Raw genomic sequence first — 41,643 nt, forward strand, 5'->3', positions numbered from 1 at the left:
GCCAAAGGCACGATCGGTAAAGCACAAAGTAAGTATCCTTTTTAACCGCAGAGTCGCGAAGATCGCAAAGAAAAATGCTAAGGCTTAAATTCCTTTATAAACAATAAGACTCTGCGATAAAAACTCTGCGTCCTTGGCGTCTCTGCGGTTAAACAATCAACATCTATCACAGAATTGTGTCATTCCGAGTGGAGTTGAGGACAATAATAGAGCCTTAGATTTCGAGACTCTCGTCTCTCAAGTGCTCAGCCTGACCAACTGAAAACTGCTACCGATTCCTAACACTGTGATTGAACTCTGATCACAGTGACTAACAAACAACCATCAACAAACAACTAATTTTTAATTCCTCACCCACTGCCACCTAAAAACTGATCACTCTAACCCCCAATTCCTTGGACAATGGCGCAAATGATCTTATTTTGTTTGATTAAATAGACAAATTCAAACGAATGCTGCTCAGTAAGCTGGAGATCAAAGGGTTTAAGAGTTTTGGGGATAAAATGGTGATTAACTTCGACAAAGGAATCACCGGTGTAGTTGGGCCAAATGGCTGCGGAAAATCCAATGTGGTCGATGCTATCCGTTGGGTTCTTGGCGAGCAAAAAACACGCCTGCTCCGCTCCGATAAGATGGAAAACGTGATTTTCAACGGTACAAAAAACCGTAAACCTTCCAATCTTGCCGAAGTATCCCTGACGTTTGAAAATACCAAAAACCTCCTCCCTACAGAATACACCTATGTCACGGTAACCCGGCGCTACTATAGATCCGGTGAGAGCGAATACCAGATCAATGGCGTCACCTGCCGTCTGAAAGATATCACGAATCTCTTCATGGACACGGGGATCAACTCAAACAGCTACGCCATCATCGAGCTTAAGATGATCGATGAATTGCTGAATGACAAGAATAACTCACGCCGGGAATTGTTTGAGGAGGCCGCTGGAATCTCGAAGTTTAAGAGCAGAAAGAAGGAAACCCTTCGAAAACTTCAGGATACAGATGATGATCTGGACCGTGTGGAAGATGTGCTTTTTGAAATAGATAAGAATCTAAAAAGCCTGGAAAAGCAGGCCAAACAAGCTTCCAAGTACTTTGAGATCAAAAAAGACTATAAAGTCGCAAGTATCAATCTAGCGAAAAAAAGCATAGAGAAGTACAGCAAGTCACTCATAGAAGCCAACCATAAAATTCAGGAAGAAGGAGATAAAAAACTCCAACTGCAAACTCAGGTAGCAGATCAGGAAGCCCTTCTCAGCCAACTGAAAACTGAGCTGATTCAAAAAGAAAAACTGCTCTCCAGCCGTCAAAAGGCACTAAATGAGCATGTAAATAAGATCAGAGCATTTGAATCTGAGAAAAAAATCAAGAATGAGCGTCTGCGGTTCTTGGAAGATAGATCTCAAAAACTGCGGGAGCAGATAGATGCTGACCGTAAGTCAAACGATCGTGCGGGCTTCAGTATTCGCTCCTTACAGCAGGAAAAAGAATCTGCCGAAAAGATGCTTGCCGAAAAGGAACTGATCGTTTCTGAACTTCGGGAAACATACGAAAGCCAGAAATTAATCCAATCGGAAAAGCAACAAGCACAAAAGACGATCAATCATAACTTTGAAGCACTCAAGGAGAAAGTCTATCAGCTGAGCAAAGACATAGAGATCAAGCAAATCCAGCTTTCTACGCTCAAGCAGGAACTGGAGCGAACTTCATCAGATGATTCCTCTCAGGAAGCAAGTTTGGTGGATTTTGAGGAGAAAATAATCACGCTTAAAGCCGAACTTGATGAGTCGACTAAAGGCTATCAGGAGTTAAAAACCAAGCAGGAGGATCTGGATCAGAAGATTGAAGAAACCAATCGGGTGATAGAAATGATCCGTGAGGAATTGACACAGTCTTCCCGAAAACTCGACTCCAAAACCAACGAATACAACCTCACCAAATCTCTGGTGGAGAACTTGGAAGGTTTCCCTGAAGCCATCAAATTTCTGAAGAAAAATCAAAGTTGGGGTAAGGACATGCCGCTCCTATCCGATTTGCTGACCACCTCCGAAAAATTCCGGGTTACCATAGAGAATTACCTGGATAGCTACATGAATTATTATGTGGTGGATACGGAGTCACAGGCTATTTCTGCCATTCAGCTCTTGAGTGATTCAGCCAGAGGCAAGGCCAATTTCTTTGTTTTGGAGCATTTTGAGCGATTCAAGTCCAGCCAAAACAAGCTTTTCGCCAATGCCATCGCCGCTACAGAGATCATAGAATTTGATGTTAAGTACTCCAGATTGATCAATTTCATTTTGGACAATGTCTATATCGTACAAGGTGAGCACCGGGATTTTCCGCAGGATACAGAAGCCGTATTCATCTCCGAAAACGGTAAGTACACCAAGCGGAAATTCAGTATCTCCGGTGGTTCGGTAGGTCTTTTCGAAGGAAAAAGAATCGGTAGAGCCAAGAACCTGGAGAAGCTGGACAAGGAAATCAAGGATCTGAATAAAAAGGTCAGCAGTACCAGAAACAACCTGGACAACAAGCTGTCTGAACTGATGAAGCTGAAGGAAATCAGCTATAAAAAGACGCTAGAGGAATGGCAGAATAAGATCAATGCCATCAATCAGGACTTTGTGTCTGTGCGTACCAAGAAGGAACAACTGGCCGAATTACTTAGCTCCAATGCCAATAAGCGGGAGGATATTCTGGATAGAATTGCTTCCATAGAAGAGAGTTTGACTGAGATTCAGCCACAGCTTTTTGATGAGCGAGCGGAGTTCGAAGCCATGCACGATGAACTCGAAGAGCTGAACGAATCCTATGAGAAGGAATCGGCTTCGCTTACAGAGAAGTCTCAGGCTTTCAATGCCGAGAACATTCTCTATCATCAGCACCTGAACCGAGTGACTAGTTTGGATCAGGAAATAGAATTCAAGCAAACTGCTTATGAGGGTTCGAAGGAACGCATAGGTAAATCTCAGACCGAGCTTTCCCAGTTGGATACGGAAGTGAAGTCCCTGCTCGACAATAACGAGGTCAAGGATGATGAACTGATCGAATTGTATTCAGAGAAAGAAGGCATAGAAAAAGGCGTTCAGGAAGCGGAGAAGGACTATTATGCTTCCCGAGGACTGATCGATGAGACGGATCAAAAGATCCGCAGCATACAGAAATCCAAGGAAAGCTACGATCAGCTGATTCATGAACTGGAAAATGCAGTGAATGAAGTCAAGCTGAAAATGGCTGGAATGAAGGAAAGACTCAGTGTGGAATTTGAGCTGAACCTGGATGAGCTGATGGAGGAAAACCCCGAGATAGACGAGGAATTCCGAGAGTTTGCAGAGGATAAACTGCGAGAGCTGGTAGGCAAGCAAAAGGAGAAACTGGATAAAATCGGGCCGATCAACCCAATGGCCATGGAAGCCTACGATGAAATCAAGGTTCGCTATGACTTCATCACTACGCAGAAAGAAGATCTGATCAAAGCCAAGGAATCCCTTCTAACTACCATCAAGGAAATCGACCAGGTAGCCAAGGATACATTTTTGGATGCTTTTGCCAAGATCAAGGAGAACTTTGTGAAGGTATTCCGATCGCTATTTACCGAGCAGGATGACTGTGATCTGACTTTGGTAGATCCTAGCAATCCGCTGGAATCAGCCATAGAGATCTTGGCCAAACCAAAGGGTAAGCGACCACTAAGCATCAACCAGCTTTCTGGAGGGGAAAAGACACTGACCGCCACTTCCCTACTCTTTTCCATCTACCTGCTGAAGCCTGCACCTTTCTGTATTTTTGATGAAGTAGATGCACCGCTTGATGACGCGAATATTGATAAGTTCAATACCATCATCCAGAAGTTCAGCGCGGAGTCTCAGTTTATCATTGTCACGCATAACAAGCGCACCATGGCCAGCACGGATATTATCTATGGGATAACCATGATCGAAGCAGGAGTTTCCAGAGTAGTTCCAGTGGATTTAAGGGAGTTGGTGTAATTTGAAATTTGAAATTCAACATTCGATGTTCTTCATTCGAAATTCGATATTTGAACTTGTTGAATTTGACCAACTCAACTATTATATATACTGATAATGCTAAGTAATTGAAAGGTGTAGCCTTAGTCAATAATTTCAATTCTAACCTGTAATGAAGCTGGGTATTCTAGGAATAAATCTGAAATAGTTGAGTTAAGGCTGTTTCATTATATTTATTTTAAGTACTTATCCTGACTTTAGTTTAACCCAATTTTTTATGGCAAAAGGGAAGAAAATGAACGTGCAAGGAACGGAGATTACAATTTTTAAAGGAAATGAAGAAGATTACCTTTCCTTGACTGACATTGCCAGGCATAAAGACGGGGCGAATACCGACGATATAATTAAAAACTGGTTGCGAAATAGGAATACGATAGAATTATTAGGGTTTTGGGAAACAATGTATAATCCGAATTTTAAACCCGTCGAATTCGACGGGTTTAGAAAATTTCTTTCAAAAAAAACCGGAGAGGAATCCCCTCCGGTTTAATATTATCAATAGATTCTAGTTAATTCATCAACAGCTTCTCAAATGCTCCGTCATCGACGGTTAATTGAGAGATGGTGACCAAGACAGTTCCGGCTGTCACGGCATATCCAGCGTAGGCGAGCAATACAGCAGGCACCAATCCTGGTGCTGTCAGCACTGCGGTGCCAATAGCTGCGATGATCAATCCGGCCTTTTTCACTTTCTGGAAAAACGGCGGTGTAGGGGCTAATGCCCGGTCTTTTATTTCAGTTAGTATGTTCATTTTTAGTTGTTAGTTGCTTGTTATTAGTTGTTGGTTCCGCCACGGCGGAAGGCGAACGTGTGTCTGGAGTCAGATGTTAGATGTTGGTCGTCTAATCTGATATCGGATTACTTTCGAGAAGGTGGGCTTCTAGTGCGCTGCATCACATTCTTTAGCAGAGCCTGCTCTGCCTCTAGCCGGTAGAATAGCTCTTTCAGTTTGGCCACCTCTGTACTTAGCTGTCGGGTATCATCAATCAACAACTTCAGAAAGTATGCAATCACCGAAAGCAACATCATCGTCACCACTCCCGCCAAACTCAGCAATAGCTCTGCTCCAGACATGATTCCAGGAGATAAGGCACTCGCTCTGATACGATCTGCAACTCTACGATTTCCCCACGCTCCCATTCTCGCTCCAGCCTTTCCATCAGCTTGAAAAATGCGAGTTTGGTGAATAGTGGAGTGCCATCAGCTCGGTAGCTGGTCACAGGATAGATGGAATTGGATTCCAGCTTTTCATCACCAACATAGGTGGAGATTTTGCCTCCATCGCCAATCCCTATCTCCCAGCCTCTTTCCTCGGAATGAATAGCTACCAGTTCATAGACTCCTTCATCCAGACATGCTATATCTTTTCCAAAGCAAGCCTTGGGAGGCTCCTGGGTAAAGCAAAGCTGCTTTTGACCAAGAAGTAATCTCCCAAGGGTAAGAGTTGCTCTGTACTTACGGTGAAGTACCAGTCTCATCTTAGACTTGCTCTACTCCAGTGATCTTGGCAGCATTGTGCGCTCCATTGTTGATGGAGTATTCGCTACCATTGACCATCTGAACAAATTCCACACTTAGCACAAAGGCTCGATGAGTACCTGGCAACAATGCCTTATCCACTGAAAGACTAATTGCCAAAGACGGATTTATCACTGGCAGCAAATCCGATACGCTGGTTTGCACTGCTCTACCACCAGTTGTGAAATCTAGCCCAACGCCCGTGGCTGTAATTCTCAGATGGGTAGCTCCTTTGGGTAAGGCCACAAAGTCAGTGGGAACGAATGCCGGGATAGCCACAGCCCATGCCGATGGAGAATCTGTGTAGGTAATCTCCAAAAAGAGCGTACTTCCCAGAGAACTTGCAGCATTCAGCTCCATGTCTTTCAACAAAGTCCAGTCCCCTGCTCTCACCATTCGCTCTCCACGGTTATTGACAAGGTCAGACTGCAACACCTTCATCATTACCTGGGTGATTCGCTGACTCAGTCTGCTGTCTCCGATCTTGGCGATCACCGGACGCAGTGCATCGCGGAAGAGTTTTGCCGAGGTAGCATTGTCGGCAAACTCCTTGAGGTTCTCCCGGGTACGTGCAAAGCGGGCATCGTTCATGATGCGGCTCTTGCTCACCCCTCCTTTTTCACGGGCCAGATACCCGTCTTTTGACTTGTAGAAAGACAGTCTTCCTACGCTACCATTTAGTGTAATTACTCCTGCTTGTTTTGCCATATGTATATGGGTTTTAGGTTAAACATGCTGGGAAATTCAGTTTTATTACACTGATTATCAATAGAATGTGCGGTCTGATCTAAATATGCAGTTCTTTCTTAAATGGGTAGAAAAAACTGTAGAATTCATATTTTTGGTTTTATTTCTGAATGGCTTCGTTATGATGACTATTGTGCCCCATGTATGGATGCACGTGAGGAATAGAAGTGATAATGTATTATCATAAAACACTCCTCAATTAAAATATTATGTGTATTCGTATATCTGCACGTATGTTCAATCAGGCTTCGACTTGGCTCGACGAGCTCACCAACCGGCGCTCAGCCTCCGGTCAATTTTGGCTTAAAGGGAGAGGGAGAGAATGCAGCAGTGCCGCATTCTCTCCCTCTCCCTAGATTTTACGCTTAAATTCGGTCCCTGAGCGCAGTCGAAGGGAAAGGATTCAAAATATTATTTTGGTACGTGCATTCAAGCGAATACACATATAAAATATAACGAAGTTGGAAAAGCAGTCAGAAGGCAGCAAAGAAAAAAGCATAGTCAGATTCCGATAGATATGGGGATTGCAGTAGTTGCTAATAGCCTTAGTCTAGAAAGGGATAGACAAGAATGGGGTTGCTAGATCTTCTTCACTCGGTTAAACTTCATAATACCAACAGTGAAAAACCCATATTGAATGATATTGACATAGTTCCGGAGTTTATAAAGACTGATAAACAAACCTGATTGTACCATAATGTCTATAAAAAAAGTCCCGAAACAATAGAAAAACATACCGGATAGAATCCAAAACCAGGGAAATTGAAGTAGGTCATATTCCCTTTCTGCCATGTGTAGCAGTGCAAATGCAGATAGAAAGGAAATAGAAATCAAAAACACACCATCCAGAAATGAGTTTGTTTCTGAGGCTAAAGAAGGATCCCAATTATTTGAATACAATACCCATCCTTTAAAGAGAAATGTACTAAAAAGCAAGACATAGAAAACTCTTCTTAAAACCTTAGCCTTACTGTAGTTGAGAAACTCTGTGCAGAGCCAAACAAAAAAGATGGCTTCAAAAAAGAGGTAACAGTATTGTAAAATACTATGTGAAACGGGGTTTTGATCTGTACTATAAACGAACCAACCATAGCCATCCACCAGAGCCCCAAAAAGGAGAAACAGAAAAAACAGACGAATTTTGGAATCGCCTGTTTTTAATTTAAAAGCTGCCAATACTAGAGGAACTAGGATTGCGCAGGTTGAGATTTCTTGAATGGGTATACTATTTAAGTTCATGTAGGATCTTCTTCTGTTTTTGGAGGCCAGGAATATTGAAGAAGTCCAGACTCCTCTTCTAAATATTGAACTTCAATATTATCACCATCAACTCCAACTGGAAACAAAATCAGTCGAAGGCTATTTGGCTTACAACTAGTATCATATGCAAAAGCATATCTAATATAATGTACATCTTTAAAGTTTATGAGATTTGAAATGTAACTAATACCCTTATGCTGATTTATAAAGTAAGTAAAACCAAACTCATTCAAATCACTCGAAGAATAGGTAGTCTTAAAATTATCCACCCATTTTACGATTTCACTATTAGGGATTGAGGTGTTAGCCCCAGACACCTTTAATCCCCCTTTTTTAAGCCAATCTTCAATTAGCATGGTTCCATTTACATTCTTAGGCAAAATTTGAACTGGTTTTATTAATTCATTTGCAAGTGGAATGTAAGAATGCAAATCTGGGGTATTGTAAAATTTGCCAAACCTAGGTTCTACTACTACAAAAACATGATTAACTACAGCCTCTAAGCAAAACCAAAACATAAGGCCATTAAAATTAGGATCCTGAATCCAAACCCTTAATTCATTTACATTAAAAGTTCCCCCAAAAGCACCTAAATCTAGGGCTCTAGGCATACCCATAACATGGTTTGCGGCTTCTCTATAACTTATTGGAAGCGTTTTGTTGTTTGAATTACTCATAATAATCGTATTTAAAGTTTAAAATGATATCCTCCTATTTCTTTTCCCCCCAGCCCTATTCTCTTGGTCAGGTTAAACTCAGCAGATCTAGGAGATGAAACCGTGATAGAAAAAACAGATTTGGGTTTGCCTTTGATAAACCAGTGAAGGAGATATTCACTTCCTGATTCAAGGCTGATTTCTATTTGATCCCTTTGCTTACTTATTTCCACTTCGTCCAAGTATATAACTATACTTCCTTCCTCTGAGAATGTAGATACAATCAATCTATCCATAACACTTATCTTTCACCAAGATTTGTGAATAACTACTTTACTTCCCAGCTATATTTAGTAACTGGTATTATCCGACAAGAATCTGGACGATTTCAATTAAATTTTTACTTAAGTTGGCTTAAAAACTCCTCCTTTCTTCTTCTCGCTACGTCTACGACGGTACCATCATTCAATTTCACCTGCCCTCCTTCTCCTTTATAATATTCAGATACATAAGCCAGATTGATCAAATGGGAATTATGTACCCTGCAAAAACTGTAGTCAGCCAACATACCTTCTACATCCTTAAGGGTTCTGGAAACAAGAATTTTGCGTTTGTCCTTTAGAAAAAAAGTGGTGTACGTATTGTCTGATTCACAGCGAATTATATCAGCAATTTCCACGAAAATATAACCTGTAAAGGTTGGCAGGGCCACTTTAGACTTAGTTTTGGGACCTGTCAGGTTAGCCAATAATTGTGTGATCCGGCTTTCTTCAGCCCTATTTTTATTTCTATACTTATTTAGTGCTGAGTTAAATTCATTTGGATCAATTGGCTTGATCAAGTAATCCACTGCAGCAAGTCTAAAGGCTTTCACAGCAAACTCCTCGAAGGAGGTGGTGAATATCAAATCGAAGGGCACCTCGTTACGCTGAAGCAACCAATCGAAGGAAGTCGCTGGCGGAACCATGACATCACAGAAAACCAAATCAGGGTTGAGGCTATTGCATAACTCTTCTGCCTCAGTAAGGTCTGATGCAAGCCCTAGCAACTCTATATCACTTTGCTGAGAGATATAAGCGATCAAGTTATCTTGCGCGTGTTTATCATCTTCTACTATGATGGCTCTTATCTTCATTCTATACTTCTTTTTCGTATGGCATACGGATACCAACTGCTTTGCCTCCACCCTCAAGGTCCGAGATATCAAAACCTGATTTAAATCCTCTCAACTCATTTAAGGATTGAAACCGTTCCTCCATTAACATCAAGCCCATAGAGCTCTTTTTTACAAAATTGGAAAGATCGTGAGACATTTTCTCAGTAGTTCCGTCTCCGAGATTTTTTATCTGGCAGTTCAAATAGGTTTCATTCTCAAATGAGATAAACAATTGGATCTTTGCATTTGCCTTGGCCCCATGCCATACCGCATTTTCCAAAAAAGGCTGTAAAAGCATGGGAGGGATAAAAATATCAGAAGGTATAATATCTTCAGCACAAGAAAAATCAAAACTGAAGGAGTGATTACTTCGAAGCTGTTCAAGTTGCAGGTAATTAATATTGGTTTCCAATTCATCCTCTAAGGAAACCCAATTTTTTGCTGAGCTTTCCAATACATATCGGATCATCTGAGAGAACTTAATTAAATATATGCCTGCTTCTTTGGCCTCCTGCTGCTGTATATAATGGTGTATTGAGTTGAGGCAGTTGAATATAAAATGTGGATTTATCTGAGCTCTCAATGCCTTGAGTTCTCCTTCTGCCTGTTTCAGTTTAAGTTCGGCCTCTCTTTTTCTAAAGTCAGCCTCTCTTCTTGAACGATAAACCACGAAAATAATGAATGAGAAAGCAAGTATAACAGGAAGCAAACCTATTACCACCGCCATCAAAAAATCACTCTGTATTTGGTTAAAGGAATAGATAAAAGTTACAGTCACCTGATTTCAAGTAAAAAGCTGAGAAATAAAAAACCTTGAGACATTTGTTAAAAACAAGCAAGAAAATTAACCAAACATCTGTCTATGAAGATATTAAATATTTAGATTAAGTAAAAATACGGGAAGAAAAATATTGCTATTCTTCCTGTCCAAACAACCACTAAAAATACTTAGTGTGGGTTGCCGAATAAATTCAAATATCGGCCAGCTACTAACTGAGACAATCCGAATTCCAAGTTCATAGTTTTTTCAAGATTTATGTATTCTAGTTTTAGAGCAAGGATCTCAAATAAGGTCATTATTAAAAGACTAGAGCTATGAAATTACTACTACTATTACTCACTTTTCTAAGCTGCTCCCTAGTGAGTATGGCTCAAGATACTAGAGATCTTGGATCAGTTGATATCGCTGGAAACAAGGGATATGTGCTAAGTGCCAGCACTAAAAATGGCAAGTTCAACTATAAAATTTATGATCAGAAAAATCCTGAAGTAGAGGTTGGTTCTTTTTCTCTTGTCAACAATAATTCGAGCAATTTCATAGAACTCATGAAACAAATTGTAGTGGAAAAGAAATTAACGACTATTCTTGAAGCTGATTTAGAGAAGTACTATTTCTATTTTTCAAAGCAAAATATCTTCCAGGTAGAAAATGAAGAAGGAGGTAAGGCTATGGAGATGATCTTCGGAGGTAGCATGACTGTTTATGGCTATAATCATTCCTATTTTGAAGCCATAAAGAAAAAAGATATTTTCTATCTAATAAATGAGTTATTTCCAGATCAGGTCGTCGAAGATGATTTTATATCTGATCCATTTGGATTCGATTATAAATCCCTGAATCCCGATATAGAAACTATTATTTTTGATGAATCATTTATAGCAAAAGTAAATAAAACATCAAATATTAAACCTAGAGCATTAAGATATGAGACCCTTTACAAGGCCATTAACAACCAGTATTATAGCGCTTACTCTAACCAGGTATACAAGAAACTTGAAAATTATCCGGATCAATATGCCATAGACAATATCACTAGTGAGATTTCTATCCTCAATGAAACAAAAGGCAGATTAGTAAACGACAACTCTACGTTTTATACAGAGATCCTACGTTTGGAGAATAAAATCAATGAGTATGAAAATAATATCAAAAGCTATAAAGCCAAATTACCAAGTTCGCTTGAAAATTATGAATTAGAAAACCTTACCTATAATACAGAAACACTCGAAGAAATAGAAGAAATCAAAAGATTAAAGAATAAAATAGATAACTATCACGAATCACTTCCAATACCTAGATCTGACAATGTCATTATTATTTCTGCCAATGAAGAAAATACCTTGAGAAATATCATAGACAAGTTAAAAGCCATAAACACTAAATTAGAATCATACTCACTTTCACTCTCCTCGATACAGAGTGAAAAAAATAATATAAACCATACTAATGATACATTAACTCAAAAAAAAGAGTTCCTAACTAATTCTGAACAAGAAATTGAATCTGTTAATCAAATCATAATAAACAAAAACAAAGATCTTGACAACTTAAAATCAATTAAATACAAAGAAGTTTCTAAACAATTAGACCAGCTTATAAAAACAAATAAACACCAGTTCTCACCTGTATCAATCCAGCTAGAAATCAATAGAGGGTATCTTGAAAATATTATAGTTAATGGCACCTCATCGGTTTTTGAACATAAAACCATAATTGATAAAGACCCAACAAGAAAACTTCCTATCTATCACTTAAAGTTCATCAATGATTTTCCTATTGGAATATCTGCAAAAAAAGATATTGAAAGAATTGGAAATTACAAACTGTATGCGCGTTATGAGAATGGAATGCACTTTGAACTGAAGCTTGGTGACCTTACAAGCATCATAACAGAACAACTGGAACTAGACCGAAAAGACTATTCCCCAAAAGACGGTTCCTATTCATTTAATTTACCTGATGAGAACAAGCAAGTATTTAAAAAAGCTGATTCCAAAGAAATTCTTCAGATAAAAGTTTTCACAGATTTCGTTGGGATAAGTGAAGAAAATCCAAATGGACTGATCCAGCTAGAAATAGATAAGGAGATCCCTTTATTGACTAAAAGAATTCAAAGACCCTACGTATGGATACCTTTTAGATGGCTTGTAATCAACCAATCAAACGTAGGGGTGTTCAATTTCTTCAAACCACAGTTTATTTACTCAAAAATCGAGAATAATAACAAATACCTACAAGTTAAATCATTTACTAGCGGGACAGGTGAGGATGAAGTTACTGAATATGGAGTTTCCTCTTTACAGCTCAAGCAATTTGAAATATTCAGTATAGGTGCAGATTTCAACCTATTTCTTTATGATATACCTAATGGGAAATCCACATTTCTTCTAAACACTGGATTCAGATTCGGCCGAACAGATCTGGCTTCCAATGAGGAAGAGCCCGAGGTAAATGATTTTCCACGCAGCTTCACCAATACTATACAGCCAAGTCTGGAGGCACTATGGAGAATCAATGGTGATGAGCGATTTGGAATAGAGTTTTCTTATGGGCTAAACTGGTTGCTTTCCGATGAATTGTTTTTCACTCAGAAAGGAAATACAGATGGTTATAATGACTTCAGCAGTTTTAATGCCTCCAAAGAAAATAATGGTTTGCAGAGGTTTACTTTATTGGCATATCTTAATGTACAAAAGGAAAGTACAGGGAGATTATTCTTTAGATATAGATTTAATTCTGAGCTAGATGATTTCAAGAATAATTATGCACAATTACAACTTGGGTACACTACTTATCTCACTAGAGCTAATAATTAATACATCTATAAATATCTCTGCAATAGGGCGATTAATCATTCGCCCCTACCTGTACTCAAACCCTCCCCAAACAAAGCGAATTAGAAAATTCCATCCTTCCGCTGACCTCCGCGAAAAAAGAGAGATAAATATAGAACCTACCCTGGAGATCACCCGACCAAGGAAAATGAATCTGCTGCAGGCCTGACTTTCTGTAATTCCCTTTAAGCACAGACAACTTTCTGCCAGTTTCGGGATCATAGGCCACTAAAACTAGTCGATCAGCTTCCTTGGCGTGTCCTAAAAATGCATTTGGAAACCAGCTGACCTGAAGAAGATTTCCGTCTACCCATTCTGCAGTGGGACTTTCCAATCCCAATAAATCCCCTTCGGAAATTTTCACTTTCTCCGGATACAAAACAGGCCTGCCTTCCTCATTGAGTATGGCTGTTTTCAACACCACAGACAGAGCACGACTGATGCCCTGACTTTGAACCGGATTGCTCTTGGCAAATCCGAATTCTAGCTCCGCCCGCAAAGGAGTCAGAAACTTTTGCCCTACTTTGAAGGCTGCTCTATGGTATAGCTGTTTAGCACTGGGGGGCCTACTACTCTTCGCAGGGAAGCTTTTGATCACTGTCTTTCCCTTACGTTCATACACCAGCATATTCCCTAGTTTTCCTGAGATTTTTCCGAATATACTTTTTTCGATGATTGCCATACTACTAACTAATTTAAACCCTGATGTGGGTTGAAGTGGATAAATAGATTTCTTAAGTCTTGCGACCCCTTATATGCCTTTCATTTCTTTGATTTTAACTCGCCTTTTCTTTTACTCCCCGCTGATTCAAAGTCGAAGAAATACCGAAGGAAAGTCGAAGCAGAGTCGAAGGAAAGCAAAGTTTGGGAGCTGTAGATTTTTGTATGCAAAGCATGAATTATGTATTGTGGAAGAAGTGAAATAAGAAGTTAGCTGCATTAAAAGCACAAGCCTCATCTTCCAGTAAGAAATAAAAGCACTTTAGGAAATGCTTTACGCTAGCATTGAGACTTCCTTGGTCAGCTGATAGCACGGAAACAACTAATCGCTTTAATAAATATGTTTACCTGCTTTACTAACAAGTAAGGGATATAAACCCTTTTTAAAAAAACGGTGCAGTTCTAGATTCAAGGCCACTTCAGTCTACCGTCTTCTGTCTTCCCGCTAGGTAAGCAACGAAATTTTGGCTACTGTCATCATTTCGGATAATTTGTTAATAATCAATAGATGTAACTCTCGACCTGCTGAATGGGTATCCCTGAGAATTCGGCAAACTCATGAAGTGTTACAAATTGGTACGGCTCTTTCCCATTGACAACCTTGATTTTACCAAGCAAGGAATGTCCGTAGCGTTCACTTCTCCCCGTAATGTTCTGCACATCTTTGGGGTATATGACACAGCGCTTTTTGATTTGGGTCATGACTATAGGGTTCTAACTTTATTCTTTAACAACACCGTTGATTACCGTAGCATACCGAGGAGTACCTTCCTCAGACCAGTACAAACAACCGCCAAGCAGCAACATCAATTGCCGACTCCATGCCATTGAATACATTTCGTCCTGCTTCTTCGAAAACAAAAGAAATTCCAGTTGTCCAATCAACGTATTCAGCTGAGTACGTAAATACTCCTTGATTTTCAACTCACTACATCCTGTATGATACTTGAGCAGCAGGAGTTCATTGTGAAAATCCTTTGCATTTTTCTCTTTTTCCATAGATTTTATGTCATTTGACAGACAGATTATTCTGGCGATTTTCTGCTCTGCAATGGCAATAGAACAGGGAATATATTTCCACTCTCTTTTTAAAAGATGTAGTGCCAAATACACTCCGGAACTGTCAAGCCGACTGATTTGATATTCCTTCAGGTCTGGAATTAGTTTATTCTCCCGATTATGCAATTCCCAGGATTGAGCGTCTACATATTCCCGCCAAAAGCTTAAAAAGGTATTTTGCCATATCCCATCTCCCAAGCCTATCATCCCGTATAGCACCTTCTCCAGTTCATTTACAAGCGTATAGTAAGGTGAGTTTTGAGAGACTGTGTGACGCCTTCCCTGATCTAACAACGTATCCAAAAACTCTTTGGAAACCGGAAAAGACGTATGGTCCAACAAATCATCCATACGGAAAAGACAAAAGAAAAATTTCATAACCGATTCCAAGGTTATTTCATCCATCTCAGGAAATAGATACCCTGCAAACCAATTGATTCGCTGCTTTTCAACAAGAGAGATCTCCGCTTCATCAGTAAGCAACGTAGTTTTTACAGCCCAGTCCATCACTAGCGCATTTATACCGGGAGTATGAATATTTAAAGAGACTGGTAAAGCATAGGTTTTCATCACTTCCCGGGTTTTAATGCATGTTGTACCTCTCTTACGCTGCGCTCGGAACAGAAAAAATAGGAGGCTATTTTGGACTGGGACAAGTGAAGTTCTATCCCTGGTAAATATTCCACAAACTGCTTATAGCCCTTAGTAATTCCCATTGCTTTGATCCTGCTACGCTGATACAGCCTTTTGAGCATTCTGTGGTTAATCTGGAAACCCAGTTTGGCGAAATCAGGATGATTTTGAATCAGAGTCATTTCAGACTTTTTGCTGAGTTCATAATACACCACATCTGACAGGCACTTGATGTAGTCTTGAGTTCTTTCACCTGTTAGGTAGGAATGGAAATCGAAAGCCACATCCGTAGCCTGAAAAATCTCAGACAGCACTGGTCCTTTTTCTGAATCGTAGAATAGCCCTATAAATCCCTCACAGATATACCGGCTACAGGTTTCTACAGATGAAGTGTCCTTTAGTACCTCGCCTTTTTTTCCTTTACGCAGATTAAGGAAGAGGTCCACCTTAGTGTAGTCAAGTATAAGATCCGGCACCAGCGGATCGCAATCTTCTTTCATTTTTGCTAAATAGTCCATATCCCCTCCCTGTAAAAATCACTGATGATAAGATGTTTTTCCTCTTGAAAACCATCGAAAAGTCTGCAATACTATTGCTTTAGTAAGGTTAAGTTACTATTAACTAATCCATAATTACAATAGGTAATTTTTAGTATAAACAAAAAACCTACTCATTAATCGGAAATATTTCCGCTTTCAAAGCAATTATTTTTAGGTATAGGAAAATTCTCCTAACACTTTTTGATTTATGTCAACGAGTTTTGGATAAATGAACATCAAAAAAAGGCCGAAAGTAATCTACTGGACCTGGCATTAAATCAGATAAAAATGGAATCATCTCGCAAACCACTTACTGCTATACTAGCCGAAGCTGTCGCCTGGCTTCTAGCCGCACTCTTCACTTATACGGCAGTGAGCAAGGTGTATGATTGGCAGGGAACACGGATGGCAATGTACAATCAGGTATTCCCTGTGTGGATGGCTGATGCCATCCTCTACATTCTTCCACTTGTAGAACTCGGCGTTGCTGTAATGCTACTGGTTTCAGTCTGGCGAAAGGCCGGATTGCTGATGAGTGTAATTCTTCTGAGTCTCTTTACAGGTTATGTTACAATTGTCTGGCTGGGATTTACAGATCGGGTTCCTTGCTCCTGCGGTGGGATACTCAGTAGCCTGGGATGGGGAGAGCATTTGGTAGTTAATCTGGTGTTTTTGGGGATAGCGATTATTGGACTTTGGAGTCATCGGAAAGTTATTGGATTTGATTGAGATGTGAGCCCGACCCCTGAAGGAGAGAATCGTTTTTGGTAGTTGATGAATTTAAAATGAGGGAATTGAGAATTTAAAATGAATGGGAAGTTTAGAAGAAGGAAGTTGGAGTAAGTAAAAGCGCTGTAGGTGCGACAGCTTTGTAGCCATGGGTTTTAACCCATGGTAAAAAAAAATACAAATTCCATTTCCCTCGGACATGAGGCATAGTGATAAGATGAAGGCTTGTCCCGAGGAGGTCTACAGCGTTTGTGAATTTTCGGATTAGAAATCCTACGACAAAGGTTTGGGATTATAAATCCCGAACAGCGAATGTAGAAAAGAAACATGCCGTAGGTATGAACTATGGGTAGCACCGGGTTTCAACCCGGCGTGAAAAAAGACCTTAAGTCCATTGCCTCCTGCCCATGATCAAAGGAAAAAGGAGTCAATGCAGGAGGATGAAAACGAATCCATAGGTGCAAATGGTCTGTGGGGCACAGACCACGGTGGAGAAACGAAAAACCATTACAAAACCATAAAACCTTCGAGGTTTGGCAAACCTCAAAGGTTATGACTAAAACGCCAAGGCAAATGCAGCCTAATGAATGCGACAGCGCAATGAGGCTAGATAGAAAAAAACAACACGGTCCGTGAAGCCACCAGGTGGCTGCCGGACAACAGCTGGGGGACAAAAAATCCGATCGCCCCTCTCGGAATGAGAAGCTGCCCGATTCGTGGTCAGGCAGTTTATCAAAAGCGACCGGAGATTAATTATTAATTTAACCAATACAAATTATGAAACTTTCAGTTTTAAACCTCCTACGCGGAGGTGTATTTTCACTCGCAATGGTAGCCGCTTTTGCGTTTACCACACCTCAACTTCAATCTGCTTCCTATTTCACTTATGATGGTGAAAACTGGATGGATATCACAGAGGTATATGAATCTGGCAATTATAGTTGCCAGCCTGATGTGAACAAAATATGTGTTGCTGATGAAAATCTTCAGCCATTGAGTCCCTCACATGTAGATCGTAGAATACAATTACCCTAATGTGAAGTAAAGTTAAAGGGGCTGACCTTGTGGTCAGCCCCTTTTTTTATTCGGATGAGAAAATAAGTTAAATAATATTTACCTAATAACTGGTTATTGATTTCCTTTTTAGACCAACTTTTACAATTTAGTTCCCCCGAATATTTTGCGGTATTGGGTTAAGGTCAAGTTCTTGCTGTGGTATAGGATATGCATATCGTGGACTATTGGGAAGCAAGGTGTAAATTTCTCCATCCATATTTCTCGTAATAGTTTGCTGCAATTCGGGTTCTTTGTTTAGCCTTTTCAGATCATCCCATCGAGTTCCTCTATAGACAAGTGTTTTCTGCCTTTCTTCAATTACTTTTTTTAATGCGGAATTGTAATCATTAATCAGCAACGGTTGATAACTTTCTTTGTCCCAACGAGTCTCTAAAAAGCGGTTCAATACTTCCATTCCCTGTATTACTTTTCCAGTCCTGATTAAAGACTCTGCACGAATCAGGTGTATTTCATCAACAGCAATTCCGCTAAATCCGTCAGCAGTACCTGTATAATTTCCTTTAAAATTAAATTTCCCTTCTTCCATCCGAGGTCTAAAAAACACATCAAACCTCAAATCACCATCCCCATATAATGCAATAAGGTCTGGATGAATATATGTCATTGGCCTGGAGAGATAGGAATAAAAGATCATGACTGAATGAAAGATTACTTCCTTATTAAATTGAGGTATAGGAAATACTGCTTCAGAATCAAGAACAGAATAATCCATTAACTCATCTCCGATTGCCAAACACCGTTGAGTATAATCCAACGCAAGCTCATATTCTCCTAGCTGTAAGGACATTCTTGAAAGTAACCCATAGGCTGCCCACTTGCTTGGTCTTGTGAGGTAAGTTTGAGGTGTATCAGGTAAGTAAGTAATTGACTCCAGTAGGTCTTTCTTAATCTGTTCATAGCATTCCTGAAGGGAAGCCCTATCCTGCATACTAGTAATATCAGAAGTTAATCTCAGGGGAACACCCAACTTCTCTGCTTTATTATCGAAGTCAATTTGTGGAGAAAAGAGCCTCATCAAATCATAATACCTGTAGGCTCTGTAAAACAGGGCGCTCCCATAAGTCACTTCCCATTCACCTTTGTTTAATTCTGTCAATTGAATCCCTTGCAATTGATCCAACACAATATTTGATGTGAGTATAGCGAAATAATTCTCATTCCAGTCTAAGAATTTGGAACCTTCCAAAACATCCTTTTTCCATAAATAAGAATTCCCTTCTATGGTTGAACTTACAAGACTGGCCAATCCATCCGCCGGGATTTCTATATCATCAGTACCGATCACACTTATACCTGAAGTCATATTCATTGTTGATGTATTATCCAACATTGCCTTAAGGTCCTGAAGTGTACTTGGTACCACAATATCCTTTGAAGGCTTTTCATCAAGAAATCCTTCACAGGCACTGAGTAGTAGTGCCGAAATTATATAAATAGCTTTTCTTTTCATTATTAAATTAGTTAAGTAATTACCTACTTTTCCCTACTAAGGGTGCGTTGAGCTTATAATCCCTAGTTAAGACTGACTTATTTATCAGATATTATCTCAAAAATTTACTTTGAGTCCCACAGCAACACTCCCAAGGGGTTTCTGCGTCCGGAAATCAGGATCCAATGGATCATTTGAGAATTTCCACAGGATTCCCAGATTATCCGCATAAGTATAGAATTCGGCTGACTGAAAAGGCAAACATGGTAACTCAGATCTTTTCAGTGAGTACGAAAGCCTAATATCCTGCAACCGAATGTGATCTCCCCTCTCAACAAGATTTGATCCATATGCCATCACGGTGTTGCGGTTAAAATTATTGACGGTAGGCATTGAAGGAACGTCCGTAACTAGCTCATCTCCGCTTTGCTGCCACCGTAGCACATAATCTGAATGGCTGATTCTTCCGATAAGTATATTGGAATAGTTCACCGTTTCTCTTCTATAGAAGTAACCCAAACGATAGGACATATTTGCTGAGAAAGAAAAATTCCTCCATCTGACAGTATTCATCAATGACCCATAGAATCTTGGTCGGGATGGCCCATGGTAGATTAATTCATCCACCGTCAGCGACGACAAAATGGTGGAATAATCATCACTTGGAAGACCATCCTTATAGATCAAAGGATTCCCGTTTTCCGGATCCAAACCGGCAAATGGCAGACTCAGCAGTTGATATAAAGGCTTGCCCTCCTGTGGAAGTAGCCTGGTACTACCCTGTAAGTAAGTGGATGCCCTTATATCATCTGGGTAGTATATCACTTTTTCATTGACGGCACTGAATATGAATCTAGTATCCCATTCCAGTCTGCCCTGTAGATTAGCAGAACTGATCTCTATATCCCATCCTTTAGTCCGAGTATCTGCAAAATTTTCCCTAAACAATGTTTTGCCAGTGGATGGTGCTACAGGAGAGTCTCCGATAAGATCCTTTCCTTCTTTGACATAATATTCCACAGTGGATCTAATGCGTCCATCCAAGGTTTCAAAATCAAGAGCAATGTTCAAAATCCCAATTCGCTCCCATCTTAGATTCGGATTGGGAGGATTGACTATAAACGCATAAGGAAGATTTGGAATCAAGGAAAAAGCATCTGCAGACACATACCTTGCTGTGGTAAAAGCACTGGTGTTACGGTCAACATTTCCATTATACCCATAGGTAGTCCTTAACCGAAGAAAAGGCAGTCCGGAAGATTTCCAAAATCCTTCTTCTGAAATAACCCAAGAAGCTCCTACAGACCATAGCGGTACAGCCTTTTGGTTTGAACGAACCCCGAACAGATTAGATGCATCTCTTCTTAGACTTCCGTTGAAGACATACTTTTTATGGAAGACATAGGATGTGTTAAAAAACCAGGACAGATAATTATCCTTTGTGCCTGAGTGTCCCGCATAGCTGGGAATGCTTGCAAGAGAATTATTGTAGTATCTCCTAAAGCGAGACATATTATCCACCAGTCTGCTTACGCCATTCTCATCGTCATAGCCATAGTACCTTGTCCAGTCCCCAATATTTTCAAGGCTTTTTGCCTCATACCCGCCAAGAGCTGTCAATCTTCCAGCTCCCAGAGTTTTATCATAGCTTAATTGGGCACGAAAATTATGACTCATACCATTGAGGCTATTGATATCAAGAATTCCTCCTTCAGGAATATTTCTGTATAAAGAACCGTCTCCGGCACGACTGGTATATTGGTTTATCAGATCCCTGACAAAATAACTTGATTCAACACGGTGATTCCTCTGGGAAAATGAATTATTCCAATATTGATGCGACAGACTAGCCCGAAAGCCGTCAAAAATCTTGTAACTCAAACCAACATTCACCCGCATATCAGCGGTAAGGGACTTATTATCCAGCTTACCGATTTCCTCTAGCGGATAGAAATTCCAGTCCAATAATCCCTGTTCCACTCCCTCAATAAATCTTCTACTGTATCCCCTAGTAACTGGAAGGGAACTACCATCAGGACCTTCCAAATAATCATATGCGTAAGTAGGAGGAATATCTGTTGCCGTAGAAATATCAGACCGGGAATAATAGAGGCCTACGTTTGCCTCCAACTTTTCCTTTAGAAAATGCCAGGTATTTTTGGCATTGAGGGTAAGTCTGTTCCGTGAATTGCCAACTATACTTTCATCAATCCCGTCATATCCTGCAGAAACTGTATAAGTGTTTCTTTCACCTCCCCCGGATATTCCCAGCGAATACTGCTGGCTCAGTCTTGGTCGGTAATAGTGCTTTTGCAATTCATTTCTTACGTCATGGTTTGTATAATCTGCAATGCGCCTATCGGCCTCTTGCGAAGAAATCACCCCATCCCGCTCTGCTATCAAGGTTTCCACAACCGGAGAAAGTGCTGTCTTGTTGATGGATTTTTCACTGCTTTTATAAAAACCTTTTACAAATAGCATCCGCTCTAGTCCAATTAAATCCTCACTACTCATTTGAGGGGTATACAGGAGATCCGGCTCCTCTGAGACTGTGACATTAGAATTGAGGCTTACTCTGGGACCAGTGTTCCTTTTCCCTTGTTTGGTAGTAATGACAATCACACCATTTCCTGCCCGAGCACCCCAAATGGAAGCTGCTGCGGCATCTCTGAGAATCGTAAAGGATTCAACATCATTGGGATTAATGTTTTCAAGTGGCCCATCGTAAGGGAAATTGTCAATCACCACCAAAGGCATGGTGTTGGCAAAAATGGTACTTCTCCCACGAATACTGATGGGATCATTTGAAGCATTTGATCTGTTGAAAATCACTCCGGGAGTAATGTCCTGAAGCCTGTCCATCACATTGGTGCTTACTTTTCGATTCACCAACTCCTGCCCGACCTGCGCAAAGGAACCCGAAGCCCTCTCCCTTGGAATCTCCTGATAACCAGTGGAGACCACCTCAACTTCACTAAGTACCAGTTCGTCTGCCTGAAGGAATAAATACAATTCCCTATCCAAGGGAAGAGCTAGGGTGGTATCCAGCCCTACAAAACCCAGATAAGAAACCTGGAGGACGACTCGCTCAGCAGCTGTCCTAAAGGAAAACCTACCAGATGCATCGGTGATGGTTGCAGAGGATGATCCTTTGATCACTATAGTCGCACCGGGAAGTGGCTCTCGGTCTGAAGCAGAACGCACCTCACCTGAGATGTCACTGACTTCCTGTGCAAATACGTTGTTTGCAGTAAGCTGCATATACCCGCACAGCATTAGTATAAATATAATCTTGCTCATAGATCAGAAATTTTAGATTGAGGTTTGAATTCTTTATTCAGCGTAGTATTCAATAGATCAACCCACGCCTGTAGATCGCTGGTGGGAAAACCTGAAGCCTTAAGAATCCTTGAATCTTGGTCCAATAATGCGAAAGAAGGAAAGCTCTGTATGCCAAGCTGCTTTAGCACAGCATGGTCATATGTTTTCAGGAAAAAGTTATCCCCGCCACCATGGTAATACTCACCTTCATTTTCCTTCCACCTGCCTTCCTCCTTGTCAACCCCCACCGAAACAAGCCTAATGCGGGGGTCCCCGTCAAAATGAAGATGTAATTCCTTCATTATATTCTGGTAATAGTAATGGCAGGCACCGCATCCAGGAATCCAAAATTCGACCAAGACCAGTTCCTCTTTAAAGTCATCCAGCCCAACATTCTCTCCAGTAATTGAAATCAGCGGATCTGAAGAAATCAACACACCTGATGACCTGTTTTTCCGGATCATTTCTACATTCCTCCAAATAATGGGATCGTTGATTTCCTCCAAGGCAGTAGCTACTCTTCCATCTAAATCCTGGAGTTGCTTCCCATGAGTAAGCAGGTAATATTCATACAGTACATCCTTCCCATCTCCATCATCAAGAGAAATTATCCATTCAAAAAAATCCTGATCCATAATGGATGCCGATGCTTCGGATAGATAAAACCAGTTTTCAAGATATCCTCCCAACTGATAGCTTAATGGGAGATAGATATTCTCCATCCGCTGCTTCAATCTACCTAGCATATGCTTAAGACGGGCAGCTGAAGCAGTTTCTATCAGTAGTTCCTTTTGGCCTTTGACGAGCCTGTAGAGGGATTTGGATAAACGCGCATCATATCTTCCCAGGAATTCTGTCCTCAATAGTTGTATCCGTTCTGTGGAGATATCACCCGTATAAGATGCCAACAGTCTTTCTATTTGTGACCGATAAAGTGTATCCATCACTTTGGACTCCAGCAACTCCAGTTCTCCACTGCCTCGCTGCACCACATCAAGCTGTCTTCCAAACAATCCCCTGGCCTCCTCTATTTTCTGTAGATTTTTGCCTGAAGACAGATATTCATCCCGATCATTAACCACAATAGTCTGATTTGGGGTAAATGTATTCTGGGAAAGGCGATATAAAGCATGCTGCAGATCCATCTGTCTGCCCTGCGGACCGGAGAAATAAATCAGCTGCTCGCTACTCTCCCATCGAATCATTAAGGAGTCTCCCGGTAATACTAATGCAGTGGAAAGAAGAACCTTGTCTTCCGTTCTGATACAAATGTAAAATGGTGCTAGATGCGAAGGGGTACTACTATTAAATGTCCTGACTAACCCTGGCACTGCGCCTCGCTGTAGGCTGGGCATATCCAGATCAATCTGCTGGATTATTGCATCCTTGTAAATCAACCCATTACCCGAATACCTGGACCAGGTGTACAGGAAGATTTCCTCTTCCGGGATCTCACCCATAAACTCTCCATAGATTACCACGGGAGCAGCCTCCCCCCTACGAGCAGAAGAGCTTCCGCCCTCCTGCCCTGGGATGCCAGGCTGATAAACCAAATCTGTACCTGGGGGTGACTCCGCAACTTTACTTTGTGCTTTTAAGGTGCTTATGGGAAGACATAGCAGTCCCATTAAGCAAATGAGTAGTGTTTTTTTCATGCTTTTGAATTTTAAGCTGGAAGACGGGAGATGGAGGTCTGATGCCCGATTTCGGGTGAAAAGAGACCGAAGACCGAAGACCGAAGACCGAAGACGGGAGACCGCCTGACAGGTGTCGGATGACCGATGCCCGGTGTGGTTACCGTCATTGCGAGGACGAAGGACGAAGCAATCTTACCGTGTTATAATACTTCACACATAGAGATTGCCGTGTCAAGTCAATCTCCTATCGTCGAGTGACTTTCCTCGCAATGACGTTCCAAACAAGACACAAGTCTCCTACCCCATCGATTTCCGATAGTCCAGCAATAAATAAATACTAAGAAATGGTGTCAGCGCTACCAGCTACTGTGAACTAGCTGACTTGAGTGTGTGGTAACCGATCTGCTCAGGGCTGTGCACCACCCTTTAATCGGCGAAAAAACAAATCCTTAAATCGGATTCTTAGGCTTCAGAGGATACAGGCGATCTACCGCGGCGATGCCAAGTTCCACTGGTGATAGGTAGATGAGTAGAGAGCATGGATTATCATCCTCAAAACCAATCACAACAGCAAATTCCCCAAGAATGGAAATAGACCTATATTGAAGTATGTGATAGATTCTGGACATTTTATGTCTAACTTTTCTCGATGAAAATATTGCTTTATGCTCTCAGTAAGCAGAATCTTTGCTATCTTGAACTAAGATTCAACTATGAACAAATATTGAAAAATCAATTCTCCTGAAAGGGGTTAAAAAATGGTAAGCAAGAGAATTCTGAACTAATTCACCCAAAAAACGAGTAATATGGAACGACCACAAAAAATAATGAGGATTCTTAGAGAATCAAAAGACTACTCTCAAGAATATGTGGCAAATGTCCTTAACATCAGTCAAAAAACTTATTCGAGTATAGAATTAGGGAAATCAAAATTAACCGTACACAGAATTCAGCAACTAGCTGAACTTTATAATGTCAAACCAGAGTATTTCCTATCTGAGGAGCTTCCAGTTATTAACTATAACACAGGCCCCAATAGTCATGGTGGCAATTTTGAGACGTACAACAATAATATCGGAGCGACAGATTTTTTAAAATCTATGTACGAGAAAATGCTGGAAGAAAAAAATCATACTATTAATAATTTGGAGAGTCAAATAGAAAAGCTAACAACAATCATTCAAGAACTAACAAAGGAAAAATGAGTTATACTGTAATCGGATCTTTTAGAATTAGCCACAATTTTGCACCTGAACATCTTGCCGCTGAATTGGATATTCCTGTAGAAGAATATATAAGAATGGAAAAAGGCGAACAATTGATAACTACTGCGCAGGCGGCTATACTTGCAGAATTCTATAAAGTTGACCCAGCCTTATTCTTTCTCAAAGGATTATCAGTAACCAATTACAATCATGGCCCCAATTCTCATAGCGGCCCAATTACGACCTACAATAACAATTATGGGTTTAAAGATCTGGTTGAGAAGTTGATGATTGAAAACAACGAGTTGAAGAAAGAGTTGAAAAAGTTCAAATAGTAGTGTAAAAATTCACATCAATTTAGACGACTTATTTCCAACCTTCCCTTCAGGTACCCCAAGGGAAGGACAGAGTTTAGCTAACATTCCACAATCAAAAGCTTTTAGCCAATTGATTTTATTTGACTATCATCTTCTTTTATAAATATAGATTTATAAATTTCATCTATATTAAAATCTGGGGAGCCTTGCCTAGAATAATAAGTCGAATATCTTGAAATAACATCTTTCAAAAATGGTTGAGAAATAGTAGCTATTCTAGATATTTTTCCAGCTTTTAACAACTCATTAACTTCAGAACTTGGAATAGTCATTTTTTCTTGAAAGTCTATTAATCCAGGGTCAATTGATTCTGCTTTTGGAATAAAATGATATTTCTGATTTTTATTTTCAAAAAACCCATTAATTCGCATTCTGTTGTCATTTTTTTGCGAAGTATCGTGTTTTAGTAGTTCATAATTTTTCACTACACTTTCAAGTGATTTTATTTTACAAAACAAAATAAAATCTGCATTCCGATTACCATCAGGTCTAAGTACTATATCACAAGAAGGGGTGAGAATTAAAAATCTACTTTTATCTAATTCTATAATATCTCCTGTATATAAATTCTTTTTAATTGGTTTTGAAATATAAAATTCACTAGGATGATACTTTTCTAGTTCCTCATCTATATGCTCTTGCATATGCAATAGCGTATAACGAAGAAGAGAATTTTCTTTTTCTTGAGGTGTTCTTGTTGTGTCCTTAATCCAAAAACCCATGGAATTAGACATATGGTTCCAAAAAATAGAATTAAGATATTTTTCAATTGTACCTTTTCGCCCAAGAATATTTGTAACTCCGGTTTTATATATATCTGTGATCTCAATTAGGATGTCTTTGAAATTTCCATCTCTTGAGCGTTTCTTAAAAAAAGCATTTTCTTCTCTTTCAACTTGCCCTAGACTTCCAGATACAATAAAAATTGGAAATCTCAACTTATCCTTAATTTCATCTACAATTTCTAGTCCTTCTAAATCTACAGAATTGGACGATAATTTTAAATCGATAATAGCGGCATCATAATCAGGACTGATTAAGGATTTTTTTGCATCTGCTAGGTTATCTATAACTTCAGCTTCAATTTGAACATCTGAGTTCTTATTAAATGACTCAATATTATCAAGGTATGATTGAATTGTAGGCTTGTCATCTTCGACTATTAATAAATTCATATACTTTTATTGTAATTTTATTTCAACTTTAAAAAATGCACCTTCTTCAGAATAGATAGCTTTTAAATCACCACCATTTCTATCAATAGCTTCTCCCGAAATTGCTAATCCTAGTCCAGTACCACCACCAGTCTTATTGCTAAACTCTGGATCGAAAATAACTTCGCTTTCTATTAAGTGCTTTTCAATTCCAGGACCATTGTCTCTATATTCTATAATTAATAGATCATCATTTTCATCTTCGTAAACTTTGAAAGAAATTTTCCTTAGCCTATCTGTAACATTTTGAAACCAATACAAGCTATTATCTACAAGATTTGTAAAAACAATGTAAAAGTCTTCTTTCCATCCAAAAGCTGTTAAGTTAATATCGCAGTCAATGTTCAATTCTATATTTTGCGAATTGAGTTCCGATAAGAAGACATCCTTAACATTTTCAATAACCTGACTAATATTAAAATCCTTCTTATTGGTTCTCTTTTTTGCTGATAACGGATCAAGCTTTCCAAAAAGCTTGATAAATATTTGACCTTGCTCACCTATCACCGAAAGCCTATTCAAAACTTTATCTAATAATTCCTGACTAAATTCGCTTCCTAATTCAGTGCTCCATTCTTGGATTAATGGAATTTGGTTTTTAAAATATCCTAAAGGCTTTCTTCCTTCATGAAGTACAACATTTACAATTTTCCCAACAGTTGCCTGACCCTGATATAAAGCTATTACTTGTTCTAATTCATCAGCAATTTTATTATTTTTCTTTTCTTTATCAGAAATTAATTTATTTATATTCTCTCGCTTAGACTTCTCTACCCCAAGTGCGTCAAGTTCTTTATCAATATTCTCTTGTAAGTCTTTAAAATTATATAATACTTTAATTCTTTGGTTTATATCTCGATTATTCCTACCTAAACCTACACTTTGACGGTATGCAAATCTTCTATTTTCTAATTCTTTAAGAACATTTTTTGCTATTTGCATTAATCCTGCATACTGAGCATTCTCTTTTAATCCATCACGAGCACTTTTTTCAATTAAGCCAGATTCATCCTCCGACACTATATGAATAAATCCAATTACCTGATCACTACCTACTTTAAGAGATGGATTTTGAACTCTTTGATTATCTAATTCTAACCAATCAAAACCTGCATCGCCCAATGGCCGGATTCTAAATCCATTTCGATAAACACCTATCCCATTAAACTTATCTAGAATGATTCTAGCCTCTCTTCGACCCACATATTGTCCTGTAGCCGGATCTTTAAGACCCCTTTCAATTAATCCATCAATTGAGCTAGCATCTCTATCAAATACTCTAAAATCCAATTTTACATTGCCACAATAAGCTCCGCTACCTATAGAGTCCTCCGAATCAATATTTAATAAAACCTTGAAATCATTTAGATCTTCTACAGGTGAATTCTTAATTCTTTTATTTTCAAATTTGAGTGAAGCCACTCCTTTATCGTTAACACTTCCAGAAATTCTGTAATCAAAAAAATCAAACAAAGGATAAGGCTCTATAATTTCTGAATAATTGGAATAGCCTTCACCAAAAGGAAAGTCACCAATTTCTAATTGAATTTCAAAATCATCTTTTTTTTCTGCCAATGAATCATCATCATCTTTTGGGGGTATTAATTTTTTCAGTTCAAATTTTAAGTTTTGAATTTGTTTAGTTGTCCATTCATTTAAATGACTTTCATCTCCTAAAATAACTATTTCAGTCCCACTCGCTTTCGCTGTTTTAAAATTTTCTATAAGGACATCAACATCACTTAAGTATTTTGCTTTCTCAAAATGATCCCAAATCAAATATAAAGTTGTAAGATCACCAGTTTGATCAATGGTCTGCAAAACCATATCATCACCAATCATTGATGCAGAATATCTTCCAATACCCTTCTTACCTTGCATTATCCTTCCATTTGGGCTTATTCCTCTATTCAACTTATCATCTGTAGAGGGCACCATCCATTTATCTGTGACGGTTTCAAAAGACATACCGTGCCCTTCATCTTGTATTTTAATTTTTATTCCATTTTCTATTTTTGCTTTTCCATTTATTTCAACCTCTTTTTTAAATGGTAATAGGGAAACCTTACAAGTTGGAGAATCAGCGTCGTATGCATTCTTCACCAATTCTACAATTGCAGCATATTTATCTTTAATTAAATCTCGACCAATTGTGATAATATGTCTCCCAGCAGGTCTTATTTGGTAAACACCATCTTTAATTTTCACGTCCTCTGGCATAGTAATTCATTAATTAAGTTAGCGATGGAATAAGCCATCAAAGGTGGTACAGCATTACCAATCTGCGTAAAAGCCGCTGTTCGTTGACCCCTTGTTGAGGCTCCTTCAAAGTAGAAATCATCAGGAAAGGACTGAAGCCTAGCGGCTTCCCGTACGGTGAGAGATCTATTCTGGGTGATATCAGGATGAATGTAATAATGCCCGTCTTTGGCAATATGGGCAACCACCGTCTGTGAGTATTCTAAGTCATCTGCTACGACTTTGAATCGATCAAAAAATGATTTCCTGTTTTTGTGAGTTTGAAGCCTTGAAGGTAGATCATTGTAATTTAGTCGCTCCTGTTTGTTTTTCCACTTATCTACTGCTATTCTGTAAATCTCCAGATCTTGATCCGTGTGCGGTCGCGCTACATGCTGTGTTACGATATCTATCCCATTTCTTATATGGCAGTTATATAGGTATTCATCGGCTTTCTTTTCATATCGACGAAACTTCTCCACTCCCTCTCCTGCTTGTAATTCAGGTAAATCATCAAACAACCTACCCACTTGGGTTTTATTATCAGTTTTAAGATTTCCCAAATCAGGTAGATTTGGTATAGAATCCATCTTCCATCCTATAATTATAACCCTTCTCCTATTTTGTAGAACACCAAAGTCTCTGGCATTTACTGTAAAAAGTTCAATTGAATAACCTTTCTTTTTGAAAAGCTTCTCCATGTGTTTAAGGTAGATCCCTTCGCCAGCGGACTTAAGTCCGATTACATTCTCAAAAACAAACATTTTGGGCTGGTACCGCTGTAAATACTCAGCATATTGTACATAGAGGAAATTTCTGGAATCACTCTTCATGTTATTCTCAGATCTTGCTCTGCCTACTAAAGAATACGCCTGACAAGGTGGACCGCCTATAATCAAATCTACTTCTTTAATACCATTCAGGTTTTGGTCAATCTGCTGAAAAATGGCATCATTTGTTGCCTTCCCTATGGGCGCATGAATCACGGCATCCAGAATTTCTTTTGGAATGTCACGGTATAATTCACCTCTGGTAATATCATCCCTTAGGTATGCATGATATTTTGACTCAAAGCCATTTTCTTTCAGGTGGTAGTAGGTACTTCTAGTCCTCATGGTAAAGCATGCTGCTTCCATCATCTCCACATGGGCAATAGGCTCGAAACCAGCTCTCTTGAAGCCTTCAGAAAGTCCGCCTGCCCCGGCAAATAAATCTATGTAATTAAGCTTATTCTTCAATTGAATAGTTTTGACTATAAAATTTCACTAATGCAAGAAAATTTTAAAAATGAAGGATTTACGCCTTATTTTATTCAAAATGTGGTACTTATGGGCTACATATAAATAATCCGTCCCACTTTCCCAAATTCTTACTAAAGAAAAGGAAAAAAACTAAGGAAAACATACCCTATACAGGGTATATTTTGAGTGTCCTACTACGAGTTCGCCAGAGCTGGAAGAAAGAATATTCCAAAAAAAAGTATTCTATCAAAGTATTGTTTAGTGAATCAGGATTTCTTAATACTTCAAATTTCCCTTTACTTCTCAGAAAATTATTTCCATTTTTGAATGTCGAAAAAAAATCCTCCCGGTGCAACGGGAGGATTTAACAGTTCCAAACACTAGAAGTTTGGGTCGACATCCTTTAGGATTCTAGTAATCCTGAGACTCCTTTTAAGATTTACATGCAGTTTGGCCTTACCATAAGGTCAGGCTGCATGATCTCTCTCCAGGTTCGCGCAAGTTCAGCCACCAGCTGAAGCAAGGCGATGGTTAGCATTATGCTCTCCATTTTTTTTGGTGATCAATCAACTTTTACTTATCACAAACTTAATCTCTTTAATGCAAGAGTTTTGGACAAGTTTTGCGCGAGTTATGAACATTTTTCTCCCCTCAAATATCTGACCCTGCTAAACTACAGCAGTTTTAATTAAGTGTGTGTTAACATTGTTTGTTTTGTTACCTAAAGATAAAAACGATATTTCTATTGAAGGGGCGTATAAATGACTCTCTGAAAAGATGTTGCTTGAAGAATACCAGATTAGATTAGGGAAACACAGTAAAAACCAGCTTCTTTGGCTTCAAACAAAGCTTTTTTAGTCAAATTAATATGACAAAAATTGTCGATATTAAATATTAAAAATGGCGGATAGGCAAGGACATAGTTAAATGCTGTCAGCCGCTTTTCAAGCAAATACACTATGATTTACCATTATACGAGTATTGATACTCTAAAACTGATTTTAGAATCCAAGAAAATCCGATTTAATAATCTCAATGCCGTTGATGATGAACTGGAGGGAGAACTATTTGTCAAAAAGAGTCTTGCCCAATTGATTTTCGTTAGCTGCTGGACAACCGATCCGAATGAAAACATTCCTTTGTGGAAAATGTATGCCAGCACAAGAGGTGTAAGAATAGGGCTTCCCGATTATCCTTGGAGAAAGGTTGACTGTAAAAAATGGGATGCTGGGGTAATTGAAGTAAGGTATGACCCTAGCGAAGAATATTTCTCTCCATTTGATATTGATGAGATATTCGGCGAAAGCCATTATATCATTCCTCCGTTTAGCCTACCTATTTCAGACAGTAATGCCAAGAAAGCATTCAGTAAAGAGGTAATCTACCTTCCTGAACGTGAACTTAAAATCAAGTATTCAGATCATTATAATGAAAAATTGACAAAACCTGGCCATGCAGGACTGATTATGAAACCTATTGATTTCGGGCTATATAAACACGAGCAATGGGCTTTTCAGAAAGAATTTAGGTTCGTTTTATTCATCAGCCCTATGGATAAAGAAATTAATCTCTCAGCCAAAAATTTCCACCAACCTATGGTCAACTCTCTTATGAAATATATCCAAGCCGAATATATATCACCTATCAAGGATTTTTTTGTAAAGATTGATCCGAACTCAATAGAGAATATGGAAATCACGCTCGGTCCTCACTGTACAGAGGAAGATATAAGGCATGTTCAATCAATGAGGCAAAAGCATGGGATAGTTGGTGATCTGTATAAAAGTGGAGTGAGATTGAGGAGGTAACTATAAGCAGTTTGATAACAAATATTCTCCTCTTCAAATTACTTTTTACAATCATCTGTTAGCCATAATGTCAAATTGACAGTTCATTTAACAGAAAAAAGCCAAGAATTATGCAGTTTTGGCACTAAACACTACATGGTGTAATAGTTGACCGTTCATTTTTGGTTTTTCGTATTTGAATACCTGTATTTTGAACTTCATGACTTGATCACCTATATTTTCTCAATACAAAATTTCGAATAGCAGGACACAAAAACTCACCTGCATTGTTGAGAAGGAAAATGAATTAAAAATGGCAAATTGCTATATTATCAATTATGATTTGAGAAAATCAAGAGATTATGACAGCCTTTATGCTGCTATAAGATCATACGGAACATATGCTAAAATTCTCGAATCTTGCTGGGCTGTGGTATCTGAGAGAAGTGCAACGGAAATCAGAAATCATTTGCAAACTGTGATGGACGAGGACGATGGAATCTTCGTTGTAAAATCTGGTGGAGCAGCGGCATGGAATAATGTTATCTGTAAAAATTCTTGGCTAAAGGATAACATCTAATGTTAAAGGTCATCTTAGCGGATGGCCTTTTTCAATTGTTCTCGCTAATTAATCTTCCCACCATTGAACAAAATCCTCCTTTCCAACCACTTTTCCGATCATCTCAATCAACCAATGGAAATCAAACAGAACTGAATAATGAATCCGATTAGGACCTACTTCATTTATATTGATATATTCTGTGTGCAGGAATATGTTTCCAACAATTGAAGATATAAGCTTTCCTAAATCAAGCAGAAATGCTACTTCCTCCCAAAAATCCGGTATATGGGGTACTTCATCCAAGTGCTCATTGTGGACGATGTATTTATCCCTAACAATTTTCAGATGATCCACTTTGATTTTCACAATCTGGGACTTTAAAATAGTTTTAAAGTAGTTGAATAATTCATCCTTGGTCGATATTACCTTACTCGCAAAGGGGATTTGCACAAGTTTTTCAAGCTTCTCAAAAGCTTCAAAGTATTCTAAGCTATATGGGAAGTGAGCATCTATTTGACCCCCCATATCAATAAGAGAATCGAGCGATCTTACCAGATAATTCTTATTTCTACTTTTGCTATCATAGATTTTTGAGAGACTGATTAGAGTCATATTCATGGCAGCTTCCTGCATGTAATTCAGTGCGCTCCTTTCAGTACTTTTTGCAGCAAGGTTAATTAAATGTGCATGCTCCCCTATCGTTCTGTAAACGAAATAGTGCCTTTCAGCCATGATCAGGTCACTGGCCAGTCCTTCTTGAAAGAATTTTTGTAAATCCATAGGTGAGAATTGAAGTTGGTAAAATTTGAATAGGCAAGTTAACGGCCTATCAATCAACAGATTTCAATTCTTAAAATGAGCAGGACAACTACTGTCAAAAATAATAAATTCCTAGACCAGCTCAATCACCTAAACCGAATTTGTAGGTTTATTTTAATCTTCAAAAGATCATCTTCCCTGTAAACCCAACCGTAGTTATAGTTTTTGCCGGACGCCCTAGGTCTTCCTGGTAATTCGGCATCCTCCCCTGTTGACGGCTGCTCAAACTTTGTGTTATTCAATAAATAGTTTCTAAAAAGGTTGAAATCATAGATATGAAAGCAGACGATATCCCCATCTTTCTTAGCGATGATTACACCTCCAAAGGAATCATATTCTCCAAGCCAAGGCTTTTCGGAAGTCATGCCCATAGCAGCTTCCGTTAAGAATCTTTTAAGTTTATACTCATATAGCTTTTGCTCACTAGCCTCGCCACCATAAAAATTCATGGGGTCAATCTCTTCTAATATTGCTAAAATTTTGGTCAAAGAGGATTCTCTAAATACCCATCTATAGTACAATGACCAACCAATAATTTCCGGTAAATCCCCATCAATCATTTTTAGATTTTTCCATAGCTGATTGGATTGGATCTTTTCAAACTTCATCTCGCATCCCAGACGCTCTAATTCTTGAAGACGAAAAGTAAGTTTTGACATTCTGCCTTCCGGCTTGTAGGTCCTGGTATTAAAGTCTTCTATCGTCTCTTCTAAATCATGTTCTGTTGAGAAAATAAAATTGTTGCCTACGCCAGTATTGAATAAGGTAGAATCTCCACCCAAGAGTGACTTAATGCTAAAACCAAGATCAGTTTCTTTAGCTAATCTGTGATCGTAAATTTTTAACTGAATATCAGACTTTACAGTACTGTCAGCCTTTAGTTTATTGATTTGAGAAGTTTTTAAAAAATCTTCAGCTTCTAAAATCGCAAATGAACTACCTTTGCCTTTTAGAATTCCATTATAAAGCAATTTGGAGATCTCGCTAAAATCAGAGAATGAAAACTCCCCTATTTGCTCATTCAACTGATCATTTTTTTTATAAACTCTTACTTTCTCTTGTCTATCAAACTCAAGCTTAAATTGACTCTCACTTTTGTAAGCCTTTATAATCTCATAGACATTGCTAAAATCTTTGTCTAATTCAACATCTGACTGAAAAAGTTTACCCTCTGCCAGAAGGGTTACTAAAACGTATAATTCGCTCCACTCTCCTTTGTTTCCTTTGAGCATTATAATATCTCATTTATTACCTTCTCAGCAGTAGCCTTAATCGCAGGTACTGCCACTGAATTACCAAACTGTTTGTAGGAAGACGCATCTGCTACAGGAATCACATAGTTATCAGGAAACCCTTGCAGTCTTGCCCATTCTCTAGGCGTCATTTTTCTAATACCTAAGCGGTTTACTTCGCCTTTGATATGAGTAATTGGAGTGAAATCTTCCAGCCTGTCGTCATACACGAGATTTCGCTCTCTTCCCATTCCCCCACAAACAACTGCATTGGCAATTCCATCATCAGGAATAATTTCATATCCAAAGCCATTTCCCTTTCCTTCGTGCCTTGCTTTATGCTCCTTGAGGGTTTTTAGGTATTGGTTAGAAAGGTAATATTTCACAGAAACCACGGTTTCTTCCTTGACATCTTCAAAAGAAACCACTTTATCCAAAGGCTCAGGATATTCAAATTCAGAAATCCCTAAATCTTTTCTGAATCCTACAATGAAGATCCTCTCTCTGTTTTGAGGGACACCAAAATTCTTGGCATTCATTATCTTCGGATCAGGAACGTAATACCCTAGATCTTCTCTAAGTACATTAAGAATAGTAGCTAACGTCCTTCCCTTATCGTGATTACGGAGACCTTTTACATTCTCCAAAAAGAAAGCTTTAGGTTTTTTTCTCTTAATAATCTCGGCAACATCAAAAAAGAGTGTTCCTCGAGTGTCTTCGAAACCACCTCTTTTACCTGCAATCGAAAATGCCTGGCAAGGAAATCCTGCACAAAGCACATCAAAGCCATCAGGTATAAATCTCTTTGTTTCTTCTTTGGTAATATCTCCAAAAGGCACCTCTCCAAAATTGGCTGCGTACGTTTTCTTTGCCTGCTCATCCCACTCACTGGTAAAAACACATTTACCTCCCAAACTCTGCATCGCAAGTCTAAAACCACCTATTCCAGCGAATAGATCAATGAATTTGAATTTTGGTTCTTTTGGTTCAGGAAAAGGCACTTTATTTTTGAAATCAAAAAGCATGTATTGAAGTGCTTCCTCTGCTACTTCATAGCTGATTTCTTCTTCAGGAAATTTATATTCAAGAGCGTACTTTACATGCTCGACTGCTCCTTTCTTATAAAACTGTGAGATACCGTTTTTACTATTATGCAAGTAATGGGTAAGGGCTGCTTTCCCATAATCAGAAGGTTCTACTACCCGCACTTTGAACTTCTGGCCAAAAACCTCTTCAATTGATATTTTCTCCTTTAACTTCATTCCTTGGTTTATTGAGCTTAGAGAAGAGATTTCACCTCTTCATCTGAATCTTAAAATAAGATAGTCCAAATATATCTAATCTCTAATAAGAGTTTCCCATCCAATAAAAGAATAATAGGACATTGTCACGTATTGTCAATTCAATTATGAATACCTGCTGATTTCATCCAGAACTTTTTTGATACAGGCTCCCAACTCCCCTTTCACCTCAAAATCCCAAAACCTCATTACAGTCCAGCTCTTTGATTGATAGTAGTCGTTGACTTCCTGATCCCTTTGCATATTGCGCTCAATCTTCGCTATCCAGAATTCACGGTTGGATTTGATGGAGTGTTTTCTCTCTTCCCAGTTGTAGCCATGCCAGAAGGTGCCATCTACAAAGATGACGAGTTTGTATTTTTTGAGGCTGATATCAGGGTTTCCCAAAAAGAGGCTTCTTTGGAGTTTTATACCTCACTCCTGCTTGCCATAGCCTTCTTCATGAATTTTTCCGGCTTGGTATCCTTTCCCTTGATCCGGGACATATTAAAAGAGCGAGCTTTGGTGGTGTAAAAGCCATTTTCCTCCGAGAATTGGGGGATTGCTATTTTGGGGCGTATGTAGGGGGTATTTTTCAAGGGGACAAGGTAGTGGAGAGAGATATTGTCCTATAGCTTTTGATCGTATTTGGGGATAATAGGTTGTTCATCATTAAAAGTCCCATAGGGACGGACTATAGGTAGCCTCGGGTTTCAACCCGAGGTGTGGAATTATTAAATAATCCATGCCCTCGGAGCAGGCAGTTCTTTTGGAAACGAGCGTATGTTCCGAGGAATGGAAATGAGAAATGGTTTTTTAATCAGTTAAAGAACGCAAGTGAAGCTTATTTCCTTAATACTTTTGAGGCCAAAAGTATCCAAAAGCCTTGCTGCAATAATGCTTCCCCCCGCTTACCTACCGCCTGGCCCGCTATTGCAACTCTCCACCGCGCCCTAAACGAAAGCGAATCTGCTAATCGATTAATATGTTAAGCTACTACTCTATATCATCTGTCACTACGAATTCAAATCCACAGGTTGCATCAGGGCATTGATGAATTTGAGTTTGGCTGCTATGGCTTAGGTCTGTGATGATCTCTGTCCTCAGTCCGCATTGTGGACAGGTGGTAGGTTGGTCAGAGGAAAGGAATTGGTGGGTGAAGATTGAATTTTTCATAAAAAATCAAAGTTCTAAATCTTAAGATATTAAATCATAAATCGAGCAGACCAAATGCTTCGTGATGCGGTATGGACAAGTCCAGAAAATCAAAATTTAATTCACTCTTTGCTCTTAATAAATGGTAGATTTTAGCGCTTTCCGTATCGGAAGACAAATACCTGCAAATGGGATTTTCCACTTCAGCTTGGGCGAAAAGCTTAGTGTCATTGGGAATTATAGTCCTACTTAGTAAATCCAGTTTTCCTTTGTTGGCAAACACCGTATTTGCCAGTTCTCCTGCCTTTTGAGCATGGTTAAGATTGTAAGGTAAAATTTTCAACTGCTTTAAGGGGAGTTGGTCTAGCTTACCCCGGACACAATATTCACCAGCTGCAATTGTACTTAAAAACATCACTTGGTCATTCTCCAAAAAATATCGATAATAGCCCTTAGCATTCAAATGCAAGGGGTCCAGAGGATCCAATAGCCTTATAAAGAAACTTGTATCCAAGAGAACTCCCTTATCACTCATATCCCCCTCTGATTTCTCTGAGCCAACTTTCCTTTTCTGGAATGTTTGACCAGCTGTTTTCTGCTTTGGCTATCAAATCATTGAGATAAGATTCATCGTATTTGGGATCATACCCAGATAGTTCAATAAACTTTAACGAGGATAAATCAATTTCACCCGTTTGGGAATTTTGTCGTCCTATTGCCCGTACCCCAAATGATTTATACAATAGATTGGATTCATATTGCTTCAAAAAACTAATAGGAGTTTGGATTCTTATTGTCCCTAATTCCTCAGTCAATAGGTGCATATTAGCCCTATCCTTTCCTCCAGCATTAGTTACTTTACCATAAAAGTAAAATTCAGCATCAGCCCAAATAGCCTCTGATCTTTTGAATTGAGTTTCTTTGTTGATATTCAACTTATTACTTTGCTCCAGTGAAGTACCTACCTCCAATGAATAATCATACTTGACTGCCACTTCCTGAAAAGCCTCAAATGCCTTGGCAGTATTCAAATCTAAAAAATCTAGCTTATTAGTCCTTTCGATTTCACCCAACACCGCGTTAAAACCTATAATATACTGCAGCGAAGTCCTGAACAAATGTCTGACAGAGCCTTCTTGCATCTCATAGGTGATGGCAGGTCTGTCTCTCTTATCTAATGGAAAAAGAAGATTCTCTACGTTACCAATGATTTCTATCAGTTCGCGGATATCATAGTTATCTGGAGTAAGGGGTTTGTTCCCTTTCTTTCCATTCACTTTTATCTCCAAAAACCCCGTGTTCTGCATACTCCAAATCTAACGAAAAATAGAATTAAATGGATAGGGTCAGTAATTTGTATAGGACTATACCTGTCTAATATGCGTTTTCAAATTACAAATACACTTATTGACCCTAACCTATTCCATTATCAATTAATCATTCTTTAAAGGACTTTCAGAAAACATCTTGATAAACTGCTGGCAGTCCTGCTTTAACTCATTAACAAGTTTATCCCGCAATATCTTAATACTGGAAATAGTGCTCATATCGTACTTTTCAGCTAATTCTACTCCATTTTTAGCCATAGTAGCTCCAGTACATTTATCCAAAAACTGTTTGGGTGCCAGATTCAGAGTGTCTGATTTAGATGTCTCTTTAAGACACACACATAGATCCTTTGCTGTTTTCTTTAGAATATCCTGCGCCATGGATGGTGGCAGGTGAAAAAAGCAGAATAGCATCATAACTGTGATGCTCTTGTATATTTTAATCATAAAGTTTAATGAAAACTGACTTAAAATTTAATTTAAAAATCCCATTTATACACTATAGGGATTTGGCTAAAGCCCCATTTAGGATATTACTCCTTTAGGAATGGGCTGAAGCCGCATTCCTATTGATGGGAAGGTTCAAAATAACTTGTATTCGTCGAAATGAGCTAACACTCTACTTAAACTAGTACCGAGTTCCCCTTCACCTCAAAATCCCAAAACCTCATAATTGTCCAATCTTTTGACTGATAGTAGGAATTGACTTCCTGATCACGTTGCATATTTCGTTCGATCTTCGCTTTCCAGAATTCCCGATTGCATTCTTCCGATTACCCCAATCATAGCCATGCCAGAAGGTGCCGTCTACAAAGATGACGAGTTTGTACATTTTGAGACTGATATCAGGCTTGCCGTAGAGAGGCTTCTTTGGAGTTTTATACCTCACTCGGGACAGGTGGTGGGTTGGTCTGAGAACAGGAATTGGTGGTTGTAGGTAGTTGGATTCATGAAGGTCAAAAATATGAAATCTATCACTGTTTGACTTTTAATATTATTTCTCAAACATAATTGTTAATTACTTTTTCTTTTAGGCCAATGCAACCACATAATCTAAACTTGCGTAATAAATATTAGTAGTATATTTGAAAAACATTTGGACCGGGGTGTCCCCGATCGGCAAGGAGCTCAGCGTAAGTTGGGCTCTTTGTTTTTTTAAGGATAAATTTTAAGTCCATATACTTTTCCATTTTGCCGATAAAACTTAGGGTATATTAAATCAAAAGCAGGGTTTGCTCTATTTGGCTCAATAACATACCTCGCAGATGGGTATGCAGCCAAATCGGCCAACTGAAGACCATTAATATTCTCCTTTTTGGATTTAAAAGAGATGCGAACTCCATAGGCTTTAAGCCTCTCTTCCGAAACATATCCTGTTCCTCTGGACAGCAGACGCTGAAAATGTTCTTCCAATCGTTTGTCTTCCTTTTTTCCTCGTTTCTCAATAATGATTTCCAATTCAATATTCTTCATCTCTAAACTATCCAGGTAAAAGACCGAGCGCTCAATGATAAAAGAAAGTGCCATTTCATACACATCGTTTGAGAGTTTACCAAACCTTTGAATATATTCTATCTTTCGAATTGCAGAAGCGATGAGCGTGTAGGGTTGTTCAACAATTACCTTGTTTAGCTTTTCGTAAAACCACTTTTTCTTTTCTAGATCAAAGAGAATAGCAAATTCCTTATCACACTTTCGGATATCCCTACTATGAAAAATCACTTCCTTCTGTCCCCAAAGTGTAGATTTAATGATATTAAATTTCTCTCGTATTTGATGGTAATCTACCTCGGAAACTAACACTCCACAGAGAAGAAATACTGGGAAATCAGGATTTAGGCTAGTCAAGCCATGATCTCCACTTTCATCTATAAAGAGGTAATGTTTCATATGATTATAATTAGTCTTTTAAAGGCCATATTCCATCCTGGCTAACGGCAGTATGACAGGGAATCTTGCATTAATGAAAATCATCTCATTGTGTGACTCTTGAGTCATGCTCGATTTCATTCTATCTCAAACTACTTAGAAATAAAAGCACCTTCTGATTCAAAAGTTGGATATGTTTCTGTGTAGAAATAGGTGGTTTTTCGTTTTTCATTTTAAAAAGATAAAGTTTAGGCAAAAAAAAGCCCTGCAAGATGCGCATGTGAACAGAGGCGTGCAGGGGATTGTTGCATTAAACATAGTGATTTTCATACTGTTAGCCTAATATTTTACCCTTTTTTGATTCTAAAAATTACTAGGTTTAAATGATAAACCTGTTCAACATTTAAGACCCAGAATGACTTTTGCAAACAATTCTATTTTAACCATTTTGTGCCAATGGCTATAAATTTGTTCTTAGGCTATATCTGGTGTTGTTCCCTTGTTGCTCCTATCAGCTTGATTAGGATGGAAACTGCCTTATCAATTTATAAAATGAAATCCAATTGATCCAATATCCTTTTGATACATGCGCCCAACTCCACTTTCACCTCAAAATCCCAAAACCTTAATACTGTCCAACCTTTTGATTGATAGAAGTCATTTACTTCCTTATCCCGCTCCATATTCCGTTCGATCTTCGCTATCCAGAATTCACGGTTGGATTTGATTGCATTCTTCCGATTACCCCAATCGTAACCATGCCAGAAGGTGCCATCTACAAAGATGACGAGTTTGTGTTTTTTGAGACTGATATCAGGTTTCCCAAATAGAGGCTTCTTTGGAGTTTTATACCTCACTCCTGCTTGCCATAGAGCCTTCTTCATGAGTTTTTCCGGCTTGGTGTTTTTAGCTTTTATCCTCGACATGTTGTAGGACCTGATCTTGGTAGTGTAGAAGCCGTTTTCCTCAGAGAATTGGGGGATTGCTGTTTTGGGTCTTATGTAGGGTTTATTTTTCAAGGGGTTAAGGTAGTGGAGAGATCAGTTGCCTTATAGTTTTTGATCGTAATTGAGGGGTAATAGGTTGTCCATCATTAAAAGTCCCATAGGCACGGACTATAGGTAGCCTCGGGTTTCAACCCGAGGTGTGGAATTATTTAATATGCCATGCCCTCGGAGCAGGCAGTTCTTTTGGAAACGAGCGTATGT

Annotated in this window: 40 protein-coding genes; 9 read left to right on the forward strand and 31 right to left on the reverse strand. The window is 38.9% G+C overall.

Annotated features, from left to right (window positions below; translation table 11 throughout):
* Positions 1–452 precede the first annotated feature (452 nt).
* Together smc and BM291_RS12630 are read left to right on the forward strand one after the other, a co-directional pair.
* Entirely contained in the window at positions 453–3,992 is a 3,540-nt protein-coding gene (gene smc, locus BM291_RS12625) for a chromosome segregation protein SMC (RefSeq protein ID WP_092897958.1), read from the forward strand.
* A gap of 256 nt (positions 3,993–4,248) precedes the next feature.
* On the forward strand, positions 4,249–4,521 hold the full coding sequence (locus BM291_RS12630) for a KilA-N domain-containing protein (protein WP_092897960.1): 273 nt from the start codon (positions 4,249–4,251) through the stop codon (positions 4,519–4,521).
* A 19-nt stretch (positions 4,522–4,540) separates the two neighbouring features.
* Here the strand turns inward: BM291_RS12630 and BM291_RS12635 are convergent, their stop codons facing one another.
* The 9 genes from BM291_RS12635 to BM291_RS12675 all read right to left on the reverse strand — a co-directional run bounded on the left by BM291_RS12635 (position 4,541) and on the right by BM291_RS12675 (position 10,147).
* On the reverse strand, positions 4,541–4,783 hold the full coding sequence (locus tag BM291_RS12635; protein ID WP_092897962.1) for a hypothetical protein: 243 nt from the start codon (positions 4,781–4,783) through the stop codon (positions 4,541–4,543).
* 107 nt (positions 4,784–4,890) lie between these two features.
* On the reverse strand, positions 4,891–5,106 hold the full coding sequence (locus BM291_RS12640; RefSeq protein ID WP_092897964.1) for a hypothetical protein: 216 nt from the start codon (positions 5,104–5,106) through the stop codon (positions 4,891–4,893).
* A complete protein-coding gene (locus tag BM291_RS12645) occupies positions 5,082–5,510 on the reverse strand; it encodes a DUF5675 family protein (protein ID WP_092897966.1) in 429 nt (142 codons plus the stop codon). Before BM291_RS12645 ends, BM291_RS12640 begins: the two co-directional genes overlap by 25 nt.
* A gap of 1 nt (position 5,511) precedes the next feature.
* Positions 5,512–6,258 carry a hypothetical protein gene (locus BM291_RS12650; RefSeq protein ID WP_092897968.1) on the reverse strand — a complete coding sequence of 249 codons (747 nt, stop codon included), beginning with the start codon at positions 6,256–6,258 and terminating at the stop codon, positions 5,512–5,514.
* A 618-nt stretch (positions 6,259–6,876) separates the two neighbouring features.
* Complete coding sequence (locus BM291_RS12655) at positions 6,877–7,536, reverse strand: hypothetical protein (RefSeq protein ID WP_092897970.1); 660 nt, start codon at positions 7,534–7,536, stop codon at positions 6,877–6,879.
* Positions 7,533–8,234, reverse strand: coding sequence for a hypothetical protein (locus tag BM291_RS12660; protein ID WP_092897972.1), 702 nt, complete (start codon positions 8,232–8,234; stop codon positions 7,533–7,535). The genes BM291_RS12655 and BM291_RS12660 overlap by 4 nt, the downstream gene beginning before the upstream one ends.
* A gap of 11 nt (positions 8,235–8,245) precedes the next feature.
* A complete protein-coding gene (locus tag BM291_RS12665) occupies positions 8,246–8,509 on the reverse strand; it encodes a hypothetical protein (protein ID WP_092897974.1) in 264 nt (87 codons plus the stop codon).
* A gap of 104 nt (positions 8,510–8,613) precedes the next feature.
* Positions 8,614–9,348, reverse strand: a complete 735-nt coding sequence (locus BM291_RS12670; RefSeq protein WP_092897976.1) for a LytR/AlgR family response regulator transcription factor — start codon at positions 9,346–9,348, stop codon at positions 8,614–8,616.
* A 1-nt stretch (position 9,349) separates the two neighbouring features.
* Complete coding sequence (locus BM291_RS12675; protein WP_139229092.1) at positions 9,350–10,147, reverse strand: sensor histidine kinase; 798 nt, start codon at positions 10,145–10,147, stop codon at positions 9,350–9,352.
* A 317-nt stretch (positions 10,148–10,464) separates the two neighbouring features.
* Between BM291_RS12675 and BM291_RS12680 the strand changes: the two genes are divergently transcribed.
* Positions 10,465–12,966 carry a hypothetical protein gene (locus BM291_RS12680; RefSeq protein ID WP_139229093.1) on the forward strand — a complete coding sequence of 834 codons (2,502 nt, stop codon included), beginning with the start codon at positions 10,465–10,467 and terminating at the stop codon, positions 12,964–12,966.
* A 55-nt stretch (positions 12,967–13,021) separates the two neighbouring features.
* On the opposite strand, the gene BM291_RS12685 is transcribed toward BM291_RS12680, so the two are convergent.
* The 4 genes from BM291_RS12685 to BM291_RS12700 all read right to left on the reverse strand — a co-directional run bounded on the left by BM291_RS12685 (position 13,022) and on the right by BM291_RS12700 (position 15,896).
* On the reverse strand, positions 13,022–13,666 hold the full coding sequence (locus tag BM291_RS12685) for a DUF6266 family protein (protein ID WP_092897982.1): 645 nt from the start codon (positions 13,664–13,666) through the stop codon (positions 13,022–13,024).
* A 539-nt stretch (positions 13,667–14,205) separates the two neighbouring features.
* Complete coding sequence (locus tag BM291_RS12690) at positions 14,206–14,406, reverse strand: hypothetical protein (protein ID WP_092897984.1); 201 nt, start codon at positions 14,404–14,406, stop codon at positions 14,206–14,208.
* An 18-nt stretch (positions 14,407–14,424) separates the two neighbouring features.
* On the reverse strand, positions 14,425–15,333 hold the full coding sequence (locus BM291_RS12695) for a terpene synthase family protein (RefSeq protein ID WP_092897986.1): 909 nt from the start codon (positions 15,331–15,333) through the stop codon (positions 14,425–14,427).
* On the reverse strand, positions 15,333–15,896 hold the full coding sequence (locus BM291_RS12700) for a cyclic nucleotide-binding domain-containing protein (RefSeq protein WP_139229094.1): 564 nt from the start codon (positions 15,894–15,896) through the stop codon (positions 15,333–15,335). Before BM291_RS12700 ends, BM291_RS12695 begins: the two co-directional genes overlap by 1 nt.
* A gap of 327 nt (positions 15,897–16,223) precedes the next feature.
* Between BM291_RS12700 and BM291_RS12705 the strand changes: the two genes are divergently transcribed.
* The gene (locus tag BM291_RS12705) at positions 16,224–16,664 is read left to right on the forward strand and encodes a MauE/DoxX family redox-associated membrane protein (RefSeq protein WP_092898268.1); all 441 of its coding nucleotides are present in this window, start codon (positions 16,224–16,226) and stop codon (positions 16,662–16,664) included.
* 777 nt (positions 16,665–17,441) lie between these two features.
* Positions 17,442–17,699 carry a hypothetical protein gene (locus BM291_RS12710; protein ID WP_092897990.1) on the forward strand — a complete coding sequence of 86 codons (258 nt, stop codon included), beginning with the start codon at positions 17,442–17,444 and terminating at the stop codon, positions 17,697–17,699.
* 127 nt (positions 17,700–17,826) lie between these two features.
* Here BM291_RS12710 and BM291_RS12715 read toward each other — a convergent pair whose 3' ends face one another.
* From BM291_RS12715 to BM291_RS12730, 4 genes are all read right to left on the reverse strand, one after another.
* The gene (locus BM291_RS12715) at positions 17,827–19,191 is read right to left on the reverse strand and encodes a RagB/SusD family nutrient uptake outer membrane protein (RefSeq protein ID WP_092897992.1); all 1,365 of its coding nucleotides are present in this window, start codon (positions 19,189–19,191) and stop codon (positions 17,827–17,829) included.
* Between the two features lie 96 nt (positions 19,192–19,287).
* Positions 19,288–22,470, reverse strand: coding sequence for a SusC/RagA family TonB-linked outer membrane protein (locus BM291_RS12720; protein WP_092897994.1), 3,183 nt, complete (start codon positions 22,468–22,470; stop codon positions 19,288–19,290).
* Complete coding sequence (locus BM291_RS12725; protein ID WP_139229095.1) at positions 22,467–24,146, reverse strand: TlpA family protein disulfide reductase; 1,680 nt, start codon at positions 24,144–24,146, stop codon at positions 22,467–22,469. Before BM291_RS12725 ends, BM291_RS12720 begins: the two co-directional genes overlap by 4 nt.
* A gap of 431 nt (positions 24,147–24,577) precedes the next feature.
* Positions 24,578–24,757 (reverse strand): hypothetical protein, encoded by a 180-nt coding sequence (locus BM291_RS12730; protein ID WP_092897998.1) that lies wholly within the window; start codon positions 24,755–24,757, stop codon positions 24,578–24,580.
* 177 nt (positions 24,758–24,934) lie between these two features.
* Between BM291_RS12730 and BM291_RS12735 the strand changes: the two genes are divergently transcribed.
* Positions 24,935–25,333: a helix-turn-helix domain-containing protein gene (locus tag BM291_RS12735; RefSeq protein WP_092898000.1), complete on the forward strand. Its 399-nt coding sequence runs from the start codon at positions 24,935–24,937 to the stop codon at positions 25,331–25,333.
* Positions 25,330–25,668: a helix-turn-helix domain-containing protein gene (locus tag BM291_RS12740; RefSeq protein ID WP_092898002.1), complete on the forward strand. Its 339-nt coding sequence runs from the start codon at positions 25,330–25,332 to the stop codon at positions 25,666–25,668. Before BM291_RS12735 ends, BM291_RS12740 begins: the two co-directional genes overlap by 4 nt.
* Before the next feature lie 104 nt (positions 25,669–25,772).
* On the opposite strand, the gene BM291_RS12745 is transcribed toward BM291_RS12740, so the two are convergent.
* The 3 genes from BM291_RS12745 to BM291_RS12755 are packed head-to-tail and all read right to left on the reverse strand — an operon-like array spanning position 25,773 to position 30,400.
* Positions 25,773–26,885 carry a response regulator gene (locus BM291_RS12745; protein ID WP_092898004.1) on the reverse strand — a complete coding sequence of 371 codons (1,113 nt, stop codon included), beginning with the start codon at positions 26,883–26,885 and terminating at the stop codon, positions 25,773–25,775.
* Between the two features lie 6 nt (positions 26,886–26,891).
* Complete coding sequence (locus BM291_RS12750) at positions 26,892–29,144, reverse strand: ATP-binding protein (RefSeq protein WP_092898006.1); 2,253 nt, start codon at positions 29,142–29,144, stop codon at positions 26,892–26,894.
* Positions 29,129–30,400, reverse strand: a complete 1,272-nt coding sequence (locus BM291_RS12755) for a DNA cytosine methyltransferase (RefSeq protein ID WP_139229096.1) — start codon at positions 30,398–30,400, stop codon at positions 29,129–29,131. Before BM291_RS12755 ends, BM291_RS12750 begins: the two co-directional genes overlap by 16 nt.
* A gap of 962 nt (positions 30,401–31,362) precedes the next feature.
* Between BM291_RS12755 and BM291_RS12765 the strand changes: the two genes are divergently transcribed.
* Together BM291_RS12765 and BM291_RS12770 are read left to right on the forward strand one after the other, a co-directional pair.
* Positions 31,363–32,211: a hypothetical protein gene (locus BM291_RS12765; protein ID WP_092898010.1), complete on the forward strand. Its 849-nt coding sequence runs from the start codon at positions 31,363–31,365 to the stop codon at positions 32,209–32,211.
* A gap of 292 nt (positions 32,212–32,503) precedes the next feature.
* Entirely contained in the window at positions 32,504–32,770 is a 267-nt protein-coding gene (locus BM291_RS12770; RefSeq protein ID WP_092898012.1) for a hypothetical protein, read from the forward strand.
* Positions 32,771–32,818: 48 nt separating this feature from the next.
* Here the strand turns inward: BM291_RS12770 and BM291_RS12775 are convergent, their stop codons facing one another.
* From BM291_RS12775 to BM291_RS12820, 11 genes are all read right to left on the reverse strand, one after another.
* The gene (locus BM291_RS12775) at positions 32,819–33,532 is read right to left on the reverse strand and encodes an AbiU2 domain-containing protein (protein ID WP_092898014.1); all 714 of its coding nucleotides are present in this window, start codon (positions 33,530–33,532) and stop codon (positions 32,819–32,821) included.
* A gap of 125 nt (positions 33,533–33,657) precedes the next feature.
* Entirely contained in the window at positions 33,658–34,803 is a 1,146-nt protein-coding gene (locus BM291_RS12780; RefSeq protein WP_092898016.1) for an HpaII family restriction endonuclease, read from the reverse strand.
* Positions 34,803–36,065 (reverse strand): DNA cytosine methyltransferase, encoded by a 1,263-nt coding sequence (locus BM291_RS12785; protein ID WP_092898018.1) that lies wholly within the window; start codon positions 36,063–36,065, stop codon positions 34,803–34,805. The genes BM291_RS12780 and BM291_RS12785 overlap by 1 nt, the downstream gene beginning before the upstream one ends.
* A gap of 144 nt (positions 36,066–36,209) precedes the next feature.
* Positions 36,210–36,491 carry a very short patch repair endonuclease gene (locus tag BM291_RS22525; RefSeq protein ID WP_262481220.1) on the reverse strand — a complete coding sequence of 94 codons (282 nt, stop codon included), beginning with the start codon at positions 36,489–36,491 and terminating at the stop codon, positions 36,210–36,212.
* Between the two features lie 588 nt (positions 36,492–37,079).
* Positions 37,080–37,259, reverse strand: a complete 180-nt coding sequence (locus BM291_RS21925) for an ogr/Delta-like zinc finger family protein (RefSeq protein WP_139229097.1) — start codon at positions 37,257–37,259, stop codon at positions 37,080–37,082.
* Positions 37,260–37,293: 34 nt separating this feature from the next.
* Positions 37,294–37,773, reverse strand: coding sequence for a hypothetical protein (locus BM291_RS12795; RefSeq protein ID WP_092898020.1), 480 nt, complete (start codon positions 37,771–37,773; stop codon positions 37,294–37,296).
* Positions 37,766–38,545, reverse strand: coding sequence for a hypothetical protein (locus tag BM291_RS12800; RefSeq protein WP_092898022.1), 780 nt, complete (start codon positions 38,543–38,545; stop codon positions 37,766–37,768). Before BM291_RS12800 ends, BM291_RS12795 begins: the two co-directional genes overlap by 8 nt.
* A 126-nt stretch (positions 38,546–38,671) precedes the next feature.
* On the reverse strand, positions 38,672–39,013 hold the full coding sequence (locus tag BM291_RS12805; protein ID WP_092898024.1) for a hypothetical protein: 342 nt from the start codon (positions 39,011–39,013) through the stop codon (positions 38,672–38,674).
* 220 nt (positions 39,014–39,233) lie between these two features.
* Positions 39,234–39,455: a PDDEXK family nuclease gene (locus tag BM291_RS22290; protein WP_245786860.1), complete on the reverse strand. Its 222-nt coding sequence runs from the start codon at positions 39,453–39,455 to the stop codon at positions 39,234–39,236.
* 266 nt (positions 39,456–39,721) lie between these two features.
* Positions 39,722–40,456 (reverse strand): DUF3800 domain-containing protein, encoded by a 735-nt coding sequence (locus tag BM291_RS12815; RefSeq protein ID WP_092898026.1) that lies wholly within the window; start codon positions 40,454–40,456, stop codon positions 39,722–39,724.
* A gap of 524 nt (positions 40,457–40,980) precedes the next feature.
* Positions 40,981–41,454 carry a very short patch repair endonuclease gene (locus BM291_RS12820; RefSeq protein WP_245786861.1) on the reverse strand — a complete coding sequence of 158 codons (474 nt, stop codon included), beginning with the start codon at positions 41,452–41,454 and terminating at the stop codon, positions 40,981–40,983.
* Between the last annotated feature and the right edge of the window lie 189 nt (positions 41,455–41,643).

Source organism: Algoriphagus aquimarinus (genome assembly GCF_900112005.1).
Lineage (GTDB): Bacteria > Bacteroidota > Bacteroidia > Cytophagales > Cyclobacteriaceae > Algoriphagus > Algoriphagus aquimarinus.

Excerpts from the sequence above, each read along its gene's own strand:
- BM291_RS12660 (WP_092897972.1), bottom strand. The coding sequence starts at position 8,234 with ATGAGTAATTCAAACAACAAAACGCTTCCAATAAGTTATAGAGAAGCC.
- BM291_RS12680 (WP_139229093.1), top strand. The coding sequence starts at position 10,465 with ATGAAATTACTACTACTATTACTCACTTTTCTAAGCTGCTCCCTAGTG.
- BM291_RS12715 (WP_092897992.1), bottom strand. The coding sequence starts at position 19,191 with ATGAAAAGAAAAGCTATTTATATAATTTCGGCACTACTACTCAGTGCC.
- BM291_RS12805 (WP_092898024.1), bottom strand. The coding sequence starts at position 39,013 with ATGATTAAAATATACAAGAGCATCACAGTTATGATGCTATTCTGCTTT.
- smc (WP_092897958.1), top strand. The coding sequence starts at position 453 with ATGCTGCTCAGTAAGCTGGAGATCAAAGGGTTTAAGAGTTTTGGGGAT.
- BM291_RS12705 (WP_092898268.1), top strand. The coding sequence starts at position 16,224 with ATGGAATCATCTCGCAAACCACTTACTGCTATACTAGCCGAAGCTGTC.
- BM291_RS12635 (WP_092897962.1), bottom strand. The coding sequence starts at position 4,783 with ATGAACATACTAACTGAAATAAAAGACCGGGCATTAGCCCCTACACCG.
- BM291_RS12815 (WP_092898026.1), bottom strand. The coding sequence starts at position 40,456 with ATGAAACATTACCTCTTTATAGATGAAAGTGGAGATCATGGCTTGACT.
- BM291_RS12785 (WP_092898018.1), bottom strand. The coding sequence starts at position 36,065 with ATGAAGTTAAAGGAGAAAATATCAATTGAAGAGGTTTTTGGCCAGAAG.
- BM291_RS12685 (WP_092897982.1), bottom strand. The coding sequence starts at position 13,666 with ATGGCAATCATCGAAAAAAGTATATTCGGAAAAATCTCAGGAAAACTA.
- BM291_RS12780 (WP_092898016.1), bottom strand. The coding sequence starts at position 34,803 with ATGCTCAAAGGAAACAAAGGAGAGTGGAGCGAATTATACGTTTTAGTA.
- BM291_RS12655 (WP_092897970.1), bottom strand. The coding sequence starts at position 7,536 with ATGAACTTAAATAGTATACCCATTCAAGAAATCTCAACCTGCGCAATC.
- BM291_RS12670 (WP_092897976.1), bottom strand. The coding sequence starts at position 9,348 with ATGAAGATAAGAGCCATCATAGTAGAAGATGATAAACACGCGCAAGAT.
- BM291_RS12640 (WP_092897964.1), bottom strand. The coding sequence starts at position 5,106 with ATGTCTGGAGCAGAGCTATTGCTGAGTTTGGCGGGAGTGGTGACGATG.
- BM291_RS12710 (WP_092897990.1), top strand. The coding sequence starts at position 17,442 with ATGAAACTTTCAGTTTTAAACCTCCTACGCGGAGGTGTATTTTCACTC.
- BM291_RS12795 (WP_092898020.1), bottom strand. The coding sequence starts at position 37,773 with ATGAGTGATAAGGGAGTTCTCTTGGATACAAGTTTCTTTATAAGGCTA.
- BM291_RS12765 (WP_092898010.1), top strand. The coding sequence starts at position 31,363 with ATGATTTACCATTATACGAGTATTGATACTCTAAAACTGATTTTAGAA.
- BM291_RS12630 (WP_092897960.1), top strand. The coding sequence starts at position 4,249 with ATGGCAAAAGGGAAGAAAATGAACGTGCAAGGAACGGAGATTACAATT.
- BM291_RS12645 (WP_092897966.1), bottom strand. The coding sequence starts at position 5,510 with ATGAGACTGGTACTTCACCGTAAGTACAGAGCAACTCTTACCCTTGGG.
- BM291_RS12650 (WP_092897968.1), bottom strand. The coding sequence starts at position 6,258 with ATGGCAAAACAAGCAGGAGTAATTACACTAAATGGTAGCGTAGGAAGA.
- BM291_RS12750 (WP_092898006.1), bottom strand. The coding sequence starts at position 29,144 with ATGCCAGAGGACGTGAAAATTAAAGATGGTGTTTACCAAATAAGACCT.
- BM291_RS21925 (WP_139229097.1), bottom strand. The coding sequence starts at position 37,259 with ATGAAAAATTCAATCTTCACCCACCAATTCCTTTCCTCTGACCAACCT.
- BM291_RS12735 (WP_092898000.1), top strand. The coding sequence starts at position 24,935 with ATGGAACGACCACAAAAAATAATGAGGATTCTTAGAGAATCAAAAGAC.
- BM291_RS12665 (WP_092897974.1), bottom strand. The coding sequence starts at position 8,509 with ATGGATAGATTGATTGTATCTACATTCTCAGAGGAAGGAAGTATAGTT.
- BM291_RS12770 (WP_092898012.1), top strand. The coding sequence starts at position 32,504 with ATGGCAAATTGCTATATTATCAATTATGATTTGAGAAAATCAAGAGAT.
- BM291_RS12700 (WP_139229094.1), bottom strand. The coding sequence starts at position 15,896 with ATGAAAGAAGATTGCGATCCGCTGGTGCCGGATCTTATACTTGACTAC.
- BM291_RS12725 (WP_139229095.1), bottom strand. The coding sequence starts at position 24,146 with ATGAAAAAAACACTACTCATTTGCTTAATGGGACTGCTATGTCTTCCC.
- BM291_RS12690 (WP_092897984.1), bottom strand. The coding sequence starts at position 14,406 with ATGACCCAAATCAAAAAGCGCTGTGTCATATACCCCAAAGATGTGCAG.
- BM291_RS12745 (WP_092898004.1), bottom strand. The coding sequence starts at position 26,885 with ATGAATTTATTAATAGTCGAAGATGACAAGCCTACAATTCAATCATAC.
- BM291_RS12720 (WP_092897994.1), bottom strand. The coding sequence starts at position 22,470 with ATGAGCAAGATTATATTTATACTAATGCTGTGCGGGTATATGCAGCTT.
- BM291_RS12775 (WP_092898014.1), bottom strand. The coding sequence starts at position 33,532 with ATGGATTTACAAAAATTCTTTCAAGAAGGACTGGCCAGTGACCTGATC.
- BM291_RS12695 (WP_092897986.1), bottom strand. The coding sequence starts at position 15,333 with ATGAAAACCTATGCTTTACCAGTCTCTTTAAATATTCATACTCCCGGT.
- BM291_RS12740 (WP_092898002.1), top strand. The coding sequence starts at position 25,330 with ATGAGTTATACTGTAATCGGATCTTTTAGAATTAGCCACAATTTTGCA.
- BM291_RS12800 (WP_092898022.1), bottom strand. The coding sequence starts at position 38,545 with ATGCAGAACACGGGGTTTTTGGAGATAAAAGTGAATGGAAAGAAAGGG.
- BM291_RS12730 (WP_092897998.1), bottom strand. The coding sequence starts at position 24,757 with ATGTCCAGAATCTATCACATACTTCAATATAGGTCTATTTCCATTCTT.